This is a genomic window from Clostridium sp. Marseille-P7770, from assembly GCF_902143525.1.
Lineage (GTDB): Bacteria > Bacillota > Clostridia > Lachnospirales > Lachnospiraceae > Pilosibacter.
In genome coordinates this window covers 1-57,671 of the sequence record NZ_CABFVC010000010.1, presented here as the reverse complement: position 1 = coordinate 57,671, position 57,671 = coordinate 1, and the positions used below count along the sequence as shown (strand labels likewise).

General features: G+C 41.3%; 58 protein-coding genes, 2 tRNA genes and 3 pseudogenes (1 of these 63 running past the window's edge). 26 read left to right on the top strand and 37 right to left on the bottom strand.

Annotated elements, in window-relative coordinates; genetic code table 11:
* From FN001_RS17080 to FN001_RS17060, 5 genes are all read right to left on the bottom strand, one after another.
* On the bottom strand, nt 1–1,392 hold the 5' portion of the coding sequence (locus FN001_RS17080) for a phage tail family protein (protein ID WP_142412650.1). It extends 1,629 nt beyond the left edge of the window; only the first 1,392 of its 3,021 coding nucleotides appear in the window; it begins with the start codon at nt 1,390–1,392; its stop codon lies off the left edge, out of view.
* Nucleotides 1,392–2,177 (bottom strand): phage tail domain-containing protein, encoded by a 786-nt coding sequence (locus FN001_RS17075; RefSeq protein ID WP_142412649.1) that lies wholly within the window; start codon nt 2,175–2,177, stop codon nt 1,392–1,394. The genes FN001_RS17080 and FN001_RS17075 overlap by 1 nt, the downstream gene beginning before the upstream one ends.
* Nucleotides 2,178–2,711: 534 nt before the next feature.
* Entirely contained in the window at nt 2,712–2,918 is a 207-nt protein-coding gene (locus FN001_RS17070; protein ID WP_142412648.1) for a hypothetical protein, read from the bottom strand.
* 376 nt (nt 2,919–3,294) lie between these two features.
* Nucleotides 3,295–3,501 (bottom strand): hypothetical protein, encoded by a 207-nt coding sequence (locus FN001_RS17065; RefSeq protein WP_142412647.1) that lies wholly within the window; start codon nt 3,499–3,501, stop codon nt 3,295–3,297.
* 56 nt (nt 3,502–3,557) lie between these two features.
* Nucleotides 3,558–8,792: a hypothetical protein gene (locus FN001_RS17060; protein ID WP_142412646.1), complete on the bottom strand. Its 5,235-nt coding sequence runs from the start codon at nt 8,790–8,792 to the stop codon at nt 3,558–3,560.
* Nucleotides 8,793–8,864: 72 nt separating this feature from the next.
* Between FN001_RS17060 and FN001_RS17055 the strand changes: the two genes are divergently transcribed.
* A complete protein-coding gene (locus tag FN001_RS17055) occupies nt 8,865–9,476 on the top strand; it encodes a hypothetical protein (RefSeq protein WP_142412645.1) in 612 nt (203 codons plus the stop codon).
* 38 nt (nt 9,477–9,514) lie between these two features.
* Here the strand turns inward: FN001_RS17055 and FN001_RS17050 are convergent, their stop codons facing one another.
* Nucleotides 9,515–9,718 carry a hypothetical protein gene (locus FN001_RS17050; protein WP_142412644.1) on the bottom strand — a complete coding sequence of 68 codons (204 nt, stop codon included), beginning with the start codon at nt 9,716–9,718 and terminating at the stop codon, nt 9,515–9,517.
* A gap of 35 nt (nt 9,719–9,753) precedes the next feature.
* On the opposite strand from FN001_RS17050, the gene FN001_RS17045 reads away from it, so the two are divergent.
* Complete coding sequence (locus tag FN001_RS17045; protein ID WP_185911977.1) at nt 9,754–10,215, top strand: DUF2513 domain-containing protein; 462 nt, start codon at nt 9,754–9,756, stop codon at nt 10,213–10,215.
* 492 nt (nt 10,216–10,707) lie between these two features.
* Here the strand turns inward: FN001_RS17045 and FN001_RS17040 are convergent, their stop codons facing one another.
* The 31 genes from FN001_RS17040 to FN001_RS16895 form a co-directional block, all read right to left on the bottom strand.
* Nucleotides 10,708–11,625 (bottom strand): NYN domain-containing protein, encoded by a 918-nt coding sequence (locus tag FN001_RS17040; protein ID WP_142412642.1) that lies wholly within the window; start codon nt 11,623–11,625, stop codon nt 10,708–10,710.
* Nucleotides 11,626–11,792: 167 nt separating this feature from the next.
* Complete coding sequence (locus FN001_RS17035; RefSeq protein ID WP_142412641.1) at nt 11,793–11,993, bottom strand: hypothetical protein; 201 nt, start codon at nt 11,991–11,993, stop codon at nt 11,793–11,795.
* A 125-nt stretch (nt 11,994–12,118) separates the two neighbouring features.
* The gene (locus FN001_RS17030; RefSeq protein WP_142412640.1) at nt 12,119–13,129 is read right to left on the bottom strand and encodes a DUF262 domain-containing protein; all 1,011 of its coding nucleotides are present in this window, start codon (nt 13,127–13,129) and stop codon (nt 12,119–12,121) included.
* Between the two features lie 561 nt (nt 13,130–13,690).
* On the bottom strand, nt 13,691–13,957 hold the full coding sequence (locus FN001_RS17025) for a hypothetical protein (RefSeq protein ID WP_142412639.1): 267 nt from the start codon (nt 13,955–13,957) through the stop codon (nt 13,691–13,693).
* 159 nt (nt 13,958–14,116) lie between these two features.
* The gene (locus FN001_RS17020; protein WP_142412638.1) at nt 14,117–18,085 is read right to left on the bottom strand and encodes a phage tail tape measure protein; all 3,969 of its coding nucleotides are present in this window, start codon (nt 18,083–18,085) and stop codon (nt 14,117–14,119) included.
* Nucleotides 18,086–18,105: 20 nt separating this feature from the next.
* Nucleotides 18,106–18,558, bottom strand: coding sequence for a hypothetical protein (locus FN001_RS17015; protein WP_142412637.1), 453 nt, complete (start codon nt 18,556–18,558; stop codon nt 18,106–18,108).
* 467 nt (nt 18,559–19,025) lie between these two features.
* Nucleotides 19,026–19,202, bottom strand: a complete 177-nt coding sequence (locus FN001_RS18245) for a hypothetical protein (protein WP_185911976.1) — start codon at nt 19,200–19,202, stop codon at nt 19,026–19,028.
* An 11-nt stretch (nt 19,203–19,213) separates the two neighbouring features.
* Nucleotides 19,214–19,828 (bottom strand): hypothetical protein, encoded by a 615-nt coding sequence (locus FN001_RS17010; RefSeq protein WP_142412636.1) that lies wholly within the window; start codon nt 19,826–19,828, stop codon nt 19,214–19,216.
* A complete protein-coding gene (locus FN001_RS17005; protein ID WP_142412635.1) occupies nt 19,829–20,284 on the bottom strand; it encodes a RusA family crossover junction endodeoxyribonuclease in 456 nt (151 codons plus the stop codon). It lies immediately after the preceding gene.
* Nucleotides 20,285–20,581 carry a phage holin family protein gene (locus FN001_RS17000; protein WP_185911975.1) on the bottom strand — a complete coding sequence of 99 codons (297 nt, stop codon included), beginning with the start codon at nt 20,579–20,581 and terminating at the stop codon, nt 20,285–20,287.
* Between the two features lie 323 nt (nt 20,582–20,904).
* Nucleotides 20,905–21,279 carry a hypothetical protein gene (locus FN001_RS16995; protein ID WP_142412633.1) on the bottom strand — a complete coding sequence of 125 codons (375 nt, stop codon included), beginning with the start codon at nt 21,277–21,279 and terminating at the stop codon, nt 20,905–20,907.
* 57 nt (nt 21,280–21,336) lie between these two features.
* Nucleotides 21,337–22,128 (bottom strand): hypothetical protein, encoded by a 792-nt coding sequence (locus FN001_RS16990; protein WP_142412632.1) that lies wholly within the window; start codon nt 22,126–22,128, stop codon nt 21,337–21,339.
* Nucleotides 22,129–22,196: 68 nt separating this feature from the next.
* Nucleotides 22,197–23,024: a hypothetical protein gene (locus FN001_RS16985; RefSeq protein ID WP_142412631.1), complete on the bottom strand. Its 828-nt coding sequence runs from the start codon at nt 23,022–23,024 to the stop codon at nt 22,197–22,199.
* Nucleotides 23,025–23,028: 4 nt separating this feature from the next.
* Nucleotides 23,029–23,682, bottom strand: a complete 654-nt coding sequence (locus FN001_RS16980) for a hypothetical protein (RefSeq protein WP_142412630.1) — start codon at nt 23,680–23,682, stop codon at nt 23,029–23,031.
* A gap of 12 nt (nt 23,683–23,694) precedes the next feature.
* Entirely contained in the window at nt 23,695–24,252 is a 558-nt protein-coding gene (locus tag FN001_RS16975) for a hypothetical protein (protein WP_142412629.1), read from the bottom strand.
* Between the two features lie 170 nt (nt 24,253–24,422).
* The gene (locus tag FN001_RS16970) at nt 24,423–25,271 is read right to left on the bottom strand and encodes an LAGLIDADG family homing endonuclease (protein WP_142412628.1); all 849 of its coding nucleotides are present in this window, start codon (nt 25,269–25,271) and stop codon (nt 24,423–24,425) included.
* A 373-nt stretch (nt 25,272–25,644) separates the two neighbouring features.
* A complete protein-coding gene (locus tag FN001_RS16965; RefSeq protein ID WP_142412627.1) occupies nt 25,645–26,313 on the bottom strand; it encodes a hypothetical protein in 669 nt (222 codons plus the stop codon).
* Nucleotides 26,291–26,662, bottom strand: a complete 372-nt coding sequence (locus FN001_RS16960; protein ID WP_142412626.1) for a hypothetical protein — start codon at nt 26,660–26,662, stop codon at nt 26,291–26,293. Before FN001_RS16960 ends, FN001_RS16965 begins: the two co-directional genes overlap by 23 nt.
* 2 nt (nt 26,663–26,664) lie before the next feature.
* Nucleotides 26,665–27,120, bottom strand: coding sequence for a hypothetical protein (locus FN001_RS16955; RefSeq protein ID WP_142412625.1), 456 nt, complete (start codon nt 27,118–27,120; stop codon nt 26,665–26,667).
* Between the two features lie 14 nt (nt 27,121–27,134).
* Nucleotides 27,135–27,668, bottom strand: a complete 534-nt coding sequence (locus tag FN001_RS16950) for a hypothetical protein (protein WP_142412624.1) — start codon at nt 27,666–27,668, stop codon at nt 27,135–27,137.
* A gap of 74 nt (nt 27,669–27,742) precedes the next feature.
* Nucleotides 27,743–28,864 carry a hypothetical protein gene (locus FN001_RS16945; RefSeq protein WP_142412623.1) on the bottom strand — a complete coding sequence of 374 codons (1,122 nt, stop codon included), beginning with the start codon at nt 28,862–28,864 and terminating at the stop codon, nt 27,743–27,745.
* A gap of 21 nt (nt 28,865–28,885) precedes the next feature.
* The gene (locus FN001_RS16940) at nt 28,886–29,362 is read right to left on the bottom strand and encodes a hypothetical protein (RefSeq protein WP_142412622.1); all 477 of its coding nucleotides are present in this window, start codon (nt 29,360–29,362) and stop codon (nt 28,886–28,888) included.
* A gap of 66 nt (nt 29,363–29,428) precedes the next feature.
* On the bottom strand, nt 29,429–31,063 hold the full coding sequence (locus FN001_RS16935; protein ID WP_142412621.1) for a hypothetical protein: 1,635 nt from the start codon (nt 31,061–31,063) through the stop codon (nt 29,429–29,431).
* 238 nt (nt 31,064–31,301) lie between these two features.
* Nucleotides 31,302–32,867, bottom strand: coding sequence for a hypothetical protein (locus tag FN001_RS16930; RefSeq protein WP_142412620.1), 1,566 nt, complete (start codon nt 32,865–32,867; stop codon nt 31,302–31,304).
* Nucleotides 32,868–32,879: 12 nt separating this feature from the next.
* The gene (locus FN001_RS16925) at nt 32,880–34,934 is read right to left on the bottom strand and encodes a hypothetical protein (RefSeq protein WP_142412619.1); all 2,055 of its coding nucleotides are present in this window, start codon (nt 34,932–34,934) and stop codon (nt 32,880–32,882) included.
* Nucleotides 34,921–36,186, bottom strand: coding sequence for a hypothetical protein (locus FN001_RS16920; RefSeq protein ID WP_142412618.1), 1,266 nt, complete (start codon nt 36,184–36,186; stop codon nt 34,921–34,923). The genes FN001_RS16925 and FN001_RS16920 overlap by 14 nt, the downstream gene beginning before the upstream one ends.
* Nucleotides 36,187–36,244: 58 nt before the next feature.
* Complete coding sequence (locus tag FN001_RS16915) at nt 36,245–37,216, bottom strand: GIY-YIG nuclease family protein (protein WP_142412617.1); 972 nt, start codon at nt 37,214–37,216, stop codon at nt 36,245–36,247.
* Between the two features lie 193 nt (nt 37,217–37,409).
* Nucleotides 37,410–37,493 (bottom strand) — tRNA-Ser (locus tag FN001_RS16910).
* A gap of 51 nt (nt 37,494–37,544) precedes the next feature.
* Nucleotides 37,545–37,817, bottom strand: coding sequence for a hypothetical protein (locus tag FN001_RS16905; RefSeq protein WP_142412616.1), 273 nt, complete (start codon nt 37,815–37,817; stop codon nt 37,545–37,547).
* Between the two features lie 56 nt (nt 37,818–37,873).
* Nucleotides 37,874–37,959: transfer RNA gene (locus tag FN001_RS16900), tRNA-Ser, on the bottom strand.
* Nucleotides 37,960–38,129: 170 nt separating this feature from the next.
* Nucleotides 38,130–38,528 (bottom strand): type II toxin-antitoxin system PemK/MazF family toxin, encoded by a 399-nt coding sequence (locus FN001_RS16895; protein ID WP_142412615.1) that lies wholly within the window; start codon nt 38,526–38,528, stop codon nt 38,130–38,132.
* 770 nt (nt 38,529–39,298) lie between these two features.
* Here FN001_RS16895 and FN001_RS16890 point away from each other — a divergent pair.
* The 24 genes and pseudogenes from FN001_RS16890 to FN001_RS16770 form a co-directional block, all read left to right on the top strand.
* On the top strand, nt 39,299–40,120 hold the full coding sequence (locus FN001_RS16890) for a ParA family protein (RefSeq protein ID WP_142412614.1): 822 nt from the start codon (nt 39,299–39,301) through the stop codon (nt 40,118–40,120).
* Complete coding sequence (locus FN001_RS16885; protein WP_142412613.1) at nt 40,077–41,006, top strand: ParB/RepB/Spo0J family partition protein; 930 nt, start codon at nt 40,077–40,079, stop codon at nt 41,004–41,006. Before FN001_RS16890 ends, FN001_RS16885 begins: the two co-directional genes overlap by 44 nt.
* A gap of 12 nt (nt 41,007–41,018) precedes the next feature.
* Nucleotides 41,019–41,294: a DUF5720 family protein gene (locus FN001_RS16880; protein ID WP_118426133.1), complete on the top strand. Its 276-nt coding sequence runs from the start codon at nt 41,019–41,021 to the stop codon at nt 41,292–41,294.
* A 294-nt stretch (nt 41,295–41,588) separates the two neighbouring features.
* Nucleotides 41,589–42,467, top strand: coding sequence for a DUF6017 domain-containing protein (locus FN001_RS16870; protein WP_142412612.1), 879 nt, complete (start codon nt 41,589–41,591; stop codon nt 42,465–42,467).
* Between the two features lie 48 nt (nt 42,468–42,515).
* Nucleotides 42,516–42,878, top strand: coding sequence for a DUF7768 domain-containing protein (locus tag FN001_RS16865; protein ID WP_142412611.1), 363 nt, complete (start codon nt 42,516–42,518; stop codon nt 42,876–42,878).
* Nucleotides 42,871–43,182 (top strand): DUF5720 family protein, encoded by a 312-nt coding sequence (locus FN001_RS16860; RefSeq protein ID WP_142412610.1) that lies wholly within the window; start codon nt 42,871–42,873, stop codon nt 43,180–43,182. The genes FN001_RS16865 and FN001_RS16860 overlap by 8 nt, the downstream gene beginning before the upstream one ends.
* A gap of 100 nt (nt 43,183–43,282) precedes the next feature.
* Nucleotides 43,283–43,783 (top strand): PcfB family protein, encoded by a 501-nt coding sequence (locus FN001_RS16855; protein ID WP_096920180.1) that lies wholly within the window; start codon nt 43,283–43,285, stop codon nt 43,781–43,783.
* Nucleotides 43,780–44,826 (top strand): annotated as a pseudogene (locus FN001_RS18810) (type IV secretory system conjugative DNA transfer family protein); the annotation flags it as partial. The gene FN001_RS16855 and the pseudogene FN001_RS18810, both read left to right, overlap by 4 nt.
* A gap of 60 nt (nt 44,827–44,886) precedes the next feature.
* Complete coding sequence (locus FN001_RS18805; protein ID WP_486463535.1) at nt 44,887–46,773, top strand: DUF4368 domain-containing protein; 1,887 nt, start codon at nt 44,887–44,889, stop codon at nt 46,771–46,773.
* On the top strand, nt 46,770–47,114 hold the full coding sequence (locus FN001_RS16845; protein WP_025483374.1) for a TnpV protein: 345 nt from the start codon (nt 46,770–46,772) through the stop codon (nt 47,112–47,114). Before FN001_RS18805 ends, FN001_RS16845 begins: the two co-directional genes overlap by 4 nt.
* Before the next feature lie 135 nt (nt 47,115–47,249).
* On the top strand, nt 47,250–48,080 hold the full coding sequence (locus tag FN001_RS16840) for a TraX family protein (RefSeq protein ID WP_025483373.1): 831 nt from the start codon (nt 47,250–47,252) through the stop codon (nt 48,078–48,080).
* Between the two features lie 300 nt (nt 48,081–48,380).
* The gene (locus tag FN001_RS16835) at nt 48,381–48,905 is read left to right on the top strand and encodes a hypothetical protein (protein WP_015516227.1); all 525 of its coding nucleotides are present in this window, start codon (nt 48,381–48,383) and stop codon (nt 48,903–48,905) included.
* A 127-nt stretch (nt 48,906–49,032) separates the two neighbouring features.
* Nucleotides 49,033–49,392, top strand: coding sequence for a DUF3847 domain-containing protein (locus FN001_RS16830; protein ID WP_025483370.1), 360 nt, complete (start codon nt 49,033–49,035; stop codon nt 49,390–49,392).
* Nucleotides 49,358–50,854, top strand: coding sequence for a MobQ family relaxase (gene mobQ, locus FN001_RS16825; protein ID WP_142412608.1), 1,497 nt, complete (start codon nt 49,358–49,360; stop codon nt 50,852–50,854). Before FN001_RS16830 ends, mobQ begins: the two co-directional genes overlap by 35 nt.
* The gene (locus tag FN001_RS16820; RefSeq protein ID WP_142412607.1) at nt 50,851–52,722 is read left to right on the top strand and encodes an AAA family ATPase; all 1,872 of its coding nucleotides are present in this window, start codon (nt 50,851–50,853) and stop codon (nt 52,720–52,722) included. Before mobQ ends, FN001_RS16820 begins: the two co-directional genes overlap by 4 nt.
* A gap of 143 nt (nt 52,723–52,865) precedes the next feature.
* Nucleotides 52,866–53,024: a transposon-encoded TnpW family protein gene (locus FN001_RS16815; protein WP_081018971.1), complete on the top strand. Its 159-nt coding sequence runs from the start codon at nt 52,866–52,868 to the stop codon at nt 53,022–53,024.
* A gap of 41 nt (nt 53,025–53,065) precedes the next feature.
* Nucleotides 53,066–53,881, top strand: a pseudogene (locus tag FN001_RS16810) (VirD4-like conjugal transfer protein, CD1115 family); the annotation flags it as partial.
* Nucleotides 53,882–54,093: 212 nt separating this feature from the next.
* Nucleotides 54,094–54,222 (top strand): annotated as a pseudogene (locus FN001_RS16805) (Maff2 family mobile element protein); the annotation flags it as partial.
* A gap of 252 nt (nt 54,223–54,474) precedes the next feature.
* Nucleotides 54,475–54,987 carry an RNA polymerase sigma factor gene (locus FN001_RS16800; protein ID WP_055185245.1) on the top strand — a complete coding sequence of 171 codons (513 nt, stop codon included), beginning with the start codon at nt 54,475–54,477 and terminating at the stop codon, nt 54,985–54,987.
* On the top strand, nt 54,980–55,684 hold the full coding sequence (locus tag FN001_RS16795; protein ID WP_015537033.1) for a zf-HC2 domain-containing protein: 705 nt from the start codon (nt 54,980–54,982) through the stop codon (nt 55,682–55,684). Before FN001_RS16800 ends, FN001_RS16795 begins: the two co-directional genes overlap by 8 nt.
* Before the next feature lie 116 nt (nt 55,685–55,800).
* The gene (locus tag FN001_RS16790; RefSeq protein WP_081028395.1) at nt 55,801–56,301 is read left to right on the top strand and encodes an RNA polymerase sigma factor; all 501 of its coding nucleotides are present in this window, start codon (nt 55,801–55,803) and stop codon (nt 56,299–56,301) included.
* Nucleotides 56,279–56,476, top strand: a complete 198-nt coding sequence (locus FN001_RS16785; RefSeq protein WP_055185243.1) for a helix-turn-helix domain-containing protein — start codon at nt 56,279–56,281, stop codon at nt 56,474–56,476. The genes FN001_RS16790 and FN001_RS16785 overlap by 23 nt, the downstream gene beginning before the upstream one ends.
* A gap of 42 nt (nt 56,477–56,518) precedes the next feature.
* Complete coding sequence (locus FN001_RS16780; RefSeq protein WP_004853578.1) at nt 56,519–56,944, top strand: hypothetical protein; 426 nt, start codon at nt 56,519–56,521, stop codon at nt 56,942–56,944.
* 534 nt (nt 56,945–57,478) lie between these two features.
* The coding region (locus FN001_RS16770; protein ID WP_486463534.1) for a plasmid mobilization protein at nt 57,479–57,671 on the top strand (193 nt) is incomplete at its 3' end.

Genomic DNA, 57,671 nt, shown 5'->3' with positions numbered 1-57,671 from the left:
CGTATATTGTGGGGACGATACCTTTGCCAGTTCTTCATAAGCATGAGAGAGTAGCGCTTTTTGCATTTCAAGCACTTCAGCATCAGTCATTGTATTGGTCACAATAAAAGAGTCATCGGTCAAAGTATCTTCGCGAATAAATGGACCAAGTTGCTGATATAAATTGTCACCAATAAAATCATGGAGGTTGACAATTAGAGCATTAATGGTTTTTATATATTCATTAATCTCGTTTTCTTTAGCTGTGATCTGTGATTTGCGAACACTGATTTCCGCCTCGACTGCAGCATGAAGTTTTTGGTTTTTGGAATACAATGTTTGATCAGAATCATTCATATAAAGCTTCATATTTGTCTTATAAATAGCTTCTTTCTCATTTAATTCTGCCAAACCGTATTGTGTCCAATCTGTTGTGTCATGGTCATCTGGAACATGATTTTGCAATGTTCCAAGCTCTTCATATTTTGCCTTTAGACCAGAAAGCCTTTCCTGATAAGCTGCTTCATTATCTGCACATTTTTTCTTATATGCAATAAGCGCATTTTTCAGCTCATCTGACATCATAGGGTAGTAATGACTGAAATCATAAATCTGATTAGATCCGCCAATGTTTACCTCAATAATACCGAGAGTAGTATTCGTTCTATCATCATTTCCACCGCATACAGTTAATACTGTTTTTACATCATCTTCAGACGAAGACTTTTTAATAGACTTTATCAGGTTCCTATACTGCAGAGTGATACCGGTATCTTTACCAAGATTTTCAAGCTTATAAGCTGATACAGTTTTATTAAAACTATCGAAAATAAAAATACATTCGTAGACATCAGAAACAGTATCAGTCAAGAAAGAATAGGATGATACACTGTCTTCTTGGAAGTTTCTATATTCTTTCGAGATTTCCGGATCGACATAATAAATTGACCAGCCTGGATTTGTTTGGAGAAAGATATGTAGGATAGAATGTTCCTGATCAGTTAGACTATAAAGACAGTATCTATCAAGTCCACCTTGTTCATCATCATCGGTTCCCATAGATCCAAAAGATGTGAGATAAGTTTGTGATAGCTCAGATTCTAATGATTCAAAAGAGACTTCCTTATATTCGTTATCTGTGTCCTCATTTTGAATATTAATCTCATTAATTCTAAACCAGTTTACACCTAAAATAAGTATATACTTTCCAATTTCAACATCAGCATAAAATTCTATTGGTACATCGTTCTCATGACTATAAATTTTAAAACTTCCAGTGCAACAGGAATTGGCAATAATATCTGTTTGTAACTCGCGAACTTGTATGGGACCAATTTTACGTTTATCAGGATAGGAGAGATACACTTCAGGACGCTTAAGATTTTTATAATAATTATAAGAAAACATTCCCATCAGACGATCCCTACCTTCCTATATTCACGATATTCCAGCTTTACAACACAATCTCTATCTACCGTAATTCGATTGTAACCATCAATAAGATACGGCCACCAGAGATTAAAATCATTATAGATATTATGATTTTGATTCGATGAGATTGCTAATGGCATATTACAGTCTAAAGTAATTACTTCTCCTGCGGTACAGTTTTTAATAATCAAAGTATTATCTTTTTCTGGGAGAGAAAGATTCTTCAATGTAATAGTTCCGGCACTTGCAGGAGTAATTGTCAAAACCGGATAAATGGGCATTTCCTCATCATTGTCTACATAAAGCGATTCAAGAATTTCACCTGCTTTAAAACTTACCGTTACAGTTCTTTGATCAGAATAAGCATATGGAGCATCAGTATTGATCGTAAGTTCCATACCGTAACTGCCATAAAAATATTCCATTTTCGGATTGCTTATATTTGCATGAAACCATGTATCTGCATAGCGTTCATTAAGAATACAAAACCAGTTATATTTTCCTCGTTGACAAAGCCATTTTTTTAGCGCTCGTTCTTGAATAGAAGTAATAGGAGAGAAGTCCTTATTTACGATTTGCATTGTACAAGATAATGGTTCAGAATAATCCTGAGAAATAATGTTAAATGTGTTTCCGCGAAGTGCTTGCTCTGTTTTCAAATCTGTTTTTTGAGCTTCTGGCGTTATTAAACCTTCTTTGCCAAAATACGCACAGATGATTCCATACTCGCTACACATTGTCCCATCATATACAAATTTTTCAAACATGTCTTCCTCCTTTCTAAAAAATATGTCGTATACACTTGTTTTGCCTTTACTATTTTGTTCTATAAAAACTACAATAAAAGCGTAACAAGTCATTTTCCCCAATATAAGAAAGACGAACCTGAGAATTAGGCTCGTCTTTTTTGTGTTCGATATACTGTTATGTTTTAACAAATGAGATGGGGGGCGTTGTACTTCCCTCCCGAAACGCCATCTCACAAACACATCTAAATCGCTGTCAGCCAATCCCGAAGAAGTTCAACTTCTGAAAGAAAGGCAGGTGAGAGCATATGTACAAGTGTGTATACCCTTATACAGTCCATGTATCCAGTTATGACCGCTTCCGTTTTGGCGAATGGGAGCACGTAACTGATTATTGGAGAAGACCGCCACGCCGTTAAAAAGCAGTCTTTCTCGCACCGTTCATCTTGAAGTCAGGAATCAAACTCTCCATGTTTTTATTTTATCGATTCTTCATTTCTTGATAACTGACAGCGACAATCTCAGGGGCTGGCTTTAACACCGGCCCCTTCCAAATCAATCTATTAGATCAAAACTCTTGTTAATTTCTTCAAGAACAAATTTTCTCGCTTCCTTTTCTGAACATCCTCGTTCCGTCATAAGCTTTTCATAAGCCGTTTTTAAAATCGGAGAAGCTATACACATTAAATCAACAAGACTAATATTCCGATTGCAAAACATCTTTCCTTTAGTCCCTTTAATTATGGACAAACAGTAACTCATTCCTTTTTCTCCTTGAATTTGCAGAACGAATGTTCAGACTGTAAAATTTCCATACTCAGTGCTAATATTGTATTTATAAAAATACATTGGGAGGTATCACTATGATTGCAAGAGATTTTGACTCATTTCGTAAGATGGTACAATTAGCAGAGGATAAAAAACTAGATTATATAATTTTATACAACTATAATTATTCCGAAAGAGGAACATATCCTCACGTTTATTCTTTTTTCCTATGCACAAATTTATATACTGTAACATGTCACAAGAAATACGAAGATGGTTGCGACGGACAAGTTAGAACATTCGTTAAAAACCATAATTGCACAGAAATGAACTTTAGTATTAGCGACGCTGGCCAAGTCGAACTGAAAAATTAAAGCTCTGTGTCTTTAAGCAATTCTAAAAGACGAATTTTTAACTCAAATTTGTCTGGCGGAAGTGCACAATACATTTTTAATGCTTCACGTATAACAAATTCATCAGATAGTGCGTATCTTGTATCTCTATAATAATTAAAAAGCTTCTCGAACTCTTCGTTATTGGATGCTTGTTCGTTTAAATTAAATTCCTCTAATATCATATTGTTTATTCCTTTTTTCTCAATAGTAAGGGCGGCGCGAAACCGCCCTTAATTATTTACCAACGTGTCGATTTTGTCATGTCTTTCGCAACCATATTGCAGATTACCTTGCCGTTCTTCAACAGATATTCCGGCAGTTTCTGTGCAAGAACCTGTGCAGTCGTTACATCAAGCACTCCGCCAATCGGCATATCAATGTTGATTGTCTGAACGACATCTTTCACCTTGACATTATCCAATGTGGAGTTCTTAAATCCGTCTGTGAATCTCGGCATCGTAGTTCTAAGTGAGTTCATAAACTTCTCCGTCTTGGCATGATCCAGAACAGTTTCACCACCTTCAAATGGATACAGAACCGTACCATCTTTCAGTGTGATGATTTCTGAACCATCTTCGAATACCGGATGATATCCACGGGTTGCATTAGTTGTACCATTCTTGTAGCCAATCTTGTACTTGAGACGATTTACATCTTCACTGGAAAGAGTAGTGCCATCCCATTTACCATCGTTATCTACATAATAGTAGCCATCGCCATCCTTTGCTTTAACAGCCATGTCGGTAGCCATGTCACCGTTGTGATCGAGATAGTACCATGTTCCATCTTTGGATTTTCTCCATTCAGAACGAACCATCTGACCATTGCTTGGCTCGAAATACTTCCATGTACCATCATCGCCAATATCATTTCTCCAACCGGTTACCATCTGTCCCTTGCCGTTGAAACCGTACTGCTTGCCATCAATCGTATAGATACCATCAGAAGCATAGTTATCTTCATCAGCTCCATACCACCAACGTCCACTCGCGGTACTCTTATGCCATGTGCCAGTTCCGGAAATATCTTCCCACTGGGAATTAGTAGCATCACTGTCACCATAGCCAAGTCCCTTAATCGTATTCAACAGGTTGACAAGTTCATATAGTGAACTGAAATCAAGACTATTGATCTGATACTGAATGTTCGCAGTAACTTCACCAATAGCATCAGAACAGAGATCGGCTGCTGAACTTGCAGACTCCCACGGTTCTGTCAAATCATCGGTTGCTGTCAGATTATAATTCTCCCCGTATTGCTTCAGAACATCATAAGCGGTAGAGTGGTCCTTCTTAACCTTATCCAGATATTTGCTGATAGCAGCTTCCTGCTTGTCCAGGTCGGTTTCGAGTTCTTCCATCTCTTTTTGCTTAGACTCTTCAAATGCGTTATATTCATCATCCAGCGCATTCTTGCGTTCATCAAATTCATGATCGCGCTGAGTCTTATACAAGTCCTTCTGAGCATCATAAAGATCCTGTTGAAGCTGTAACTTCTGCGCCATATCCTTACGATCAGTAGAACCGGATAATGCCGCAATCTGACGCTGAAGCTTTGCGATATTACTCTGCTTGTCAGCAATAGATTCTTGATAATTATGGAGATCTTCTTCGGCTTCCAGTTGGGCTTTTGCCTGGTCAGTCGCTTCTTTCCTTGCATCAATTTCCGCCTGGATTCCATCCTTCACAAGTGCCAGAATAGAATCTCTTGCATCCTTAACAGAAGACACGGCAGACTCCTGTGCAGACTTGTACTCATAGAGCATGGAGTTGTACTCGTCCTGTGTGATAAGTCCTGTGCGGAGCGCATCATTCAGAGAATCAATCGCATTGTCATACTCAGCCGCTTCGTGCTTTGCATTGGATAACTGCTGTGCGTATAATGCTAACTGTGCGAGACCACGATCGGTAAGTTCGCCATTATCATCAACAAGGTTCGTATCACCGATCAATCCGCTCATCGTTCCGATTGTACCGTTTAGAGAATCCAGTTTGTTCTTATAATCATCCAGATCCTTGTAGACAAGTTCTGTCATTGCATCCTTATAAGATTCAACTGCATCGGCGGCGGCAATCATGTTATCCTTGAGGTCTTGAAGCTGATCGTTATATTTCTTCCATTCCTCAGAACCACGTTTCAGATTCAGTTTGGACATCTCGGCAGAGAGACGGTTATATTCTTCAATATTTTGCTTGGTAGCTTCATATTGTTTATTCGCCAAAGAAATATAATCGTTGGCACTGATTTTCTCACCCTGTTGCTCACGCAGGTCAAGTAGATCTTTCTCGGTGTCGATGATCTGGGATAGGATATCACGTGTCTGGTCGAACTGATCAATGATGTTGTCCAGCTTGGAAAGATTCATTTCCTTGATGGATTTGGTCGTTTCGTCGATCTTATCTTTGCAGTCTTGAATCTTATCGTACCATGTCTGGTAGTCTTGAATCTTCTTAATGAGCTTCTTGTCCTTATCGGAATCAAGTGAGTCAATGTCGTATGCACCGCTCTGAATCTCCTCAATCCATTCTTCCGGCAGGTCGATAGAGTTGAGCTGTTCCTGATAATGGGCAGACATCTTCTCAAGAGTCGTGAGTTTATCACCTAACAGGTCAAGAACCGTATCGGTTACTTGGTTTTTTGCTTTATAACCTACAAGGTTGTCAATCTTATCTTGAAGAGTGGAAGTCTGTTTGTCAAGGATCGTAAGCTTGCGTTCCATCCAATCGAAGGTGGTTGGGTCTTTTTTGGTTTTACCCTTAGAATTAGAAGAATTCTTGTTGGAGGTCTTATTGCCTCCAGTATTAGACACTCTCATGTCCGCCTTAAGTTTCGCTGTAATATCATCAGAAAAATCGTTTAACTGATTTTCCATCTGCTTATTATAGTTATCGTATTCTTCTTGAGTTGCAAGGTGGTTTACAGTATTCCCATTTTTGTCTTTTGAAGTATAACTATAATAAGTACGACCATTGCTAACATGAGCTGTCGCATCCATTTGCAGGATTTGATTTCTTAAAGCGTTGTACTTAATCCATGCGTTCGAAGCAATTCCCAATGACTCTACGATTTTGGAAAGAGCAGTAATATCTCCAGTTGGGTCAAAAGCATCGCTCGCAAGAATTTTCTGTGCGATATAGAGTTTGAAGGATTCTCTATTCTGGTCAGTCTGTTCTGACTCATTTGCCAGTGCGTCAATTTCATCTGCCGTGGCATTGGAAAGGTCTCGACTATTCCATGCAGCTTCAGCATGTTTCTGTGCGAGTGCAGAAGCAACAACTTCTTCGGAGTTAGAGACACCCATGAGTTTCAGATATTGAGCTGCAACATCTGCAGTATCATCACTTAACCCCTTCATTACATCTGAATTATAAAGATATGCTGTGGTTAAGTCGTCGAACGCACTCTGACAAGCCTTAATATCCTTCGGATGTTTCGTGATGGTTTCAATGAAGTTGTTATACTCCTTGGTATAATCTTGGAAATTATCTTTGAATTTCTTATCGTCGAGAAGAGAGAAGTCGAAGGCTTTGTCCTTATCAACAACCGAAGCCATGATCTTATCCAGCTCTTCAAAACCTTCGGAGAGACCGTTGATTTCAGAAATCATCTCGGACTTTGTGAATGGTTTTGTAACCTCGTCACTGGATTTTGCTTTCGCATATTTTTGAATTGCAACAGTTGCATTTGTAGCACCGGCGGTTACTTTATTCCAATAATCAATTTCTTCCTGAGTGTTAATTCCTTTTTTCTTAAAGAAATTTTCCAACTTGCCAGAACCAGAATCACCAAATTTATTTATGGCATCATTATAGGATTTCTGTAAAGAAGTTGTGTCATCAATAACCGGCTTTAGTGTTACGACAATCTCACTATCTTCTCCGAAATAATTCTTGATTTTTTCAAGAAAATCTGCTTTTTCATTTGGGTCAAGTTCTGCATTTGTAAATACCTGAGAGAGAGCAGTGGAAATCTCTGGATCATTCTGCGCATCATAAATTGCTTGAAGAATATTATTTCTCAAATACTCGCTAACACTTGCCCAGTTGGAATCTACGCCATCAGGAAGATTCGAGAAATCAAAGTTTAGTAACATGTTCTGAACTGCATTTTGTAATCCAGAATCATTTAGTCCTTGATAAGTAAACTCTGTCTGTAACCAAGTATTTAAATATTGAGAGATAGAAGATGTTTCTGTTTTGAGGTCGTCTTTTGCGGATTGTAATGCATTACGAGATTCATCGACCTTTTGAATCAGGGCATCATTTGCATCTCCTACAATTTGAACTAAAGTTCCTGCACCATTTTCAATAATAGCAGTTTTATATGCTATTCCAAGTTCATCAAGCAATCCAGTGTAGGATCCAACTGTTTGGAATACCGTATCGCCTTTGTAGTTTGTAAAAGTTCCGACTCCATTACTTCTATTGTCAAAAGCACGAGAGCCACCGTTAATGACCTGGTATTGCATATCTGCATATCTATCAAATTCATCTTGAGCATCTTGAACTTTCTTTTTTAATTCGTCGATATTCTGCATTGCACCAGAAAAAACATCTGGAAATTCTTCCATAATTTTCTGGTTTGCAACTTCTTTTTCTTTTTCAAGAAGAGAATCCAAAGATGAAACAATAGTATCTACATTTCCAGCAAGATTTAAAAGCGCATTACCATTTTCATCATATCCAACAGTAAGCGATGGAAAAATGTCCGCAAGCTGATTACTTGTATTAAGAAATTCTTTATAATCCTCATCAGAAAGAGTACCTTTACTTTGGTTTGCTTTTCCGAGATTTTCTACATTTTGAGCTAACTCCGCGTATCTTTCCTTTGCCTCATTGACACTACCAACATTTGATGATAATTCTTCTCTGATAGACTTAATGCTATCTTTCGCATTTTCTGCGGCTTTGGCAACTTCTTTAGATTTGTTTATCCACTTGGTAAACGCGGCAGATGCTATAGAAATAGCAACTCCTATTCCCATAGTTAATGCTGCGTTTAGAGCCGTGACCGCAACATTCAAAGCTATTGTTTGCGCGGTAGAAGCTATTAAAGAAGTAACATACCCGCCAAGCGAAGCCTTTACTCCGTTCAGTCCTAAAAGGTACGAAGATAAGCTTCCGTTTGTTTTGCCAATTTCTTTTGCAAACAACTTTTGGTCACTAGAGCTTTTTTCGCCATAAGAATTATATTCATTAAGTGCCAAGCATACTTTCTTGAGTCCGGTGACTGATCCTTCTAATGATAGTTTAAATCCTACCATCGATGCTTCAAGCCCTTTGTTCTTCACTAAATAATCCGCAACATCAAAAGTAGATTGCTCTAATATGCTATTCCAATTTTCCTGGGTTAAAGTTCCGTTTTTAAGATGCTCGTTATATAAATCCAATACTACTTGTGCATCATTTAGTGATTGCGTAGACGTCGTAAGCGCAGGAGTGCTATTAGACGACAAGCCAATTAGTTCTTCCAATGCACTTTTCTTGAATATCGTACCATTTTGTGCTATACTTGTTTGAAGAGTATGAATATATGGAGGAACGGTATGAAAAATAAAAAAATATTTTTAATGGGGGCTTTATGTCTTGGTCTTTTAACTGGATGCGCCAATTATGAAAAAGATACATCATACGACACCGAATTGCCTGGAACGTATATACAATCGTTAGGAGACAAGGAAATAGGTTATCTTCAAAAAGATACAATTACTGTTAATAACGACAATACGTTTAATGAAGTCCTATACGAACTAAATGGTAAAAAAGAAAAAGAGAATACTATAAGTGGTAAATTAGAAGATATAAACAATGTTACATCTGACGTTATAGAATTTTCACTTGATAACAGTCGTTCTCTTTTTAAATACAAAAACATGTTGGGATATTATTATGATATAGATATCCCAAAAGGAAACACATTTGATTTGTACCTTCATAACGACGGTTCTAACCTTGACGAAGGACAAGTTTTTGATAAGAACGGAAATTATCATTATTGTATTCACCATGATAATTGTAATGATGATAGTAGTCAGTTTGTAAAATACAAAAAGAAAGGCGACATTATCTATACACAAAGCGCAAATGGAAATTGGTTTATTCTTTACTACGTTGTAGATAACAAACTGTTCAGTAAATCATACGTCAAAGAAAAATAATATAAACAGCGGCACTGCAATGATTGTGGGAGCGATTTTTAGCCGAAATTATTTTCACAAACGGAAAGCATGATTTTTGCGATGCGTTCTGCATTGTCTCCGCCGAGATCTTCAATGATTGCTTGAGCAAGTTTGAGACGCCATAAACAACCATATTCATGTTGCTCGTCGGTTAAATCATGTGCGTGAGAAAGGCAATAATCAATCTCATTGCAAGTCTTTGTGGTATGATTAAAAATCATTTAAACACCTACTTTCTATAATGGAGGATAAGAGTATGAAATTAAATTACGACTGTATAAGAAAAATTTTATTATACGTTGAAGCAAATTCTGGATATGAACCTAACACAACTATATATAAAATAATTCAGCCAAGAGAAATAAGCAAGGCATTGCGCGGCAACGATTTTAATGACGAAGAAATCACATATGCAATCCAATTACTTTTCGAAGAAGGATATTTTAATATTAATAGGACACCTGTTTATGGTCCGAATAATACGCTTTTCAATATCGATATAACCTCCCTTAGTTTGCGCGGAAATGAACTCCTTAACAATATTAGAAACGATACCGCATGGAACGCAGTAAAAGAGCGTTGCAAAAAGGTTGGTGTTGGATCTGTTAAAGCCATTTCCACTATTACAGGAGCGCTTGGAACCGCAATGTTGACTGATCCCAATGCATTACAAAACTTCATTGATGGTACAAAAAATATGCTTAATATAATTCACTAAAAATGCTTAATAATCTTATAGAACATTTTGATAATCTTTGAGCAAATTTTAAAGAGGTAATTGTTATATGTTTCTTACAAATGGTCAAAAAGTCATTATAGTTCTATACTTCATTGCTTGGCTTTTTTATCCTAAACTTCTTTTTGCTATATTACTTATTGCAGTGATAATAAAACTTCTTCTTGGCTAATAAGCAAACAGTGGCACTGCAATGAGTGCGGAAGTGATTTTTAAGATAGGAGAGTAGAAAGATATAATAATAAAAGGCATCCAATGTCGGATGCCTTGACTGTTTTAGTGATAAAAACACCCGTACAGTATGCGCAATTTGTACGGGTGCCAACCAACCAGGGGCATTGCAGATATTCGTTTGCGAAAACACGCGGGCGCCAGCCCATTTGGACGACATTCTCCGCTTTGCCTTACGTAGGTTTAATATAGTTTTTATAATTTTGTATATATTATACATTGACTCTTGGTCAATGTCAATATCTATTTAAGATATTCATCATATTTTTTATTTGCAAGTTCGGTTACATTTATTTTGCATATGTCTTTTTCTGAAATAATTCCATATTCTATAAAAGTAGATTTAAAATCTTTTGGCAATAGGCATAACTGATCAAAATCATTTTGATTTCCTTTAGTATAAAAGAATAAATCGCCTCTGCCATAACGTTGTGCCATTAAAGAAAGCAATTCATATTTCATTATATGATAGAATTTTGCATGATTTTCAATTATATTGCTTAAATAAACATGCTTTGAAAACGTTGCTTTTTTATTTTTTTCTTTTTCTTTTTTAAAAGAATCAATCCCTTTTTGTACATTGCTAAATATATTTGAATACGATTTTTTGGAAAGAGAAACAATATATGGCTCGAATTCGATACGTGTTGCAATAATATCCTTATATTCAAAATGATCGTCTGCAAATTCAACCAAAGATTTATTATAAGCGTTGCCTGTTGTGATAACCGAAACTCTACGTTTATTCGCCTTAATTGTATTCAATAACGGCGTCATATCTTTGTCGTTCGACATTATAATAAATTCATCTATGTTGCTATTTGTATACATCTCATTTAAAACATCAATAGCAATTTTCAAATCTGCATAGTTCTTACCTTGGTTTGAAGTATGAATGGTTTCAACGCCATATGATTGCAACAAAGACTGATGGTGAGATTCATATAGATATTCAACGTCAAAATTGCAATAAACCGCAGTTTTAACAAGACGCATATTTTTTTCTTTTGCCCAAACTCTTAACTTATCGAAAAACTGATCATGTATAGGATTAGCATGATCCTTCATTAATATTTTAACTACATTTTCGTAATCAATATATACAGCCACATTGTAAAAATCTTCATGCCTTTTTGTTTCTGATTCGTTTATCTCACTCATTTTTTCACCGCCTAATAATATTTCTTACTATTATACGACGGATTTTTACATAATTCTACCAGAACATATTTTCGCATATAAATCTCATAAGTGCTCGAGCACCGTGATCCGGCGGAGCACGATATATTTTAAATACAAAAAACGACCGCCCATAAGGGCAGCCGTTGTCATTTCTTCAAGACAACAAAATTGACTTTCTCAATTACATAAAGTTCCCATTTTGCATTTGGGTATTTATGTAACTTACTTGCGACAAAAGCATTCACTTCCTCGAAAGTCCCGAAGTTTCGATCTTCGTGGATTATTTTTTCGAATGGAGTAACTTCTTCGCAAATAATTTTGAAGTAACTATTATTTGTCTTATTCAATATTTCACCTCCTCGAAGAATATCATACCATTATTTTCATAATATTCATTAGGAGATTACTGGAAAAATATAATAGTAGTTTATTGAAATACAAAAGGAGCCGTCGCCGACTCCTTTGAAAATTCCTACTGTAAATTTCTTAATACGTTTCTGAAATATTCATAACGTCCAATAACGTTATCTTTTCCAGCCGTACCAACTTTACAATACTGCATGTATTCTTCATTATTAACAAGATCTGAAATGAACGCATCTAACCAATTAAAATATGCCTCTGTTGACTTGTGATCCTTGATTGTTTTATACAATCCATAAATAATCATTGGAACACTGGAAAGATTGCTCTTAAGACCATCAGGATATCTTTCATTCAATTTGACGAGTGCGTTTTTAAGAATATTAGTTCTTTCGATAACAGATGCCTTCGTCTCATCCGATTCAAGAGCGCCGTTATAATACTCAATGAACTTTTTCATGTCGTCTTTTCTAAATGAATTGAGTTCAAAACCATTACCGTTTTCAATGAGCATAAGCGTCTGACGAACAAGATCACGATCACCATTGGATTTAATTTTTGCTTTTCCGACTGAATTAGCAATAAATGCATAATCTGCAATTTCATACACAGAAGCTCTAACTGCATCGCTTTCGTAAGCAGATCTCATCTGACCAGGTGTAAGCTGATGTCCCATATTGATACGAGAGAAGATGTCGGCAATCTCTTCCGGTGTCGCATCGGTCATGATCAAAAGAGAAAGTTGTCTCTTATTAAATTCATCCTTTACCTCGTCGTCAAGTGCAGAAAATTTCTTTCCGGCAATTTCGTAAATTGTTCCGTTTATATTGATTGGTTTTAAAGACGCTGATAATTTAAGCTTATCATTGCTGAAATCACGAAGTGTAGTAAAACGCTGTTTGAAGTCTACTACATCCATTTTTTCAGTATCGCTATGTTTGTTAATCAATGCTGGATAAATAGGATAGTTTCGCAGAATAGAGTCGATGAACAAACTCTTTTCTGCCGGTTTCCAAATTCCTTCACGACGCTGAACAGGCAATTCAAAATTATATTTGTCTTTTTTGATATCTTTTAGTATAGAAAAGATGGACACAGTTTTGTTGTTAATATCAATCATTGTATGCCTCCTGAAAATTATTATATTTTCAAGATAACATATTTAAATATAAATGTCCACACTAAATTTAAATACTTTTCGAAATCTTCGAAAAATGAAGATCGAAAAACAGTCTATTTTGTAGTAATTCATCCCAATTTATGATACAATAACAGCAAGCATACCATAACCGTATGACCACATTGCGGTTTGTGTTCCACGATGATATGCTGGGCAAAAGCGTCTGTGGGAGCGCTTTGCGCGAAAAAAAGGCATATGTAAAAAGAAAGGACAAATCTGAGTGTTTGAAACACATCAACGGGTTCTCCGTACAATAATTCCTCTTCTGTGTACTATGTGCAGATGGGAGGTGAAAAATGGAGAATTCTACGATTATTATCTTAGGACTATTAGTGCTTTGTTTCTACATAGTCCATGGAATTTTCTCGTCCGGTGTAGAGTCTTTTAGACTTGACGTTGACCTGCTTGCAGGAAAATTGAACCTGGTTGGAAAATTCTTTAAAAAACCAAAGCATTAAGATTAATTCATTCTTTTAACATAATGTAAAAAATCCTTTTATCTCAAAATTGGAGACTGCCTGTTCCCAGCAGGTGGTCTCCTTTTTCTTTTGTGCCATTGCATCGTAAATTGGGACGAATAATATTTTTCTGCATTTCTTCAAACTGACGGTATGCAGAAACCCCGCCGTTATTTTTACTCGCGGCAAAACGAGCAGTACCGAGCGCATATTCACTGGACATCGTTTCATATAATTCAGTGTGAGAGTTGTCGCTACTGTGAGGGCTTATCTCATAGAGATCTGTCCCAGCGGATTTGTCGAGCGTCACGTTTTTACGATCCTGATTGTGTCGCCACAATAGGAGAGTAGTGATACGCTGCCATTACGCAGCCGTTGTACTTCATTCCCGCTTATTGTCTCTGTTATTTATTTACCACCGTGTATCTCACGGCTGGCATAGTTTAAACTATTGTATCCGATAGAACATCTATGCTGTTGGCATATTCAAGAGGCGAAACATTTTACGCCCACCAACGTTTTTTACGCTTAATGCGGCTCCAAGAGCACCAAGGGCTGTTGGAAGAGTACCGAGCTTATCTACAAGAGCAGTAGCACCGGATACAAGATCTGTTAATAATGAAATTCCAGTTTTAACTGTGTCTGTATCGATTACAGTTGCCCAGAATTCTTGGCATCGATTGGTGAGTTTCTGAATACGACCATCGACACTTTCGAGTTGTTTGTTAAGTTCTTCAAGAGCAGAACCGTTTGCTTCCTGAGATGATTTTAAAACCTCTTCAAGCTGTTTGGGATCCTGTAAAATTGCAGATGCAATATTCGAACGGTTCTTACCGGCCAGCTCTTCAATTAAAGCCATAGCATGGTTTGTACCAAGTTTTTTGTCTTGTTCTTGAATCTCTTTATATACTTTTGCAATTCCTAAAAGAATTTCATAGGTATTTTTATAATTTCCGTTATCATCAAGGATGTCAAACCCTTTGTACTGGTTCGATGCAACTGCGGTATAATCCTTAATGATTTGTTGTTTTTTGGAATTTGTTGCCTTTACAAAGGCATCAACTTCCTCGTTCATTGCGGATAATTCTTCTTCGGCTTCAGATGTACCAACCAATCTTAAAGAAATCGTGCGGAGACCTGCCGCGACACTATCTGCGTCCTGAATCGTTGCATTCGCCGTAGTCACAAGGGCCGCAGCTTCATCGATTGTGTTTCCCATAAGAGAAAGGGTAGCTGAAGACCTTTGAAGAGCAGATGCTAACTCATCAGTCGAGATCGCATAATTGTTGCCTACTTCATTGAGCTTATCGACTATGGTTAATTTGTCCAGATCTTTATAAGCCTGAGACATAGACACAAGAGACTTCGTTGCATCTTCAATGTTATCAAATTCAGATACATTTAAAAGGATATTTGCATCCTTCGCAGCCTCTTTTGCATCCTCCAATGAGAGACCCAATCTCATCCAGTCAGCCGTGGAGTTTTGTATTTGAAGAGCAGTCGTTCCAACAGCATTCGCAATATTAAAACTTTCCTCTTGGAAACTCTTTAAAGATGTTACTGACTCATCAGATACCTTACGCATTTCTGTCATAGCGGTATCTAATTCACGTACAGTGTTTACACCTTCACCAATATATCTTACAAAGTCATTAAAACCAAAATATGTACCGAGCTGGCCGACAAAACCATAAAATGCCTTGTCCTTAAGAACATCTAAAAAACTCCGTCCTTCTTGTCCTGCTTCTCGGATCTGGGACTGTAACCGGATGAACTGAGCAGTAAGATCACTTACGTTCGCATTCGGTCCCTGATCCTCTAACTGTTTTTGCAGAGCTTTCAGCTGAATCTTGAATTCCTTCGCCATTCCAGAGTTCTTTTGAAGATATTCTCCAATTTTACTATACAGTTTCTCTCTGGATAGGTCAGTAGACCCTTTTTCAGCAGCCGACAGTGTTTTAAAGGAAGTTTCAGAATCTTTGAGTTTCTTCCTGAGGTCATCAAACTGCTTTAACTGTGCGGCAGAAACGTAATCCTGTTTACTTACTGTCGCCTGAAGGGTACGAAGTTCCTCTAATTCTGCCTTGTATTTATCCATCATCGCAGAATAATCAGAAGAACGCATACCATCTACCGGTTTACCGGTTTTGATTTTATTCGCAGTGTCATTAATGACTTTCTGCATCTCAGTAGTGGCTTCTTTCAGTTGAGATTTTTGTTCATTAATGGCCTGTACCATCGAATCGCTGATTGAATTGGAAACTTTTTTGTCGAGAAGTTCATCGACTTTCTTTTTATATTCATCAATGGAAATGCTTCCCTTGTCGAGAGATTTGTTAAGCTTCTCAATTTGGCTTTCGATTTTAGGAAACATCTGATCAAAACGACTTGACCCAATTTCGGTATCGCCGAAAGAACCGCGAAGCGATTGTAGCCGTGTCTGTGTATTAGACTTAGAGATATTTTTTTCTTGCTGTTCGCCTTCTTTTAATAGGCGTTCTCTTTCTGCAATATAATCGGCTTCCGCGAGACGCATTTTATCAACGGCGTCCTGCCGAGCCTTAACTTCCTCTCGTGCCGCCTGTTCTGCTTGTAATTTTCCTTCATTTAGCAGTTTCTCGCGTTCATTGAGGTAGTTAGCCTCATCAATCTGCATTTTCTCAACAACAGCTTGTCTTTCCGCAGCTTCCTGTTTGGAGATTTCTTCAACTTGTTGTTCGCCCTCTTTTAAAAGTCGCTCACGTTCATTAACATAGTCAGCTTCTTCAAGCCGCATTTGATTAAGAACTTTTTCTCTCTCAGCGGCCTCTTGACTTGCGACATTTTCAGCCTGTTTTGCACCCTCGTCTAAAAGTCGTTCTCTTTCTGCAAGGTAATTAGCTTCATCGATCTGCATTTGAGTAACTATGTTTTGACGAACTTTGAGTTCTTCTTGGGCAGCTTCCTCGGCCTGGTGTTTTCCCTCGTTCAACAATTTTTCGCGCTCATCAAGATAATTCGCTTCAACAAGTCGCATTTCATCAACAGCCTTTTGCCGTTCAATAGTCTCTTGATTTGCAACCTCTTCAGCCTGTTTCTTACCCTCGTTTAAAAGACGTTCCCGCTCGTTAATGTAGTCAGACTCATCGAGTTGCATTTTTTCAACAATGGCCTTCCTTTCAGAAGCCTCTTGTTCCGCAACTTGTTCCGCTTGTTTTTTTCCTTCGTTTAGAAGTCGTTCTTTTTCTGCAACATAATTGGCCTCTGCAATCCGCATTTGATCAACAGCTTCTTGTCGAGCTTTTACTTCCTCTTGATTTTCCGCTTTGGCATTAAAAGCGACTTCATTGGCTTTTAGTATTTGTGGAGTGCTACTTTCTCCAAGATCAACAGTAGTTCCACTTTTTAATCTTGCATTATAAGATACATCGTAACTGCCATCTTTATTTTTTTTAGAAATCTTAACAAGCTTCTCAATCTGATCTCTATATTGTTCTAAGTATTTGAACTTCGCAACAATCTCATCGAAGCCTTCTGTGTTCGGTGTGAAGTCCACCTGCTTTGCGGCTTCGGCTTCTTTCTTTACAGCATCAGCAGAAGATTCGGCACTCTGTTTTACCTTCTTATTTACATCGACAAATTCTTGCTTTGCCTGAGACGCCTTATTAAAACTTTTCCCCGCTTCATCAGCAGCCTTGCCTTCTCCTTCAATAGAAACCTTAGAGTCTTCTGCAGAGGCTCCTGCGGCGTCAGGAGAGGTATTTTTTGGTGTTGAAATATTCGTTTTAGGAGATGCTTTTAACAGTGTCTCTAACTGTTTTTGTAGGTCTGCAATTTCAGATTTTGCTTCATCAAGAGATTGCGACAAACTATCAGTAATGCCTTTAAAATAATCATTGCTACCAGCGAGCCGTTGGTTTTCAGCTTGTAAGTTCTCAAGTTCTTTTCTGAGTTTAAAAATTACATTAGTGCTCTCAAGTGCAGACTCTCTAAAATGCTCAAGCTCTTCACCACCTACACGGAATCCCTCATTCCAAGCTTCGGCAATATCATTATCCGTATGCATTTTTTCCATACTTGATTTAAGATCGGAAATTTGTTTTTTTAAATCATTAACTTGAGAAAATGTTTTATCAAGGTTTAAAATAGAGTCGATTTTTATACCATCGTTGACCATTTTGATGATACTAATTAGGACATCTTTAATTGCTTCAATAGAAGAAAGTTGCTGAGTTAATTCTTTCCCATTTAGCTCAATTTTTACATTTTTAAAATCCCCTTGAATAGCGGAAATTTTCTTAATCACATCTTTATCTGAAACATCAAACTGAATCTCAATTCTATTTCCATCGGCACTTTTCTGAACTTGGCCCATAGTGCCGTTATAATTCTTTATAAACTCAGCTAAACCGGATTCATAATCGAACCCAATTTTAATAATATCTGAATTATTCGCCATTTATTTTCACGTCCTTTCACTCAAATAGATAATCTTTTTCGATACTCATCTTTAAGATCATCGTGGTATTTGTGTAACTCGTTATAAAAAGAAAAACTTGCCGGTTCTCCATACCCGCCATGATAATTACCACCATGCCATGTGCCAGCAGGATTATAGATATATGTGCTCATAAATCCCCATGGTGTAATTGGAGTTCCACTAACGCCAGGATAGCTTTCCATCGGTCCTGGGATCTTCACACCGCCAAAATAAACAGAACCATTTTTCAGATATTTTTCATAACCACCATAGAGGTTATAGGTTCTTTTGTAATGCCAGCGGTAGTCAAATTTAATCGGATCGGAGTAGTACCAGTCCACAAGCCGTTCTGTGAAATCTGTTAATTTCTGTGAAGCTTCTTTCGCCAGACTATTTGCTTTTGCCTTTCCGAGCTGTTTTAATCTTTTTTGCGCTTCTTTACTAAGTGCCATAAATAACCTCCTGATTTTTTACATAAAAATACCCCTCATACATTTGACCGCATGAGAGGTTGCAAATTTCGACATTTTAAGTGTATAATAATATTGTTCAGCCTTCCGCCCTATGCACTTGGACCCGTGGGGGATCACGGGAGTGAATATGGTAATGTCAGGTACGCATGACACGCCATCGAAGGTCTATGGCTCTTGCGCCAGAAAGGAGTATATAAATGGCGACGTTCGTCTTTATCGTCATTATATTACTAATGGTCGGTCTTCCGATTTGTCTTTATGTACGACACCACCGTATGAAAGACTTAGAAGTAAAGATTGGCTTTTTAAAAATCCATTGTTCCTTTTTTAAGGACTAACGGCACAAGAGGGAAAAATTATGAAAGACATAAAATGGGTGTTCGTGCCAAACCAGGTACGACGCCCATTTTATTTTCCGTTTGAAACTCGAATTTTATATACTGTCTTTAATTGCAATATCTTCTTCTTAAAACTTCTTTATATTCTTCAAACCATTCGGCAACATATCCAACATCTGTGGCAATTTCTGTACCATCATTGCAATAGTATCTTATTGAATTTGATTTATTGAATTCATCTTCAATTGTCGTGATTAGTTCCTCGATAAGATCCTTGTTATTCATATTATCTCGCTTTATTTTAGGATTTTCAGCTTCGAACCGGCAGCCACAATTTTCGCAAGCTTGTTGATATGTTCCTCGTCCAGCTCTCCAAGCTGGTCTGCAAGTTTCTCAAGAAATGGATTCAGTGTTACTCCAATAAGAGTCCCAAAACGTTCCACTTGATCACTTACAAACTTCTGTGGTGAATCATAATAGGAAAGCGTATCTGATACCTTCATATCAATAATACGGGAAAATTCTGCACGTTCATCTTCTGGAATTGATGCAAGAATATATTCAAGAATTCCGGAGGATCTGAGCAGATCATATTCCTCATAAAATCCTTCGGTTTCTACTGTTAAGTTCGTATACTGCTCCACAATGATGCGATAGAAGAGAAGTGTTCTTCCAACAGAATCATTTTTAACTCTGCCGGTTTTCTCTCTAATCACTTTTCCATCGAGATCTTTCTTCTCGATAGTTTCAAAACATGTAGTGCGTACAAGACTCTCTGCCAACGCTACTTTTAAATTAAAAGGAATATATCTTTTTACTTCAAGATAATCCTTTAAACAATCTTTCTTTACTTTTTCTGTTGCACAGTTTTCATATTTTTCCACAAACGCTTTAATTCCAATTTTTTCCATTTAATCCTTTTTCTCCTTTTCGTCGTAACAGATAATATCAATTTCTGTTCTCGGATTTTCTTTGTCATATCCTGTTTTAAGTGTTAATGATCTTAAGTGTTTTCCGTCATCATCTACGATAAAACCTGATTCGGTAAACGAATCCAAGATAAATTTTGGAACGGTATTATCGCAATCTATTCTCCGCTTTGTAGGCATATATGTAGTAAAGGTTGCATCGAACTCATTCAATTTCTTTCCATTTAACCCTAAGTCATTTATCCAGAAAACCACAAAATCCTTCCACTTTTGTTTTAATTGATTCATTTGAATCCTTGGAAGAATAATCCATGTGTTTAAACTTGGGTGATAACTATGCTCGATAGGCTTCTTTCTGGCACGAGGATGGCTCTTAAAATAATAAGTGTTGTACTTGTCAACAACACTCTGATCCAACACTAAATGGTATTTTTGCACTTACTCACTCTTTTCCATCTTATCTTCAGTAATCGTTGCGGTAGAATCCTTTTCAAGATACTGTTTGAATACCTGATGAAGACCCGTACTTGCCAAACCGGAAATGAGACCAGACAGTACAACCTCCGGAGTAAGCATCCATCCCTGGATCCAGGCTGCGATGACAACGCCAAGTAAAGCGCAAATAGTCGGAATGTATTTATTATCTACGTCCTTTACCCACTTCTTTAAAACAAAACCTACGCATAAGCAAATGCCAACTACTACCGGCATCATATAATTCTGTAAAAAATCCATAATAATTTACCTCTATTTCAAATCATAACTGCACCACTTTTTATAAACTTCAGTGGTATCAGCTTTTAGAAAAATCATTGCCAAAATAATATTGCCCGTCTCTCCGTCAACACTTGTATACAAGTCGATTGGGAACACACCATTCTTTATATATAACAAGTATTGTTTTGGATTAACTATTCTTACAACCTCGTGATAATCATAATTTCGAGATTTTAAATTAGTTTCAATCAATAATCCGCTCAATCCTTTCCGTCGTAAAAAATAGGGAATACAACATCAAACAGTAATGTTATATTCCCTAAATATTTGGAATTAAAAAATCACTGTTCAACATCGTTAAGTTCCTTTTTGGAAAATCTAAAAGCTTTAATTTTCTTAGAATCCGATAAATTGTCAGACTCAACATTATTCTCTTTTTTCATCTCTTCTTTTTCAAGAGACGATTTAATTTTCTTGAATGTTTCTCTGTAGCTGCCTACTAATGATTCATCATCAAGTTTTAATTTATCAAGTTTATCTTTCGCATCATTCGCAGAAATCTCATTATTCTCATATAAGGACATTGTTTCATAAATGTTTTTACACTCTTCGGAGCAAAAAGTGAACAACCATAATGGCTTATCCTTATCTTTTCCACATTTCGGACAAAAAGAATACTGTTTTCTACATACCACACAGGTTCTATAATCTTTCAATTGGACCTCCTAAAATAACCGTGGGACAATTCCTCATCCCACGGCCAAAATCGATTATTAAACGTCTTCCTCTTCGTCGATGTAGTAGATCTCAACCATAGTCTGGTTAACAGAACATGTATCTGTGAGGATTGCGCCTGTGTAGTCCATTGTCTGAGAGTCGCCACCCTGAAGAGCAATAGTAACCTCTGGACTCGGCATAAAGGACGGAATATGAATAACCGCTGCCTTGTAGTTTTCTGTATCACACTTATCAACAACAATGGCTTTGAAGAATAACTCGTGTGCCTTCGGATACTTATTGCCGGAAATAGTAATCTTTGCACCGCTCTTTACAGTCTTGTTATATCTAACGATATACTGAACTTCCTCTGCATCTGTCGGTGGAGTAAGAGTATGAGACTCCTTGTCAACCTTAAATTCACTTGCGGACTCGCTTGTGCCAAGAGTATACTCCTTGCCCATAGATCCCTTTACTGAGAGTGCATTTACAACAACGGATCCTTCTACATAGTCCTCAATGTCGAGTGTTTTTCCAGCTTCGACAGTCGTGAAAATTGGCATAACAATACCTTTTTCTGCCGTTGCGATCTCGGCGTCTGTTGCAGAAATTGCCTCAAGCACTGCAAGGTTTAAGAATGCGTTTGTAGCTGTAACTGTACCCTGTTTACCAGAATACTTTCTATATACGAGATTGCCGTCCTTGTCTGTGATATCTGTAGAATCAGCTGTAATCTCAATGGATGCTTCTGAAAGCTGTGTTAAAGCGTAAAGTGGCTTACCTTTGGATGTAGCACCATAGCCAAACTGTAGTCTATCGACGATAACGTCACCTAACTTAAATGCCATTTTAAGTCCTCCTTATTGGTTTATTTAAATAAAAAGAACGGCATTACGCCGCTCTAAGTTTTCGTTTTCTATTCACTTCTCATGAAGTTAAACAGTTCTTTGTCGATCTTGCTCGTGTCGCAGAATCCGGAATAACTTCCAGACAATAAAGCACGAGTTTGTTCATAAATTTGGACACGTTTCACCGCATCATAGAACTGATATATTTTTACTTGCCTTAATTCGTCCAATCTATATTTGAAGCCAGGATGATTTATCATTGCTGAAATCACCGGCAGCAAACTGGACTTATATTGTTTGTTGGGATCTTCTGCGGCAAGTTTCATCTGATCCTCTTGAATCATCCACGCCCTAACTGTCTTCCCTTTTGCTTTTTCTACCTTTGGATGCATGTTCATAAATGTTCTTATGTATTCTGCAATTTCCATATATTCGTCCTCTGTGATCAGATCCTTAGTCCTTTTGTTAAAAAGTCCAAAGATTTTCTCGCCATCGTCCCCCGCATATGAAATTAGCTTATATTCCGTTATATCCGTATCAGGGAAAACAATTTTTAATGGGGAAAAATCTGTAGTGGGTATATTGGACAGCAAACCAAAGACTTCGATGTCTTTTACCTTGCACCAGTTTTTAATACCCATGTTCCAGAGAGAGAGTCGAATAGAAGTGGAGTTATTTGTAAAAGGAGAGAGCGCGGAATAGATCTTGGATTCGCCAATATCAATAATGTCACCAATTGTTGGCTGGCAAATTTTAATACCATGAACAAAATAATCCTCGCCGAAGAATAGCTTTAGCTCGTCAAAATGATATTTGTCTTCTTTTGAGGAATTTTTTGAAGCTTGCTCCTGAATAACCGCCGCTTGAAGTTTATCTAATGTTTCGGAAGAATTCATTGGATCACCTTCTTAACTGATAGTTATTCATAGATGGCTTTCCTCCATGCGGAGTATTAACCAGACCATTTGTATCAACAAGCTGGAAGACGAGGGTTCGAACGGTATAATGATTGTCCGCAATAGATTCTTTTGAAGAAATTAAATGCGTCTGCATACCAAAAATATTCGACCAATTAAAGCGTTCTCTAAGAATAGAGGCAATTAGGTCATGGCGCGGGATGCCAGTTAATTTATCAATAGTATCATTTTCATGAATGAAAATTGTAAAAGTAATTTGTGTGTACTTTTGCGCCGTCGTATATCTCGGTAACTCATCAAAAGATACCTGATAGCAAACATAATTTTTGACTTCGGTTTGTGTATCTGGAATAAATAAATAAGGGCGAATATTTGCTGTTTCACCAAAATATTTACTCCATTCTCCAAGAGGTTCGTATTGTTTTATTTTCTCATTATATTCCCAATTGATATTACCATTTCCATCAAAAAGTTCCGGTTCAAGATCCTTTTGATGGATTGCATACAAAAGGCATGGATTTAGCAACAAAGCATTTTTGATTTTTTGCTTGTATTGAATGTTTTCATCATCAGGGGCATCCCTATATATGCGAAGCTTTGCAAGCAAATCATCCCTTTTTCTTAAATTCTCTTCCATATAAAGTGCTCCCTATTCTGAAATTTCTAATTGCAACGATTCTGTTTTAATGGATGTACCGTCCTTTGTAATAGTGCATCCAATACATAAAATTCTTCCTAATTGAGAAGAGTCGTTTGGATAGCGTAACTTCGCCTGATTAAATAAAGAACCATTTCGCCAGGAGACTTTATCAGTCCAATTGTCTGTCTCAACATAACATGTCCATTCGAATGTTGCGTCGGAGAAATTAGATGTAATGTCTTCGCCTGAATTATTGAAAATTGTAACGGTAAGCGTTTTGTATCCGCCACCAATTTTAATTACAGGAGATGACGCAGAAATCTTTGCAGAAATAGGAGAGGCAGGAGATGGGTTGTTGGGATCTGACGGCTCAACTATATTAGAATAATAGTCCGCCCACATTCCAATAATTTCGCCATTGTCATCATACTCAATATAATCTTTATACGGGTCCCAGTAGTTCTGATAAAAGGTGAGAGTCTGAATGCCAAGCGGTATCATATTTTCAACCTTTGTTAATTTCCATACAACAGGATGCTTTGTTTTTGCAGAAACGACAATACGCATATTTTTGTCGTCTTCATTAGTATACCAAAGACTTTCTGTAATTGGATTTAACGGAAGCAATGCTTTGGACTGGTTGTCCGGTCGGGTCATATACCGGTCGGTGTAGGTTCCAATTGTATCAAAATGTTACTTTATTAAGTCGTTAATTTAATAAAGATAAAATTACAAAATTATGCTGCTGTATATTCCATGAATCTGTCATATTTTCGTTGTAAAAATAGATCTGCATCTTCGTACATCCAATTTAATAATTTAATGGACGACGAACCGGTTAATGCTAAAACTTTAGTTATACCATTATGACATGACGCATCATAAATACCACAGTAAATACCTAATTTATTTTCAATAATTTCTTTAAGCTTTTTACAAAAAGAGTCTGTTGAAGTAAAAGTTAGTCGAATGGATTTATTGTTTTTGTTTTTTACATATTGATAAATACTACCGTCTCCATCAAAATAACCTCTAACAAAATGAGAATATAAATATTCTGGAATATTCGGAAATTCTAATGTAAGACTCTTATTTCTCACAACTCCTAATTTTGTCAATGAGTCGCAAATATGTGTACTATACATATTAAATGTACACATATTGTTATATGTATAATTGTTGTCATTTCTTTTTGACTGATCAATTATTCTAAGTGGCTGATCGCTATCCATTTCTTTACGAATCTTTTCAAGCAAATCTTTATCGCTTTCCTGTAAAGAAATAAAAGCAGTGTGCTTTGGCGGAAAATTACATCCATCCGCGCACATAAGACCTAAAACATATGCTTTATTTGGTGTATCAATACAATCAAAATAAGATTCATTTAAATGATATATTCTAATACCATTGTTAACTCGTTTTATATTAAATTCATCTAATATACGACATATTTTGTTGTAATTACAACCCATTATTTTTCCGATTTTAGGCGTTGATAATTTGTCTTCGACATATAATTTTACAATATTTTCTTTTTGCTCTTTTGTAAAAACAATTTCATTATAATTAGGCACACCGTTTTTCATTGCTGTTCCTCCTAAAAATAGCAATATTAAAAAGACGGTAATTTGTTTATTAGGAGTAAACAAAAATGGTTTGCAACCCACTGTCCCGTCTTAATTATCATTTTCTGTTTGTAATTTTATTTTCTCTGACTTTCGTCAGATGTTCAGAGCACATCAATACCATATCTTTCGATTTAGGTAGTTTCCATTAACCCACTTGGGTACTTGCTCGTTGAACCTTCCTCTATTCGAGGCTTGGCTGCTGATTTTCCATTGTAACGACACTTAGCACGTTGATGTGGTCAACGCTTTTATTTCAGCATATGCCATCCATTTGATTTTTTCTGCTTTCGCGACATTCGCACTTAGGTTTATTTCATCCTTATGCTGTAGTTCAAATGGCTTTAGGTTGATAGCTTATTACGGCTATCTTGTTCCAGCAATTAAGAAACTTTTCGACACACTGTTTCCAGTATGAAGCGCATACAATATACGACTTCTGACTCCTATTAACACCCCACATTTTCCGCTTGTTGATTGCGTCGCCGTCCTTTTCTATCCACATAAATTGATATGTAATAGGCAAGATTAGGTATTTTGGGAATTGATTTGCTATTTCTTTGTCACAGATTAACCATTTTCGATAGATACCTTTGTCATCTGGTATATCCAACATCATTCCAATTGGAAATTCAGTTCCGTATCGTTGCCGGTATTCAGTTTCGAAATAATAAAGCTCATCGCCTTCCTTAAATTCGAGTTTTTGAGATGGCTTGAATTGACAATAAAACTCAGGTTGATCCTGATCGAGCGCAGAGTGATTTTTTACGATAAGCTTAATGTCAATGCGCGCCTTTGTGGTGTTTTTATATGTCATATGATCTTTGATTTGTGGCTGATCATCATGCATATAATCATAAATGTAAGCAACTTTACTCTGAACATCGTTATCCCAAGTGTATTCCATCGCCCAGTCCGCATTTTCTTTATGAATCTCACCAATTGTTTTCGCACCATTTGTAATTATGGCAGATGCACGTTTAGAAGTTGATAGACTTGGCATCTCCATCCACCTCCTCGAACATCATCTTAAGATAACCATGTGCATCAAGAATCAGTTTTCTAAATCTCCAAAATCTATATTCGTTTTTTTGTTTTAAAACTTCCTCATAAGCGGCCTCAAGCGTAGACATAAAAGCTACCATTTGTTCTGGCTCGCCCATAAGAGTGTTTAATGCTCCATACCGCACAAGCAGATTTCTAAAGTATTTGAAAAAATCTTCATCATTTTCAAAAATTGTATCTTCAGTGTTTCTGTCCTTATAAAGCAGTAATTTATGGATTTCTCCATGCATAATAGACACAGCAACATCAATTTGATGGTCTGCAAACTTACCATATAGATAATCCATAATCAGCCCTCCTGTTCAAGATAGGAGTTATGGATATATCCATGATCTCGGATCATTTTGTTAAATTCCAATTTAAGGTTATTCAAACGCTCAGTCATACTATCGTGGCCATCCAAGATTTTCTTTTCCTGACTCGTTCCGGCAAAAAATGCAGTATATATCCTGGAATCCACTTGTGGCTGTAACCATTCAATCTCCATACCAAGAGAAAGCAGTCTTACGACAAATCGTATATCTGCTCCGTCACTTACAGGATGATTTAAAGTGAATTCCATTCTCTGAACTTCATCATCCATTTCAAGCGTCGAAAACATATTTTCAACACGAACATCGCCAACAACTCGATTGAGACGTTCTGTATAAATCTCGGTCAAATCATCAGTAGACAAAGATAACTCTTTTGGATCGGTATAAAGCCCACGAGCGGCAGAAAATATTTTTTCATAGGAGAGTGTCATAGAGCACCTCCTTATTAATTAACCTTTAAAAGTAATTCGGTTCCAAAAAGCTCATCTAATACTTTAAGCCTATTTACGGAATCCAGCGTTCCTTCATCTACCATTGTCGCTGCAATTGTCTTAAGAGCATCCTGCGCCCCAAGTGGAAGAGTAGGAATAAGCTTTTTCATCTGCGCCGGTGTCATCTTAATAATGCTCTTTAAATCAGCAGCAGTATGAAGAGTAGAATAAACTTCATCAAGTTCTGGATGAAGTGCAAGGAAATCTGTATTTTGAACAATATACCGTGGTTTATACATCATTGCATCCTTGCTTCGTGCTGCATAGTCAAGATCACGGAATTCAATTTCAACAATATCATCCATATCAGCAAAGGTATATAAAGTCTGACTCTTTGCACCCTTCACGAACATTTCACCTGGAGTAATAGATAAACATTCAATGGTTTCCTCTGGCTGAAATTTCTTTTTTTCTGTTTTAAGTTCGGTTGGTGTAGTTGTGACAGATTCTGCATCTGTTTTCACTGCACTTTTTTTAGTATAAGTCATTATTGATAATTCTCCTTTTAATCAGAAATCTCCTCGTGTAAATTAACACACGAGGAGAATAAAGTGGTCTAATATTAAGTAAAGCTCCAGAAGCCGAAATATCTTGGTAACATAACAGCCGTACCAAACTCTCTCTGTACTTCATATGTCTGGAAGTCATCGGAAAGATCACCCTTCTGCTGACCGTCTTCAATAATTTCAGTTTCACCTTTATCTGTAAACCATACGAACTGCTCCTGGTTTTTCGCAAAGATAAGAAGCTTGTCATTTGGAATAAGTTTCTTTGTTACGTCGTTAAGAGCAAAACGCTGTGGAATCTCAATAAGTTCTGTGCCTTCGTAGAAACCAAGTCTACCAGTGTTGGCAACAGACTCCTTCTGAGAATCACTTCTCCAATCAACCTCGCAAAGAGCATTAAGCTTTTTAAGGGCTGTCTTAGTTCCCATAATTACAACTTCCGCGCCATTTGCCATACCAACGTCTTCAAGAAGTGTGTCAAACTGCTCTTTTGTATCAGCACTCAGAGCGCCTGTCTTCTTGAACTGAGACTTATTTGGAAGCTTGTCTGCTGCATCAAATACACCTGCAAAACAAAGTTCCATAACCTTGTATACGAAGGCTTCTGCAATTTTATCGGTAAGTTCAGTAAAATCTACTCTGCCAAGAAGAATAAGATCAATATCAGAGCCGACTTTCATACCGTACTTGCGAGTATGAAGCTTAGTGGATGTACCCTCATTTAAGTGCTGGTATGTCATGTTATGATGATCCCCGCTGATTTCGGCAACAACAAACATGATCTTGTCTTTTGTCCAATACTCTTCATCATCTCCGAGAGCAATGTTTCTCATATCAACATAATTTTTGAACCATTCGTTCTCACGGAAACCGGTTTCTACCTTGAAGTCAACATCTGATTCAATAAGTTCGAACACTTCTGGAGCGTGTTTCTTTAATGCTCTCTTACGAGTCTTGGCGGACTTAAGGTCCTCTTCTGTAAGATCACATACCTCCATAAGAATTTTTCTAACAGCCTTATTAGCTTCCTTATTAGAAATTTTACGCTGATTACCGTCTTCATCATATTCATAGATGTCGTTTCCATGGTTGAGATCATATGTAAGCTTCTTAAAATTCTTGTATTTATCTTCGTCTGCAAAAACAGTTCTTAAATGTTCTGTAGAAAATCTAATCATTGTACCATTCACTCCTTTCAATTACGCTGTGATTTTAAGCTTTCCGTTTTCAATAGCTTCAATAGTTGCCCCCTTTTTAGGTGTTCCGCTAAAACCATCATCGGAGAGATAAAAACGATCTAATGCATGTAAGATATATCCACGAACTGCGCCATCTTCTGGATCGTTGTAGAAATTAGCAATAGATGTTAATTTTCTCGGAGACTCTTCGTTAATTAATGGTTTCTGATAAATAAGGGCTGTGAGATCATCCGGTACGGATGTAACAACTACAAGCCATGTGCCATCAGCCGCCTGATCAAAAATGTAAGCACCAATAGTAGTAGCTGCCTCTGTTGCGTAAAGATCAAGAGAATCCATCTTTCCAACCTTTACAATTCTTCCGTTATCTGTGTCCTCTGTAATTTTTAAAGACACGTTGTATTCGCCATACTTCTGAGCAAGTAAACCACCCAGTTTGCACACCGTATGCTTGTCTACGCTGTATTTAATAGCCATGTGTTTTTCCTCCTTTTTAAAACAAAAAAAGAACGCTTAATGCGTCCAATAATTAATAAAATATTTTTAGTTATCAAAGAGAGATCCATATCTCTTTTTTGGTTTTGATTTACTATTCATGTTTCCAAATAATTTAATGCCGCTTGGTTTATTTTCCTTTGCGGAAAATTCTCCAACAGATGCTACATAATCTGCAAAAATAACTTTTGCCTCTTTCTCAAGATCAGTGAGAGAGTAGTTGTCCATATTTTTCTTTAATTCTGAAAATGCTTCATTCTCAGCTAATACGGAATACTTTTCGTCTGCAAGAATTGCTTCACGTTGATCGTGAAGTTCATTCTTTTCGGCAGTCTCTTTAAACTCCTTAAGAGCAGCGTAATTGGAACGCATGGACTGTAATTCAGCAAATTCTGAATCAGTTAAAAGTTCTCTATGCAGATTATATCTTTCGCCATCAAAAGCTACATTATCGCCATCTTTGGTATATTTCTGACCGAAGATTTTGTCTCCATTCCAATTTTCATAAGTAAAGTAATCGTCAAAGACAGAGTTAATAAAATACCATTCGCCCTCGGCGTCTTCGTAGCTGGATAAAAGCTGATAAAGTGCATATTTTGTATCTTCATGAGAAATCTCATATGTACGAGTCATTTTTTCAAATGTCTGTCCTTCTCCGTCGGTATTTCCTTCTGGATCGGAATTACCACCATTATTACCTTCGCCAGATGGCTCATTACCATTGTCAGTTCCAGTATTGTCATTTTCAAACATTTCCGCAAATTTTGCTTCTAATTCTTCATCAGATAAGTTTTCGTATTCGAAAGTAATATCTTCAACTGTTTTGTTATATTTTTTTAAAAGTTCTTCAAACATTTTTCCTGTATTTCCTCCTTTCTGAGTGTTTTTATCATCACTGAAATTTGCAAGTAGTTTATTCATGTTTTCCAGTAATTTAATAATTTTTTCATCTTTATCAAATTTCGCACAACCTTCATCAACACTAAAATCTTCAATTTTAAAGTTTGAACCGGCCATGCCTGGTTTTGTATTAGCTGAAAGAAGTGTCAGACCTGATACATAAAAATCGTCTAATACAAGTGTTTTTGAAGACGTGTCAAAACTCATTGATCGAATAGCAAGCTCCACAGAACAATCGACTGTTCCGCGTCTATTTAGAATATCAATAGCATCCTGACAGTATTCGTTGTATAAAAAACCATGTAATACTGCGCGGTTTACTTTTGCATCCTTATCGTATTCGATTGTGGTCTTTGAACCATCAATAACTCCAATAGGACGCTCATCATAAACTACTTTATCCTTTTCGACTATATTGCCGTTTTCATCTGATTCAGTGACTTTTTCAATATGAAAATCATGAGAACCAAAATCAAGTTCTCCTGTTTCTTCATCCTTTTTTATATTTGCTAAAATTGGACGAAGATGAGATGATGGAACATTATCCTTAAATGCTTTTGTTTTGATTTGAGACTTGTTCAGGTTCACATGGTCATGAAACGCTTTGCTTACAAAGGGTGTCATACCCTCTGTGAGTTTATCTTGATCATCATCTGATTTCGAAAAACTGCCCAGCATTTGAACTAATAATTCTTTTCCAGATTCATTACTGTCGAATTTTACAAAATTTTCTTTTAGACAAGATGAATATAATTCATCAATTGTCATTATTTTTCGATCCATTTTTGTCGTTTTCCTCCTTTCCTTGCATAATAAAAGCCGCCCAGGAGGACGACTAAAATGTCAGTATATTGGAATACTGTACTTTATAATTTTTATCATCAAAACGGAGCGTATGGTCATTTAAAAATGTTGCTACATCTCCATCTTTATGAAGCAATTTATATCCTTGAGACAGAAGAGTAGTAATAGTCTCCTGATCTGAAGTTTTTAGGAAGTTATAAGTCATTCGCACCTCCTGTTATTTATTGTTTTTATCCTGATCCCTGGTGGCCAGCCCTTCGTCTGACAATTCTGAATCCGGCTTCTTCTGCCCCCCAGCTTGTCCGTTTCCTGATTGAGTGTAAGATGTACTTAGTGGTTTAAGTTTTGAACTAAGCTGTAAACAATCCTCTTCAAGATAAATCATTGCTAAAGTATCCAGTTCTGATATTCCATTCAGGCTATTTAAAAGAAGCTTATCTGACATTCCATTTTGACATGATTTAAGAATCGATTCCCTGTAATCATCTTTTTGGTATATTGAGACTTCTAAAAATGTCACTGTACACGGATTTGTTACCCAACATGAAAGTAGCCTATTCATAATATTTTGAATTTGTGGAATTAGTGTTGAAATAGAAAACATAGAATCCGCAAGAACACCGTATTTGAATGCTGTAGAATTAGAGGCTGAATTTAGATTAAGAATCTGTGCTCCACCGGCGGTGTTTAAAATTTCCTTGGTTGCCTTTTCAATTTTTGTAACATCGGAACTGGAATCATCTGGGAAACTAATTTCATGCAGTTCACCAGGAACAATGGCTGCAGAGATATACGGGGGAAGAGCATCGTCCAGCATACGATTAAAATACTTAATCATAATGTCTGGGTTTACAGCCCAATCGTCCACATCGTTTCCGAGAGTTTTCATTTCAAGCCATATCATTTTATAAATTGATGCAGCTTCTTGTACAGCCTGATAATCAGCCATATCCAAGAGATCAATTACAGATAAAAAGATTGGCGTGAGAACCGGAACAACAGTTTCCCAATCCTCAGATCGAAATTTAATACATACACCATATTCCTCTGGTAATACTTGATATTTTTCACCGGTACTTTGGCTTGTGTTATACATGCTTTGAAATGGTTCACCCCAATATTCCAAAAGTTCTTGTCTACTTCTGAAATAAGACATATCCATCGCTGGAGCGTAATCGCCTTTGGAGTACCATCCTGCAATTTTCATATAGTCAGGATCAAGTGGGAGAATAAACATTCCTTCACCTTCGGTATAATAGCAGCAACCATAAAATACATCTTCGCGTAAAGAAATAGATGCGGCTTTTCTGAATTCGTAATTAAGATTTAGAGTTTTTAGAACAACAAGTGTGTCTTGTAAACTTTTTAGAGTTGACTGAACGTCATTGTTACCAAGTATATCAAAATTTGGAGCTACGTATCGAATGGAAAGATCGATCTGATTTGCATAATATTTACAGAGACGATAATAGATTTCTGATCTATAATATAGATAACGAGATAAGCTACGTAAATTCTTTTCGTTAGAAGAAATGCTTTGAATATAACTCTTTACATCTTCCTTTGAATAGTTATTAATGGTAGTATATCTCGTGGATTTTTGAATGTCACGAAGACTTGTAATTGCGCTTGTGGCATCTTCGTAGCGTTCTAATTTTGTTTTATTTTTCTCATACCACTCGCGCATTTGATTCGCAGTTGGCTGTTTCTTTGCGGCAGTGGAAGAAGTGTTTTTTGTAGTAGGTGCATTAGCACCTGCCGTTGTCTTTTTTGTTCTGGGCATTAATGCACCTCCTTAGTTATAACGAGCTTTGCGGATAGTGAGAGAGTTGACAAAATCAGACGCATCAGATTGCGGACGTTTACGCTGTGTGATATTTTTTCTACGTTCGCACATCAAGGCGAAGGAGGCCATACAGCATGTGTAAGATCTGTCGTCGTGGAGTTTATTTGCCTTCTCTGGCGTGAGTTCAAAAGAGTCTTTTCCAGAATCTCTCTTTTTTCTCACCATGTTTACAAGCTCTTCCTTTAGCGCGTCCATGTTCGCCAAAGCAATCTTATCTTGCCAATCAAGTTTTATCATTTTTGTCTTAACAGATTGAATATCATCCATTTTTTCAGAAAGCTTTTTTTCAAATTCTTTCTCGTTAAGATTTTCATTTTTTAGTTCTTTGGAAATGCGATCTCGCTCTTTTTTTAAAAGATCTTCATCAACATCGAACACGGTCAAATAATCTTTGTTATCATATGAAGCAGTAAAACTGATTTTATCCTGATTCATCAATTCAATCATGGCTTCATACATTTCTGATTTATAAGCAGATGGCGACATTAAATGAACTTTGTCAACAGCATTTGGAAACTTTTTTACATATTCTTCCGAATACTCTTTATCAATCAATCCTCTATGAACAATACCTGCTGCGTCGGTCCAATCCGGCATCAAATAGTCCGCGATATTTACTCCGCCACCCCCTGATCCTGCGTCTATATATATTCCAACAATATTTCCATAAGCATCAGCACCGGCATTATAATCTAAAATAACCTTTTTAAGATATTCTATTTGGTCTGGTGTTTGCATTGGAGATTTGATTTTCTTTCCAACGTCTATTAGGTTAATACAATTAACCAAACGCATACGTGTATCAAGACTCCCATCAACTTGTTCAAAATCATAAATTTCTCCGACAAGAATTACAGAATTATCTCTGCTTCTGGCTGGATCATATGTAATAACAAATTTTTTATCACCGGTATCGTTATATAAAAGCGGTTTCCGAACTTCCTCATTTCTGGTAATAACACCGCGTTTTATGATCGCATCGTTGCCAGCGTCAGTACTGAATTGGCAATAATATTCACGCCTTGCCTTCTCTGGATTCGTCCTCATTTCTGTCTCAACCGTGCTGCGAGATAGAAGAGGAGTGACCAGTTCGCCTTTTAATGTGGGTTTAAACGCTTGCTCACAATCGATGTGTAAAACGCAATAATCAGGATCCCCCATAATTTGTCGTTTTGCAAAGTCTCTATATAAGCGCCAAAACTGTGTGTCAGTTGATGATGCAGAACTTATATAAAATTTTTGATAAGAGAGATCTCGTGGGATACATCTTTGTCTAATTGGGTCAATAGAATTACCATTTGCATCCTTACCGGTTTTCAGGCTTCTGTTCACAGCTGCAAACGCTCCGTAAACATTCATCATTTCATCAGATAAGAACCCGCTCTCATCAAATAGAACGGAACCACGACTACCTCTTTTTGCATCTATATTACTGTTTAAAGTCTTCGTCATTGCACCGTTATAACAAGAATAGGAAAAGCCATTTGACGAATGAGAAAATCCATCACCGGCGGCATTTTTTATCTCGATTTCATTTTTAAAAATAGATCCTGTTGAACCGTAAAAGGTATCTATACTATCGTTTGCAAGGCGTTCAAGAGTAGTGAAAGTCTGTTCTGCCTGTCCGCCGGTTCCACTTGCAATATATGTCCATACGTTGCAAAAACACATATCTTTTGCCATGATCTCAAGATCAATTACGGTACTCTTACCATAACCACGAGTACATACTGCAAGAACATTTGGGCAAATCCAACTACGTTCTACTAACAATGATTGCCCGTCAAGAAGTTCTATATTAAAAAATAAATCTATTGCTCGTACTGGATTGCACTGTAAATACTTTTGAATATTGGCAATTTGAATATAAGAATCGATTTTCCTTGAAGAAATTGAATACCCGTGAGGTTTTACATAAATGCCATATTGATCATAAACATCTTTATCGTAATTTAATAACTCCTGAGAATAGTAGTTTAAAATTATCTGTTTACTGTTTGTCATCAGATTCCTCCTTTTTGGAAGAATCGTCCGTATCGCCAAATACGGAATATAAGTCTTTAAGATTTTTTAGCTGAGATTCATCAAGTAAGTTTTCTTCCTTTAACGTATCTCTTAAATCCAAATTTTCTCGAAGAAGTATTCTGTTAATTTCCTGATACGCATCTTTTTCTCTTCGGAGAGTAGTATTTGTTTTTCGCATTTCTGCAACCATATCAGACCATTCTGATTCGTCTAATGCCAGTTGCTTCATAATAGATGCGTCGCTAATTTCTTGTACTTGGCGCATACCTCTGCACGTATCGATATCAAATCCATTGACTTCGCTTTCGCGTAGATTAAGACCTTTAATTCTCTTGATCTTTCCTGTCCAAGTATTTTCGCCTTTTTTAGCATTCTTATTATATCTAAGAGATATACAACTATCTTGAGCCAGAGATGTAATCACTGAAGAAATTTTATTTTTACTGTCTTGAAGAGATTTTATTGTTGCTGAATTTCGTTCAATGTTAGAAACGTCAGACATAAGTTTTGCAATTGCATCATCCAGCTTCGATTGTTGCAAAAAACCTCTGACGACGGAAATTGCAGAAGCTGTTCTCATCATATCTTCGTTTGCATCCTCACTTGCGTCAAGAAGACCTAATAGTTGAGAATAAAGAAATGGCTGATCAGATACATCTTCTTTTTCAAATGGATCGTAATTGAGTAACTTAATAACATCTGTTTTATTTTTTGTAAAGTCATCATGTAAAACAATTTCTTTATGAGTATTTTCAGGTTTGGAAATATCTTCAGACGTACCTGGAATAAGCCCGTCACTATCAAAGTAAGTTCTCCCATTATATTGTCCCATAGAGATTTGACGAATATAAGCATTCCATACATTTGATTTCATTTTTCCAGATGCTAAGTTTTGAACTTCTTCAATGCTGGAATCCCAAACACTTTCGAGAAATGGCTTATTTAAATACCTCAATGCTAAACGTACTGAGTCTTTATCAGGCTCATGCTCAATACCCTTTTTATCAACTTTTAAAGCAATTTTACGAGCGCAATCTTTGCAAATTGGGGTTAACCCACTTTTACTCATCGGATCTGTTGTCATATAAAAATTGTCTCGTGCTTTATGTTTATCACATAAATAGCACCAGGCTCCATTTTTGAGTTTTTCTAATTTGTCTTCTAAGTTAGTAACTTTTATTTTTAACTGAGATGCTGTCATTTTGACAGGCTCTTTTTGTTCGGCTGCCAATGGCAGTCACCTCCTTTTGATCAAAAAAAATAGAAGCCAAATATAAGAAGGCTTCTATTTATTCATATTCCCATATATAATTATACAAAGGCTTATTTATGAAATTTCCAACATATGCTTGCGTACAAAAATGTCTTATAGAAGAAAATTTATAGTTGCTATTTTTTAACTCTTCTTGACTCCAAGTTTTCACAAGATTTTTAAATTTATCAAATTGATTTACTTTATATGTAGCTGTTTTAATTCGTATGTTTCGCAAGTAGTCCTCTGTTAATTTAAAATTGTCATTCTCGTACAAAAATATTTTACCTTTAATTGATCTTCTTGTATGGTTTAAAATACAAGTAAGGCTCTTATAGATGACCGACCTTTCACCAAATTCATACATAATATCTACAGCATTATTCCAAATTTTTACTACATTTCCATACAAATCATATTCTACAATTTTAGGTCTTGGTGTAATATGCTTTTCTATATAAGTCTCGATATCAAAAGATTCATCGTGATATGTGTTTTCATATATCCATATGTATCCATGACATTGATATTGATCTCCCTCTGGTTTGAGGCAATTCATAATACCGCTTATTGGTATATTTAATTCTCTGGCGGCATAAGAAGCGCTTCTCCATCTCTCTACAAGTTCACCGGATAAATTCAACTGTAAAACAGGTCTTGGGTTTCGCAATTTTGATAAGAATAATTTCTTCTCATTGCTCCAAGCATATCCATGTATTCCTTGTCCTCCGGCTGTTAAATTATAACCAAAATTCGGATCTATACTTTTATAAAGATCTATCCAATATGTTTCGCGATTATCAATTTCATCAACCGTACATTCTTCAATTACTTCAAATATAAAATTAGATTCTCCATATTTGTTCCATGCACTTTGAAGATGAGAATTACAATGTCTATTGCCATTAAGTTCATTTTTATGATTGTACCATCGAGTGATAATATCAATACTTTGCCCAATATAAATTTTATTGTTAACAATATTTTGAATTTTGTAAATTCCAATCATCTATCAGTTCTCCATTCTCTCCATATCTATGACAGAAGAAGAGGGAAGCGGCTGGATATGGAGTACAACCATTCATAGAGTTTGCAATTCTCTATTATTTCCCTCTTTAAATTAGTCATATTCCTTTAACAGAATTCAGCGATATTGCAATGACCATATATTTATTCTCTTTTGAGAACATATTTTAATAAAACGACAGCGGTAGGTCTCGATCCCACATATCCTTCCGGACGCCCGCTTTCAAGGCGGGAGCATTTGCCAATTCTGCCACGCTGCCAATAAAATAGGAGAGCAGCGTAAAACCACTCTCCATTGAAATCATTATTTCCTACTGTTTAACACGTCTTACTTTTCCATCGCGGAATTCAAGACCTGTTGCTGGCCCAGTGCATTCAACCGGATCAACGATGTTTCCATCCTCGTCCTCGCACCAACCCTTTGCGATACAGAGCTTTCTATCACCGGCATTCCACCAAAGACCTGTTTCTGGTCCCGTGTACTCTGCGATAAGATCAATAGCCTCATCAGAATCTGCACCGGAAGCGTCGATAGCAGCATTAATTTCAGCAGTATACTTTTCGATATCTTTTACGTTTAACATAATGATTTTCCTCCTTATATATGTGATCACAAATTACGCGGTCGTCCCGCAAGATGCGTCGGGAGTGAGATTCGAACTCACGCGGCTGTTACACCCTAATCGCTTAGCAAGCGATCCCCTTAAGCCCCTTGGGTATCCCGACAAGTGCTGTCTTTCCAGCTGTCAGGCCGCCCAGCAGCCAGTCCTAAGTAAAGGTTCGCATTGACGCAGCGAAGCACGAATGGGAGAGTAACTGAATGAAAGTGTTAGATAAATTTAGACAACAAAAAAGCAACCAGCATAAACTGATTGCTTGAATGTTCGATATGTACTTTAAAGATTATCTATGATGTCTTCGAGATCAAAATCAGAATTCTCAATGAACTCCATTAATTCTGAAAATACATCCGGTTTCATTGTTCCGATGACCGTATAAGATAATTTGTCTTTCGCAAAATAATATAACTGATCCGCTTTAACATATCCGGATTTGTTATTATGCGGATTCGTTTCGGTATCACTACTGTCAATCGGAAAGTTACCAGGATATTTTAATTTTCGTTCGCGTTGTGCATCGCTCTTGAAAGAAGATAGAACATTAGCGATAAAGTCATACGTAAGCCCCTGAATTTCCCCATTTTCATCGCTGATAACTACAAATGAATGTTGGGATAAATCTTGACCACGATCTTTATATTTCTGAACTAAAATAATATCACCGATTTGACACATAATGAATTCCTTGCTTATCTATCTGTATTTTTTGAGAACCGTCATAGACAGAACTCCTAAGTTCTAATGGAGTAACATCACTCAGAGCTTGCTTGGTTGGAACAATTGTGTGTTTCCGAGAGCGCAACTTTGACATATCTAATTTTTTATATGTGTTCTGCATAACATCACCTCCATAGTATTCTCTTTGATATATTATATCACAGAGGATAAGTGAGTGCAAGGTCGTTTTGAGATAAATTGTATAGACAATTATTAGAATTGACTGCGTGTAAATGGGAGAACAGTGATGCTCTTTTTTTTGGTAGGTTAGATGTCAGATAACAATACTATCTTTGATTTTTCTTACCTTTGAGGTGTCAACCTTAATATAGAACTTGCGTGTGACGTCGGTTCCAGAATGGTTCAACATAGTTGAAATATCCTCTAACGGCACATTTTCATTCTTCAATAATGTTGCATAACTGTGCCCTTACGGTATAATTACGACAAACCGGAAAAGCCCCGTAGAATCAAGGGTTTTGAGGTTTTCAGTCTGGTTTTTCATCCTTTTCCAAACCGAAAAATCACACTGAAATAAGTCGAATTATAGGGGGTGTTTCATTAACGACAAATGAATAGCAGAAAGGAACTCAAAGCCTTTTGATTTCAAACACAGTAGAATATTGGATTTAGGCGAAGCCGTCACTTGTTTCGAGTGGCGGCTTTTGTCACTTCCAGGACTGCTGTGCAGGCACATGACAACACCAATCAGAAATGAGGTGAAGTCATTGAACACGCAAATCATCGCCATTGCCAACCAGAAAGGCGGCGTTGGCAAAACGACCACCTGCGCGAACCTGGGAATTGGGCTGGCGCAGGCCGGGAAGAAAGTACTGCTGATCGACGGGGACCCGCAAGGCAGCCTGACCATCAGCCTGGGCCACCCCCAGCCGGACAAGCTGCCCTTTACCCTGTCCGACGCGATGGGCCGTATCCTGATGGACGAGCCGCTGCGCCCCGGCGAGGGTATCCTGCACCACCCGGAGGGCGTTGACCTGATGCCCGCTGACATCCAGCTCTCCGGCATGGAGGTCTCCCTGGTGAACGCCATGAGCCGTGAGACCATTCTGCGGCAGTATCTGGACACGCTCAAGGGACAGTATTCCCATATCCTGATTGACTGCCAGCCTTCCCTGGGTATGCTCACGGTCAATGCCCTGGCCGCCGCCAACAGGGTCATAATCCCCGTCCAGGCGGAGTATCTGCCCGCCAAGGGCCTGGAACAGCTGCTCCAGACCGTAAACAAGGTGAAGCGGCAGATCAATCCCAAGCTCCAGATCGACGGCATCCTGCTGACGATGGTGGATAACCGCACCAACTTTGCCAAGGAGATTGCTGCCCTGCTGCGGGAGACCTACGGCAGCAAAATCAAGGTGTTCGGCACCGAGATTCCCCATTCTGTCCGGGCAAAGGAAATCAGCGCCGAGGGCAAGAGCATTTTTGCCCATGACCCCAATGGCAAGGTGGCAGAGGGGTACAAAAATCTGACCCAGGAGGTGATAAAACTTGAAAAGCAGCGCGAAAAAAGTAGAGCTGGCTCCATACGATGATTTGTTTTCCACCGAAGAAAGCCGCCAGGATGCCAAGCTGGAAAAAGTACGGGAAATCCCGCTGTCTGAGCTGCATCCTTTCAAGAACCACCCCTTCAAAGTCAAGGATGACGAGGCCATGATGGAGACCGCCGACAGTGTTCGGCAGTACGGTGTTCTGGTTCCGGCGATTGCCCGCCCGGACCCGGAGGGCGGCTATGAGCTGGTGGCCGGTCACAGGCGGCACCGGGCCAGTGAGCTGGCCGAGAAAGAAACCATGCCGGTCATTGTCCGGGACCTGGACGATGATGCCGCCACCATCATTATGGTGGACAGCAACTTGCAGCGGGAAAGCTTGCTCCCCAGCGAGAGAGCATTTGCATACCGCATGAAGCTGGAGGCCATCAAACATCAGGGGGAACGCTCCGACTTAACTTCTCGCCAAGTTGGCGAGAAGTCGCAGACTTCTATTCAGCTTGTTGCAAGCCAAGCCGGTGAAAGCCAGAGGCAGGTGCAACGCTATATCCGCCTGACGGAGCTTATCCCCGAACTGCTGGATATGGTGGATGAAAAGAAAATCGCCCTCAATCCGGCTTATGAGCTGTCTTTCCTCAAAAAAGAGGAACAGCGGGACTTGCTGGACGCGATTGACAGCGAACAGGCTACCCCCTCTCTCTCCCAGGCCCAGCGGCTCAAGAAATACAGCCAGGAAGGACATCTGACCCTCGATATGATGCGTGTCATCATGGGCGAGGAAAAGAAAAGCGATCTCGACAAAGTGACCCTCTCTGCTGACATCCTGCGGAAGTATTTTCCCAAGAGCTACACGCCCCAGCGGATGCAGGAAACCATCATCAAGCTGCTGGAGGGGTGGCAGAAAAAGCGCCAGAGAGACCAGGAACGATGAAAGGAGCCGCCTATGAAGGATATTTCAGCCCGTGAGCTGAAAGGACACAATATTCTCGCCGTGGAGCGTTTCCAGGACAGCACCCGCTGGATGATCGAGTTTTCCGTTCTGCGTCCCTGCTCCTACGGCAGCCCCGGCGATGAAATGCGGCTGTTTCTCACGGAGGACGGGTATCAGGCCGCCCTCGTAAGCCAGAAGCGCCGGGAAATCAAAATCAAGCGGTATGCCCGCGTGATCGAGGGCCATGTCCTCGACTTCAAGCCGGGCAAGCGCCGCCGCCACCCGTAAACCCATCATCACTACGAAAGGAAAGGAATGAATATGTGTACTGTCCAGAGCATCAAGGATGCTATCCGGGAAAACTGCCAGTCCCAATATGACATGGAATCCACCGACATTGACCGGGTTTTGCAGACCCTCCCGTTTTCGGGGCATGAATCGTTGTTCGACCAACCGCCGCTGCCCAAGCGTCCCTACCGGCCCCGGAAGAACACGAAAATCAAGAACAGCTGAACGCCACAGTCTTTTTCACGAAAGATTGTGGCTTTTTTCATGCCCTGAGATCAGAAAGGAGTGAAGTCAATGGCGGTCTTTCGGATTGAAAGAACCCGCGACTATACGGTAATGAGCAATCATCACCTGCGGAACCATGAATTGTCGCTGAAGGCCAAGGGACTGCTTTCCATGATGCTGTCCCTGCCGGATGACTGGAACTATACCACCCGTGGCCTTGCGAAAATCTGCAAGGAGGGTGTGGACGCCATCGGCGGTGCGTTGCGGGAACTGGAAAGCGCTGGTTACATCGTGCGCCACCAGCTGCGGGACCGGCAGGGCCGGATCAGCGACACCGAGTATGTTATTTATGAGCAGCCCCAGCCCCGGCAGCCGGAAACGACCAAGCCGGATACGGCTTCACCAGATACGGAAAACCCGTATATGGATAAACCGGATACGGAAAAGCCCGCAGAATTAAATATAGAGAAATCAAATACCCAAAAATCAATTACTCATGGATCAAGTACCGATTCCATTCCCTTCCGGGAGACGGCGGCAGCACAGCTGCCGGAACGGAAAGGAAGGGATGCGATGTCGCTCACAGAGATGGAAAGTTATCGGGATTTGATTCTGGAGAACATCGAGTATGACCACCTGTGCCGGGAGTTTACCACCTACCGGGAGGACCTGGACGAGATCGTGGAGCTGATGGTGGAGACCGTCTGCGCCAAGCGGAAAACCACCCGGATCGCTGGCAGCGACTTCCCCCATGAGGTTGTCCGCTCCCGTTTTTTGAAGCTGGACAGCTCCCACATCGAGTTTGTCATGGAGTGCCTACGGAACAATACCACCGAAATCCGCAACATGAAGCAGTATCTGCTTGCGGTGCTGTTTAATGCGCCGACCACGATCAGCAATCACTACACCGCACAAGTCAACCACGATATGTACGCAGGCGGCTGGTAAACAGCCGCTTTTCTGCTGCCCGGACACACCGGGAGAAAGGATTTTGCCATGAAACGACCCCTTGCCTACATTACGGCTCCCTGGAGCAACAGCCAGTATGAGAACGCCGAGAACGCTGCGGCCTACTGCCGTCAGGTGTACGACGCCGGGTATTCGCCCATCTGCCCGGTGCTGTTCCTGCCCACTTTCCTGAAGGACGAAATCCCCCAGGAACACAAGGACGGGCTGGATATGGCGCGGGACTACCTGCGCCGGTCCCATGTGCTGGTGGTCTGCGGCCACGGCATCGACGAGACCGTGAAGCATGACATTGCCACCGCCGAGCGCCTGCGGATCACAGCCACCACCCTGGACGGCATCCTGACCGTGAAGGGCCAGGGGCGCGGGAAAGGAGGTGCGCGCCATGCCTGAGCGTAAAACCGTGGGCCAGCTGATGGAGGAAATGCGCCTCAAGGCCGGGGCGCAGAACTACCACGGCCATGAGTACATGGATTTGGAGCGGTTTGCCGAGGACACCCGGCACATGATTATCTTCGATGTGCTGACCGACGAATCCCCGGTGGGCTGGAAGGGCGAACGGACCCGCCTGTTTCTGACGGAGGCCGGATACCAGAAAAGCCTGGAGAACCAGGAAAAGGGCCACATCAAGATTCTCAGCCATGCCAGGGTGCGCCAGGGCCATCTGTACTATGACCGCCCCGACCAGCTGCGCTGAAAGGAGCCTGCCATGCTGAAATACCTGCTGCGGCGGCTGGTGGTCCCGCCTTAGTATCAAGTGCCACCCCTGCAAAATCCGTGGAAAGGAGGCGAGAAAAATGCAGGAGGAAGTGGAAAACAGGACTTTGACGCTGGTAGTCAGCGGAACAAAGTTTACCGGGCGGCTGCTGAAAGCCGCCATCACCAAGTACCTTGCCCACCGCAAGGAAAAGAAGCTGCAAAAGCAGAAAAGCCGGGATACCCCCGTGATTCCCCACGGCAAGCAGACGGTGAAGCAGCTGATCGGCCAGAACCAGGGCGTTTCCAACATCGAGATCACCGACCCCTCCATCAAGGAGTTTGAGAAGATCGCCCGGAAATACGGCGTGGACTATGCGGTGAAGAAGGACCGCAGCAGCTCCCCGCCCAAGTACCTGATCTTTTTTAAGGGCCGGGACGCGGATGCCCTGACTGCCGCCTTTACCGAGTACACCGGCAAAAAGGTCAGAAAGGCGGAGAAATCCGAGCGCCCGTCCGTGCTGGCAAAGCTGAGCCAGTTCAAAGAGCTGGTGAAACACGCCGTCGTGGACCGGAACAAGCGGAAGGAGCTGGAACGATGAAAAAGCAGCTGGACATCAAGAAGCTCCTTTTGCTGAATCTGCCCTATATCCTGATGGGGCTGTTTGCCACCAACTTCGGGGAGGCGTGGCGGATGGCCGTAGGTGCGGACGCTTCGGCAAAAATGCTCTCGTTCTTCTCTACGCTGCCGGTGGCGCTGGCCAGCTGGTGGCCCAGCCTGCACCCCCTGGACCTGCTGGTGGGCCTGTGCTGTGGCGCTGGCCTGCGGCTGGCGGTCTATCTCAAAAGCAAGAACGCCAAGAAGTATCGCCACGGCATGGAGTACGGGTCCGCACGATGGGGAACCCATGAGGACATCGCTCCTTACATCGACCCGGTATTCCAGAACAATGTGATTCTGACCAAAACGGAAAGCCTGACCATGAACAGCCGCCCCAAGGACCCCAAGACTGCCAGAAACAAAAATGTTCTGGTGATCGGCGGCTCCGGTTCCGGTAAGACCCGCTTCTGGCTGAAACCGAACCTGATGCAGATGCACTCGTCCTATGTGGTCACAGACCCCAAGGGCACCATCCTGGTGGAGTGCGGCAAAATGCTTCAGCGCGGCACCCCCAAGCTGGGCAAGGACGGCAAGCCCATGAAGGATAAGCGCGGCAAGGTCATCTATGAGCCGTACCGGATCAAAGTCCTCAACACCATCAACTTCAAAAAAAGTATGCACTACAACCCTTTTTCGTATATTCACAGCGAGAAAGACATTTTGAAGCTGGTCACGACGCTGATCGCCAATACCAAGGGCGAGGGCAAGGCCGGGGACGATTTTTGGGTCAAGGCGGAGACGCTGCTGTACTGCGCCCTTATCGGGTATATCCACTACGAGGCTCCGGTGGAGGAACAGAATTTCTCCACCCTCATCGAGTTCATCAATGCGATGGAGGTCCGGGAGGATGACGAGGAGTTCAAGAACCCGGTGGACCTGATGTTTGACGCGCTGGAGGCGGAGAAGCCCAACCACTTCGCCGTCCGCCAGTACAAGAAGTACAAGCTGGCTGCGGGTGTTGTATGCTCTAAAAGACTTCTTAATCAAGCGGTTGGGAAGTCTCTTAGAACACACAACCTAAAGCCGAAGAAAGGAGCGCAAGTTATGAGAAAAAACGAGAAAATCACAGCTCTGTACGAACGATTGAGCCGTGATGACTTTGGCAAAGATGATGACCAACAGCGTGAGAGCAATTCCATTTCCAATCAAAAAGCTATGTTGGAGGAGTTCGCCGCACGGCAGGGGTTTACGAACATTGTCCATTTCACGGACGATGGCATTAGCGGCACTTGCTTTGACCGTCCCGGATTTCTGGCAATGATGAAAGAGGTTGAAGCCGGAAATGTGGAGTATCTGTGTATCAAGGACATGAGCCGCATGGGTCGTGACTATCTGAAAGTCGGTCAGATTATGGAAATCCTGCGTCAGCGTGGCGTTCGCCTTATCGCCATCAATGACGGCGTGGACAGTGCCAGAGGTGATGATGATTTTACCCCTTTCCGCAACATTATGAACGAGTATTACGCCAGAGATACCAGCCGTAAAATCCGTTCCACTTTCCAGTCCAAAGGCAAGTCCGGCAAGCACCTCACAGGCACGGTCATTTACGGCTATCTTTGGAACGAAGCAAGAGACCAATGGTTGGTTGACCCCGAAGCCGCCGAGGTGGTCAAGCGCATCTTTGCCATGACGATTGACGGCTACGGTCCGTATCAGATCGCCAGCAGGCTGAAAGAAGAAAAAGTCCTCATTCCGTCCGCTTACCTTGCCCAGCACGGCGAGGGCGTGAACAAAAACAAGACTTTCAAAGATGTGTACGGCTGGGGTTCTTCCACCATTTGCAACATTCTTGAAAAGCGTGAGTATCTGGGACATACCATCAACTTCAAGACCCGAAAGCACTTCAAGGATAAGAAAAGCCATTATGTCCCGGAGGACGAATGGACAATTTTCGAGAATACCCATGAGCCTATCATTGACCAGCAGACCTTTGACCTTGTGCAGAAAATCCGTGGGAATGTCAGACGCTACCCGGACGGCTGGGGCGAAGCAGCTCCCCTCACAGGCTTGCTTTATTGTGCCGATTGCGGCGGCAAGATGTATGTCCACCGCACCAACAACGGCAAGCGCATTTCTCAATACACCTGCTCACAGTACACCAAAGTTCCTTGCGGGACACTCTGCAAGACTCAGCACCGTATCAATGAAGATGTGGTATTGTCTCTTGTTTCCGAAATGCTCAAAGCCATTGCCGAGTATGCGAAGCATGACCGAGTCGAGTTTGTCCGTGTGGTGCAGGAAGCGCAGTCCAGCCAGCAGACCACAGAGGTCAGGAAACAGCGGACACGCCTTGCCACAGCAAAGCAGAGAGTTTCCGAGCTGGAAGTCCTGCTCTGCAAAATCTATGAGGACAACATTTTAGGAAAGCTGTCCGACAGCAGATACGCCACTCTGGACGCTCAATACGCAAAGGAGCAAGCCGAGCTTACCGCTGAAATCTCTGCTCTGGAAAAGGCTGTCAAGAGCTATGAAACGCACGAAAAGGACGCTGACCGTTTTATCGCTCTGATTGATAAGTATGAGAACTTCGACAAGCTGACCATTGCCATGCTCAACGAGTTTATCGAGAAAATCCTTGTGCATGAGCGTGACCGCAAAGGCAGTATACAGACCACACAGGAGGTCGAGATTTACTTCAATTTTGTTGGGCGATTCGTTCCCCCGGCGTTTGGAGAAGTGGAGCTGACCCCGGAAGAATTAGAGGAAATCCGCAAGCGTGAGGAACGCAAGGACAGGCTTCATCAGAACTACTTGAAGCGGAAAGCCAGCGGAGCGCAGAAGCGATACGAGGACAAAATCAAGGGGAGAAAAAAGGCAGAAATCGAAGCCAAGAAAGCCGCCATTCGTGCGGAGAATATTGCAAAGGGCGTGTTCGTCCCTGTCAGCAGTTTACCGCAGAGAGAGCCGATGAAAGGAGTACAAACAGCATGAATATCACTTACACACAGAACGGCGATTATCTTATCCCGAACATCGTTATCCGCAAGACCAAGCCCCTCGGACATTACGGCAGACTTCGCAAGGCGTATTTAGAAATGCACCGCCCGATACTGTTCAATGAACTGGTGCTATCCGACAAGCTCTTTGAACATTGCGCCGAGATTGACGAAGCGGCACGAAACCGCATGGAACTGATCGTGCCGGAGCTGGCAAAACAGTACGGCGTGACCGAGCAACTGAAAGCTGAAAACCAAATGGAATGGGTGCGGCAGATGAACGCTTGCAAGGCACAGGCAGAGGAAGTTGTGAAAGCAGAATTGATTTATGATTGAGTGAGGAAGTCCGGGCAGAAAACTGTTCGGACTTTTCTCATATAGTCCAAAGTTGCGATAGAATTGTTCACGAGTTTTATGGTATAATTTGAATGCGAAAAATCGTAGAATTGGAAGTTGGTAGGAGGTTGCTTTATGAGCCTTGATAGGAAAATAAATCGCATTCAATTTCTCTCAGGAAATTCGCTAAAGGTTATTGCTGTACTGACAATGCTTATTGACCATCTATGTAAAATTGTGCTGCAATGGCTGCTATCAAACTACTGGGGGGCTATGGCAGATAACGGGCAAATGTCGTGGGAGAGATTCCGAGAGATAGATTATTTCATACGGTTTGATTTGCAAAGCATTGGGACGATTGCTTTTCCGCTATTCTGTTTTTTGCTGGCAGAAGGATTCCAACACACAAGAAGTAAAAAACGCTATATTGGGTTGATGCTTGCATTTGCCCTTATTTCGGAAGTTCCATTTGACATAGGTTTCTTTAGTGCGTATTCACGAATGGAAGATACATTTCCGTTTTACTTGAAGTATCAAAATGTATTTTTCACCTTGTTTTTAGGCTTATTGACATTGGTATGCCTTGAAAGATTTTCGTGTAAATCAGACCTACCGGTGGATAGAATAAAATCAGCAGTCCTGCAAGTTCTCAGTGTAGTGCTTTTTTCCGGCATTGCGGAAGGAATCCATTGTGACTACGGTATGCAGGGGATCTTATTCATATCAGCATTTTATATTTGCCGTAATCACCGAATCTATCAAGTGTTGCTGTTCCTTTTGGCTTACATGGGGACAACGGGGAATCAACCGCCTTTATGTACGCTTCTTGCCTGCTTGCTTATTCTGCTATACAACGGAAAGCGTGGTAAACTGAAGCTAAAATACTTCTTCTATGTTTTTTATCCAGCACATATCCTTGTCCTATATTTGATTCAGATAGGACTCGGAAAATACTTACTGAAATGACTAATTGCAGTTTGTCGAGAAATTAAGCCGGAGCAAACCCCTTTAGGAACTAAAGGGCGCACTTCTATACTCTCTGTCGAGAGTAGTGCGTCCTGCGGAGCTTCATTCTCCGTCAGCAGAAGAAAACTGCATGACCGAGAATGTTGCGTCACTTCGTTCCGTCAAGGTGGCTACACCCCCTTGCGCCGCTAAAGCGGCTATCCCCTGTGGACTTGCCGTCCGCAAACGGTTTTGACAAACCGTTCGCCGCCAGCAAGTTTGAAAATCAAGAATCTTAATTTGATAAAGGAGTGTGATTCTATGAAAAAGAAATTACCCATAATCCTCTTGGGTGTTATTTTGGCTTGTGTGTTGGTTTTCGGTTTCCTTTATGCAAACAATGACATTGGTAAAACCGCAAACAGTTTAGAAGCAGACATTCGCCAATCTCAAAAAATTTTGGATGATTGGATTGTTGATGGAAGCATTTCCGACACAATGGCTGCATTTATTTCTTACCCACAGGACAAGACAGACCACACTTTTTCTGTCTATGTAAATCGCCCTGGCTTGTCTTTTGGATATTTCTTCCGTGGTGGTGGAGATATAGTTGAGGTTGATGATTACATTGCAGAGTTTGTTGTTGAGGGAAATAACGAAAGGGCATTTATCTCAATGAATACCCAAAATATTGTTCGACTTGAAGTAGATGATGGCAACGGCATTCAGGTGATTGATATTGATAGTGGCAAGCCTTTCGCCATTGTCCTGCCCCTCAATGTAGGAAACATCTGTTTCTATGATACGAATGGAAATGTTGTGGAATATCTTCGCCAACAACTTTGACCAACTTCAATTTACCGAACTGAACACAACAACTGAATACCGAAAAACTGACCGTTGACTGGTCGCAATCTGCGAAAAGTTGACGGTCTTTTTTTATCCCCATTTTCAAAAAAGGAGGTCACGAAAAATGGCAAAACCGAAAAACCTTGAACAGCTCCGAGCCGAAAAGGAACAGGTCGAGACACAGCTTGCACAGGAACAGCACAAGCTGGAGCGTCTGGAGAACAGAAAGAAGTATCTGGAGAAAGGCGAGAGACAAAAGCGCACCCATCGTCTTTGCAATCTGGGCGGCACGATTGAGAGCCTTGCCCCGGAGGTCAAAGATCTCACACGCACCGAAATGACAGAGCTGATGGAACAAATCTTTTCTCTGTCCGAAGTTCAGCAAGCCGTCCGTCACATGGCGATTACCCACATCAGCCAAGCAAACAGAGAAAAGGAGTTGAAAGCCGATGGCACTATTTCATCTGAGCGTCACGCAGACTAAGCGAAGCACAGGACAGTCCGCTATCGCTTCTGCCGCCTACCGAGCCGGGGAGCGATTGTATAGCGAGTATTACGGCGAGTACAGCGACTACACCAGAAAGGGCGGCGTGATCTGCTCCGACATTCTCCTGCCGTCCCATGCTCCCCCGGAATTTGCAGACCGTCAGACCTTGTGGAATGCCGTGGAAAAAGCCGAGCGTGGAAAGAACGCCCAGCTTGCATACAGCTTTGACATTGCCTTGCAGAATGAATTTTCCCTTGAGGAAAACATCGCTCTTGCAAGGCAATTTTTGTTGGAGAACTTTGTGAGCCGGGGCATGGTGGTTGACTTCGCCGTACACCAGCCAGACCGGGAGGACGGCGGCATACCAAACCCGCATTTTCATGTGCTTTGCCCTATCCGCCCCATCGAGCAGAACGGCAAATGGGGACTAAAGCAACGCCGGGTGTATGAGCTGGACGAGGACGGCAACCGTATCCGGGACCAGAACGGAGAGTTTGTTTTCAACGCCGTTCCCACTACCGACTGGGGCAGTCCCGAAACGCTGGAACATTGGCGTGAAGCATGGGCGGAGATGTGCAATGCCAAGTTTGCGGAAAAAGGTATTGATGTTCGTATCGACCACCGCAGCTATGAACGGCAAGGCGTGGATTTACTTCCCACTATCCATGAAGGCGCAACCGTCCGGGCAATGGAGAAGAAAGGCATACGCACCGAGAAAGGCGAGTTCAACCGCTGGATCAAAGCCACCAATGCCGTTATCCGGGACATTAAGAAGAAAACCGCTCTCCTGTTTGATTGGATTGCCGAAGCAAAAGCGGAGCTTGCCAAGCCGCAGGCACCCGACCTTGTTTCTCTGCTGAACGCCTATTACACCCAGCGCAGAGCCGGGGCGTATTCCCAGAAAGGTAAAATCAGCAATCTAAAGGAGATGAACGAGACTTTCAATTATCTTCGGAAGAATGGCATTTACTCCCTTGAAGATTTGGAAAGCCGTGTCAGCGAACACAGTGCTGCCACAGAGAGCTTGAAGAAAACGCTGGATGAGCAGACGGCACGAATGAAAGCGATTAAGCGGCTCTATGACAGCTCCGCCGCTTTCCAGAACTTGAAGCCTGTCTATGACGGCTTGCAGAAAATCAAGTTTGAGAAGCCCAGAGCCAAGTACAAGGCAGAGCATGAAGCGGAACTGATACAGTTCTACGCCGCCAGACGAAAGCTGACCGGGGAGTTCCCAGACGGCAAGGTGGATATAAAAAAGCTGTCCGACGAGTATGACGAGCTGGAACAGGCGCACAACACCACCTATGGCGAGTTTAAGACCGTCAGAGACGATTTACACCGCCTTTGGAAGGTCAAGTCATGTGTAGATACTGCCGCCCGATTTAACGAGCGTACAGAGGAACAAAAGCTCCAAAATCGACCCCAAACACGACAGAAAAAGGAGGAACTATCCCGATGAATTACACCCAAGCACAGATTGACCGGGCAAATGCCGTCAGTCTGGAAGATTTTCTCCGCACACAGGGAGAGACACTGATAAAAAGCGGACGGGAATACCGCTGGAAAGAACATGACAGCTTGACCGTTCGGGGAAACAAATGGTTTCGCCACAGCCAGAGTAAGGGCGGCTATCCCATTGATTTTGTCATGGAGTTTTACGGAAAGTCCTTTCCCGAAGCTGTCCAGCTCTTAACCGGCGAAAGCGGCGAGGGACAGAGCGAAGCCAGCACAGCACCGCCCACAGCGTTTCACTTGCCCTTGCACAACAGAACAGCCGACAGAGCAATTCAATATCTTTGCGAAAGCCGAGGTCTCAACAAAACGCTTGTTGAGGCTTTTCTTCTTTCTGGGGATATTTACGAGGACGCAAAGCGGCACAATGTTGTGTTTGTTGGCAGAGACCGAAGCGGTACGCCGAGATACGCCCATGTGCGAGGAACGGCAGACCCATTCAGACAGGACATTGCCGGGTCTGACAAGTCCTATCCGTTCCGCTATGAGGGAAACGGCAACCAGCTCTTTGTCTTTGAAGCGCCGATTGACCTTTTGTCCTTTATCTGCCTTTATCCGCAGGACTGGCAGACAAGGAGCTACCTTGCCCTGGGCGGCGTTTCAGGCAAAGCCCTTGACCGTTTTCTTTCTGAACGCAAGGACACCCGAAAAGTGTTCCTCTGCCTTGACAGCGACACCGCAGGAAGTGAAGCCTGCACCCGGCTGGCACAGGACATTCCCGGCGAGGTCGCCGTCATTCGCCTTGTCCCGGCAAGAAAAGACTGGAACGATGTTCTCCGTCAGCAAGGGGACATTCCCAGCCGCAAATTCATAGCCGAGACAATCACGCTGCGAGAGCTGCCCACCGCCCAGCCTGTCCCCATGCTCCGTATGGCAGATGTGGAGCTGACGAGCGTGGATTGGCTATGGTTTCCGTATATCCCCTTTGGAAAGCTGACGATCATACAGGGCAATCCCGGCGAGGGCAAGACCTACTTTGCCATGCGTCTTGCGGCGGCTTGCACCAACCGAAAGCCCTTGCCCGGTATGGAAACCCTTGAGCCGTTCAACATCATCTATCAAACCGCCGAGGACGGTCTGGGCGATACCGTCAAGCCCAGACTGATGGAAGCAAACGCAGACCTTGAAAGAGTGCTTGTCATTGACGATAGAGACACGCCGCTGACCCTTGCCGATGAGCGCATAGCAAGGGCAATCCGGGAAAACAACGCAAGGCTGGTTATCATTGACCCGGTACAGGCTTTTCTGGGTGCAGATGTGGACATGAACAGAGCAAACGAGGTGCGCCCGATATTCCGCAGTCTGGGAGACATTGCACAGGCTACCGGGTGCGCTATCGTGCTGATCGGACACCTCAACAAAGCCGCAGGAACGCAAAGCACCTACCGGGGATTAGGGTCTATCGACATTACGGCGGCAGTCCGCAGTCTGCTCTTTATCGGCAAGCTGAAGGACAGCCCCACAACGAGGGTGCTGATCCATGAGAAAAGCTCCCTTGCGCCGCCCGGACAGTCCCTTGCCTTTTCTCTGGGAGACGAGAAAGGCTTTGAGTGGATAGGAGCTTATGACATTACCGCTGACGAGCTTCTTGCTGGGACGGACTCCGGCAAGACCGAGAGTAAGACCGCACAGGCGCAAATGCTCATTCTGGAACTGCTGGCAGATGGAAAGCGTATGCCGAGTGCAGAGCTGGAAAAGACGGTCAATGAGCGTGGGATTTCCTCACGCACCATGAGAACGGCAAAGAGCCGTATCGGGGACAGGCTTGTGACCGAGAAAGACGGCACAGCATGGGTCTGCTATCTCCGAGACTAATAACAGGAACAAGGCAAGCGTGGCAAAGACGGCAAGGTTTTTATAGATACCTTAATGTTGCCGCCTTGCCTTCTTCCCTCATACCGATCACCGCCCGATGATGAAAAGTCACCGGGCATTTTTTATTTACAGGAGGATTTTGAATGAACAATACCGCAACCAACAGTACCCCTTGCCCGACTGTCAGAAAGCAGATCGGCAAGACCACCTATATCGTCCGTGTGCATTTCAGCCAGACCGCAAAAGAGACAATGGAGGACAAAATCAAGCGTATGCTTCGTGAGGAAGTCCGCAAAATGTGACTTCTTTTTGAATTTGATGAAAAAGTCCTTGACTTTTCGTCTCTGGCAAAACCGCAAAATCCATTCTGATTTCCTGCGGTGCGCGCCTCGCCGTGTTCGACATTGCGGAACTGCGGGAGGTCACTTCCTACGACGAGCTGGAGCTGGACACCCTGGGAGACCAAAAAACCGCCCTGTTCCTCATTATGAGCGACACGGACGATAGCTTTAACTTCCTGATCTCCATGTGCTACACCCAGCTGTTCAATCTGCTCTGCGAAAAAGCGGACGATGTGTACGGCGGGCGGCTGCCGGTCCATGTGCGGTGCCTCATTGACGAGTGCGCCAACATCGGCCAGATTCCCAAGCTGGAGAAATTGGTCGCCACCATCCGCAGTCGTGAGATTTCCGCCTGCCTGGTGCTGCAAGCACAGTCCCAGCTGAAAGCCATCTACAAGGACAACGCCGATACCATCATCGGCAACATGGATACCTCCATCTTCCTGGGCGGCAAGGAGCCGACCACCCTCAAGGAGCTGGCCGCCGTGCTGGGCAAGGAGACCATCGACACCTACAACACCGGGGAGAGCCGTGGGCGGGAAACCTCCCACTCTCTCAACTACCAGAAGCTCGGCAAAGAGCTTATGAGCCAGGATGAACTGGCCGTCATGGACGGCGGCAAGTGCATCCTCCAGCTGCGTGGTGTGCGTCCTTTCCTCTCGGACAAGTACGACATCACCAAGCACCCCAATTACCCATACACCGCCGACGCGGACCCAAAGAATGCCTTTGACATTGAGGCGTTCCTGTCCACCCGGCTCAAACTCAAGCCCAACGAGGTCTACGATGTGTACGAAGTAGACGCAGAGGGCGCGTAAATCTGTTCCGCTGTGAAAGGAGTGGTCTTATCTATCCGCCTCAACTGCCCTTTTGGGGCCATTGGCGTACAAAGCGGACAATCACCAAAAAATAATGAAAAAAGGAGGACAGCCGGAATCAGGCCCCGGAAACCGGGTGCTGATTGTTCCGGCTTTTGTATGCCTATGAATGACTAATCAACCTTTTCAAATGATTCCGGCTAATTTTGTATATGGCATTTTTCAATCAGGCTATCACCGTTCTTCAGACCCTCGTTATCGCCCTCGGCGCTGGTCTCGGCATCTGGGGCGTCATCAACCTGCTGGAAGGTTACGGCAACGACAACCCCGGCGCGAATGCTCATGTACGGTAGAGAAGCACAAGACATGGATAGCCAGCCCTGCCACTATTCCGAAGTCAGGGGAACGCAATAGAAAAATTCATAGCTGTATGCTATACTTAATTAGCATTTGAACATATCAAGCTGACACAGCAATCTCTTTGCTTGCCGTTAATGCGCGTCTACCAATAGTCCGCAGAAAGCAAGAGTAGCGTAAAGGTATAAAAATTTCAAACTTCTTTGTAACGAAATTCCGATTTCTCCGTCTAACCTATGAAGCTGAAGGAGGTGATGACAAGTATGGACTATGAAAAGCTCTATAAAGCCTACTATTTACAGGTATACTCGTATACTATTTCTCTTGCTAAAAATCGTGAGATAGCAGAGGAAATCACGCAGAACACATTCTATAAGGCTGTTTCTACAACATCACAATTCAAAGGTAAGTCAGATGAATTGACATGGCTCTGCTCCATAGCAAAAAATCTTTACCATGATGAAATGCGAAGCCGTCAGCGAGTAGCTGATGTGAGTGAAATCAATGACTTGCCATCAAATGAAAATGTTGAGAACTCAGTTACAGATTCTGACATGGCGTTCCGCATACACCTCGTTCTTCACCGTTTGGAAGAACCATACAAAGAAGTCTTTCAGCTTCGCGTATTCGGGGAACTATCTTTTTCACAAATCGCTGCAATTTTTGGAAAAACAGAATCATGGGCGAGAGTTACTTATCATCGTGCAAAGCTAAAAATTCAAGAAAGGATGGATGAAAAGCATGAGTAAACAATGCGATATTGTTCGAGATATTCTTCCGCTGTATGTTGACGGTGCTTGCAGCGAAGCAAGCGCAGAGATGGTAAAAGAGCATTTGAACGCCTGTGCTGACTGTAACGCAATTTATCAGAAATTGCTTTCTCACACGAGCGAAGATGTTCTTCACGAAGAAAGCGAAAGCGTTATTATGCGCCATGAGGCAAAAGAAAAGCAGAGGGGCAGAAAAAAGATAACTATTGCTGTTCTCGTTTCCATCACTCTTTGTATCATTGCAATTTTTACAGCTCTCTTTCTGTTACCTATAAACATTGCTTATGAGCCTGTCAAAATCGACTTCCCATTTGAGGTTGAAGATGTCGAAAGCGTTGAAATGTACCACTATGACGGAGTGCCTGCATCAGCAGAAAAGAAAGTAGTTGTTGCTGAAAATGATATAAAGACCCTGTATGATAAGTTCAAGGGCTTATCCCTAAAAGACAAAACAACTGAGGAAACTGCTGGAGCAGATGTGACCAGCTTTAGATTTAACCTCTCAGATGGAACAAGCTACGATTTGATTTACGCCTGCTATGGAGTTAAAAACGGCGAATTGAAGTCAGAAGCAGGCGGTTTTAAGTATTTCACAAGTGCGGATATTGGCTCTTATTGGAACAATTTGAATACGGAACTTGAAGCAATTCCTATCAATGAGAGTGAATTGCCGTGAGCAGATAGCAAACCCAGCCGAGCCTGTCAACAGTCAAGATGAACGGCGCAAATGCGCCGCCGTTGACAGCCCCGCCCGTCTTTGCTGTTCGGTAACCAAGAGGGCGACAGCATAAAATGCTGCCGCCCTCTGCCATTATTCAGAAAGGGGGATTTTCCATGACCGAACACGAAAAGTATCAAGAACATATTCGGCATACACACGATGCCTTTTGCAAGACTGTTATTCGCCACGCTGCCATAGACGCAGCCCGAAGCATACGCAGCCGCCGCAAGCGGGAAATCTCGCTTGAATATCTGATAGAAGAAAAACACTATCCATTCAGCACCACAGATAAATACTTTACAGAGCAATCCGGCATGAACAGCTATCCGCTTTTCGTCTGCGGTCAGATGGTGCTTTTGGAAAGTCCAGAGCTTGCCGCAGCCCTGTCCGCACTATCACAGATGGAACAGGAAATCATTTTCCTATACTACTTCCAACGATTGACGCATAGGGAGATTGGACGGAGATATGGACGGGCAGGCAACACAACCGGGCGGCGTATTCAGATGATTTTGCGGCGGCTACGGGCAGAGTTGGAGGGCTTGTCCTATGAGCCAGCTACTTTCCTATGAAACAATCGTTAAGGCAAGCGAGGGCGACCCGGAAGCTGTTGCCGCCGTCCTATCCCATTATGCCGGATATATCCGCTCTTGTGCGAAAATGGACGGACAGATCAACACAGATATGCAGGAACATATCGTCGGGCGGCTGATAGAAAGCCTGTTGAAGTTCCGCTTTGACCGCTAAGCAGAAAAGTTGTATAATTAGAGCCTGACAAATTAAACTTTAATGGGGGTGGAGCAAATGGAACAGATTATCAATTATAGAGACATACCCACAGATAAAAGGCTTGACATATTAAATGCTCTTGAGCGAATAGGTTTTTTTCCTGCATACGGCGGTGTGAAAACCATGCAACAAATTATGGAAAAGTCAGTTCCGGGTTCAGGTCCACAATTCTATTTCGTTTTCCGTGAAAATGAGTTGATAGGGTACAATTTTCTCATTGGTGACACTAAGAAATATAAAGCGTTCCCATGGCTTGCTATTAGCAATATGGATGAGCAGAAGTTGGCTGTTTGCGAAGAACTGATGAAAATACAAATTGCTTTTTTTGAAGAACTCGGAATGCAAAAGATAGCAGATCATTGCGTTAGGATTATGGAAGATTACAGAAAAGGGATTGGAAAGCGAAAAGAAAGCGATTGCAGATAAATTCCATTTGAAAAACGGCTGACAATTTAATACCGCCGCCCATCACAGCGGCATATAAGCAGTAAATCTTGAAAAAGGTTTGCTGCTTTTTTTGCGCCTATTTTCAAAAATCTTTGGCAAACCACACCGCCGGATTGTTGTAGGGAGCAGGACGGGGAAATCAAAAAAATTTCCGCTGCATTTGCCAAAACGCACCTTTTTCACCGTTGTAGTGGTGAACAGCGGGCAGAACACGCCGCCGCAATCGCTATATTGGTGGAGCAAGCCAGTATATCCGCAAACCAGAGCCGCCGAGGAAAGCGGCAGTTTTTTAGAGCAAGATTCTACCGAGGTGCCAAAATTCGCGTTTTGCTCATTTTGCCCCTGCGGGAATCTTGTTGGGGAGTGCCTTCCCCAAACCCTGCTTATACGGCTTGCGCCGCTTAAAAATCCCTCAAAATAATTTTCGGATTTTTCAAAAACAGTTCCGCTTCACACCCTGTTTTTCTCCTATTAGTGAGAGGACACCACGCACAGAAAGGAGGTCTGCCGACCATGAAACGATACAACACACCGCACCGCAGCCGGGTAGTCAAGACACGCATGACCGAGGAAGAATACGCCGAGTTTGCGGAAAGGCTTTCTGCCTGCAACATGAGCCAAGCCGAGTTTATCCGGCAAGCCATAACCGGGGCAGCCATACGCCCCATCATAACCGTTTCCCCCGTCAATGACGAGCTGCTTGCCG

Excerpts from the sequence above, each read along its gene's own strand:
- FN001_RS17075 (WP_142412649.1), bottom strand. The coding sequence starts at position 2,177 with ATGTTTGAAAAATTTGTATATGATGGGACAATGTGTAGCGAGTATGGA.
- FN001_RS17070 (WP_142412648.1), bottom strand. The coding sequence starts at position 2,918 with ATGAGTTACTGTTTGTCCATAATTAAAGGGACTAAAGGAAAGATGTTT.
- FN001_RS17065 (WP_142412647.1), bottom strand. The coding sequence starts at position 3,501 with ATGATATTAGAGGAATTTAATTTAAACGAACAAGCATCCAATAACGAA.
- FN001_RS17055 (WP_142412645.1), top strand. The coding sequence starts at position 8,865 with ATGAAAAATAAAAAAATATTTTTAATGGGGGCTTTATGTCTTGGTCTT.
- FN001_RS17050 (WP_142412644.1), bottom strand. The coding sequence starts at position 9,718 with ATGATTTTTAATCATACCACAAAGACTTGCAATGAGATTGATTATTGC.
- FN001_RS17045 (WP_185911977.1), top strand. The coding sequence starts at position 9,754 with ATGAAATTAAATTACGACTGTATAAGAAAAATTTTATTATACGTTGAA.
- FN001_RS17040 (WP_142412642.1), bottom strand. The coding sequence starts at position 11,625 with ATGAGTGAGATAAACGAATCAGAAACAAAAAGGCATGAAGATTTTTAC.
- FN001_RS17030 (WP_142412640.1), bottom strand. The coding sequence starts at position 13,129 with ATGATTGATATTAACAACAAAACTGTGTCCATCTTTTCTATACTAAAA.
- FN001_RS17020 (WP_142412638.1), bottom strand. The coding sequence starts at position 18,085 with ATGGCGAATAATTCAGATATTATTAAAATTGGGTTCGATTATGAATCC.
- FN001_RS17015 (WP_142412637.1), bottom strand. The coding sequence starts at position 18,558 with ATGGCACTTAGTAAAGAAGCGCAAAAAAGATTAAAACAGCTCGGAAAG.
- FN001_RS18245 (WP_185911976.1), bottom strand. The coding sequence starts at position 19,202 with ATGAATAACAAGGATCTTATCGAGGAACTAATCACGACAATTGAAGAT.
- FN001_RS17010 (WP_142412636.1), bottom strand. The coding sequence starts at position 19,828 with ATGGAAAAAATTGGAATTAAAGCGTTTGTGGAAAAATATGAAAACTGT.
- FN001_RS17000 (WP_185911975.1), bottom strand. The coding sequence starts at position 20,581 with ATGGATTTTTTACAGAATTATATGATGCCGGTAGTAGTTGGCATTTGC.
- FN001_RS16990 (WP_142412632.1), bottom strand. The coding sequence starts at position 22,128 with ATGGCATTTAAGTTAGGTGACGTTATCGTCGATAGACTACAGTTTGGC.
- FN001_RS16985 (WP_142412631.1), bottom strand. The coding sequence starts at position 23,024 with ATGAATTCTTCCGAAACATTAGATAAACTTCAAGCGGCGGTTATTCAG.
- FN001_RS16980 (WP_142412630.1), bottom strand. The coding sequence starts at position 23,682 with ATGGAAGAGAATTTAAGAAAAAGGGATGATTTGCTTGCAAAGCTTCGC.
- FN001_RS16975 (WP_142412629.1), bottom strand. The coding sequence starts at position 24,252 with ATGCGTATTGTCGTTTCTGCAAAAACAAAGCATCCTGTTGTATGGAAA.
- FN001_RS16970 (WP_142412628.1), bottom strand. The coding sequence starts at position 25,271 with ATGAAAAACGGTGTGCCTAATTATAATGAAATTGTTTTTACAAAAGAG.
- FN001_RS16965 (WP_142412627.1), bottom strand. The coding sequence starts at position 26,313 with ATGCCAAGTCTATCAACTTCTAAACGTGCATCTGCCATAATTACAAAT.
- FN001_RS16960 (WP_142412626.1), bottom strand. The coding sequence starts at position 26,662 with ATGGATTATCTATATGGTAAGTTTGCAGACCATCAAATTGATGTTGCT.
- FN001_RS16955 (WP_142412625.1), bottom strand. The coding sequence starts at position 27,120 with ATGACACTCTCCTATGAAAAAATATTTTCTGCCGCTCGTGGGCTTTAT.
- FN001_RS16950 (WP_142412624.1), bottom strand. The coding sequence starts at position 27,668 with ATGACTTATACTAAAAAAAGTGCAGTGAAAACAGATGCAGAATCTGTC.
- FN001_RS16945 (WP_142412623.1), bottom strand. The coding sequence starts at position 28,864 with ATGATTAGATTTTCTACAGAACATTTAAGAACTGTTTTTGCAGACGAA.
- FN001_RS16940 (WP_142412622.1), bottom strand. The coding sequence starts at position 29,362 with ATGGCTATTAAATACAGCGTAGACAAGCATACGGTGTGCAAACTGGGT.
- FN001_RS16935 (WP_142412621.1), bottom strand. The coding sequence starts at position 31,063 with ATGGATCGAAAAATAATGACAATTGATGAATTATATTCATCTTGTCTA.
- FN001_RS16930 (WP_142412620.1), bottom strand. The coding sequence starts at position 32,867 with ATGCCCAGAACAAAAAAGACAACGGCAGGTGCTAATGCACCTACTACA.
- FN001_RS16925 (WP_142412619.1), bottom strand. The coding sequence starts at position 34,934 with ATGACAAACAGTAAACAGATAATTTTAAACTACTATTCTCAGGAGTTA.
- FN001_RS16915 (WP_142412617.1), bottom strand. The coding sequence starts at position 37,216 with ATGATTGGAATTTACAAAATTCAAAATATTGTTAACAATAAAATTTAT.
- FN001_RS16905 (WP_142412616.1), bottom strand. The coding sequence starts at position 37,817 with ATGTTAAACGTAAAAGATATCGAAAAGTATACTGCTGAAATTAATGCT.
- FN001_RS16895 (WP_142412615.1), bottom strand. The coding sequence starts at position 38,528 with ATGTGTCAAATCGGTGATATTATTTTAGTTCAGAAATATAAAGATCGT.
- FN001_RS16880 (WP_118426133.1), top strand. The coding sequence starts at position 41,019 with ATGAAGGATATTTCAGCCCGTGAGCTGAAAGGACACAATATTCTCGCC.
- FN001_RS16870 (WP_142412612.1), top strand. The coding sequence starts at position 41,589 with ATGGCGGTCTTTCGGATTGAAAGAACCCGCGACTATACGGTAATGAGC.
- FN001_RS16865 (WP_142412611.1), top strand. The coding sequence starts at position 42,516 with ATGAAACGACCCCTTGCCTACATTACGGCTCCCTGGAGCAACAGCCAG.
- FN001_RS16860 (WP_142412610.1), top strand. The coding sequence starts at position 42,871 with ATGCCTGAGCGTAAAACCGTGGGCCAGCTGATGGAGGAAATGCGCCTC.
- FN001_RS16855 (WP_096920180.1), top strand. The coding sequence starts at position 43,283 with ATGCAGGAGGAAGTGGAAAACAGGACTTTGACGCTGGTAGTCAGCGGA.
- FN001_RS18805 (WP_486463535.1), top strand. The coding sequence starts at position 44,887 with ATGAGAAAAAACGAGAAAATCACAGCTCTGTACGAACGATTGAGCCGT.
- FN001_RS16845 (WP_025483374.1), top strand. The coding sequence starts at position 46,770 with ATGAATATCACTTACACACAGAACGGCGATTATCTTATCCCGAACATC.
- FN001_RS16840 (WP_025483373.1), top strand. The coding sequence starts at position 47,250 with ATGAGCCTTGATAGGAAAATAAATCGCATTCAATTTCTCTCAGGAAAT.
- FN001_RS16835 (WP_015516227.1), top strand. The coding sequence starts at position 48,381 with ATGAAAAAGAAATTACCCATAATCCTCTTGGGTGTTATTTTGGCTTGT.
- FN001_RS16830 (WP_025483370.1), top strand. The coding sequence starts at position 49,033 with ATGGCAAAACCGAAAAACCTTGAACAGCTCCGAGCCGAAAAGGAACAG.
- mobQ (WP_142412608.1), top strand. The coding sequence starts at position 49,358 with ATGGCACTATTTCATCTGAGCGTCACGCAGACTAAGCGAAGCACAGGA.
- FN001_RS16820 (WP_142412607.1), top strand. The coding sequence starts at position 50,851 with ATGAATTACACCCAAGCACAGATTGACCGGGCAAATGCCGTCAGTCTG.
- FN001_RS16815 (WP_081018971.1), top strand. The coding sequence starts at position 52,866 with ATGAACAATACCGCAACCAACAGTACCCCTTGCCCGACTGTCAGAAAG.
- FN001_RS16800 (WP_055185245.1), top strand. The coding sequence starts at position 54,475 with ATGAAGCTGAAGGAGGTGATGACAAGTATGGACTATGAAAAGCTCTAT.
- FN001_RS16795 (WP_015537033.1), top strand. The coding sequence starts at position 54,980 with ATGAGTAAACAATGCGATATTGTTCGAGATATTCTTCCGCTGTATGTT.
- FN001_RS16790 (WP_081028395.1), top strand. The coding sequence starts at position 55,801 with ATGCTGCCGCCCTCTGCCATTATTCAGAAAGGGGGATTTTCCATGACC.
- FN001_RS16785 (WP_055185243.1), top strand. The coding sequence starts at position 56,279 with ATGAGCCAGCTACTTTCCTATGAAACAATCGTTAAGGCAAGCGAGGGC.
- FN001_RS16780 (WP_004853578.1), top strand. The coding sequence starts at position 56,519 with ATGGGGGTGGAGCAAATGGAACAGATTATCAATTATAGAGACATACCC.